This window comes from Wenzhouxiangella limi, from assembly GCF_010499265.1.
Lineage (GTDB): Bacteria > Pseudomonadota > Gammaproteobacteria > Xanthomonadales > Wenzhouxiangellaceae > Wenzhouxiangella > Wenzhouxiangella limi.
Genome location: NZ_JAAGSC010000041.1, coordinates 279,337 through 336,480 on the forward strand (window position 1 = coordinate 279,337; position 57,144 = coordinate 336,480).

General features: G+C 65.1%; 49 protein-coding genes, 2 tRNA genes and 1 pseudogene (2 of these 52 cut by a window edge). 35 read left to right on the plus strand and 17 right to left on the minus strand.

The genetic code is table 11. The features are described 5' to 3' along the window. Both G3I74_RS09980 and G3I74_RS09985 read left to right on the plus strand, forming a co-directional pair. Positions 1-166: the 3' end of a BCCT family transporter gene (locus tag G3I74_RS09980; RefSeq protein ID WP_164211440.1), read on the plus strand. Its footprint begins 1,463 nt before the window's first position; only the last 166 of its 1,629 coding nucleotides appear in the window; its start codon lies off the left edge, out of view; the stop codon is at positions 164-166. An 86-nt stretch (positions 167-252) separates the two neighbouring features. Further along, a tRNA-Gly gene (locus G3I74_RS09985) sits at positions 253-327 on the plus strand. 25 nt (positions 328-352) lie between these two features. Here G3I74_RS09985 and G3I74_RS09990 read toward each other — a convergent pair. Together G3I74_RS09990 and G3I74_RS09995 are read right to left on the minus strand one after the other, a co-directional pair. Beyond that, on the minus strand, positions 353-1,267 hold the full coding sequence (locus tag G3I74_RS09990) for a histone deacetylase family protein (RefSeq protein ID WP_164211441.1): 915 nt from the start codon (positions 1,265-1,267) through the stop codon (positions 353-355). Continuing rightward, a complete protein-coding gene (locus G3I74_RS09995) occupies positions 1,264-1,815 on the minus strand; it encodes a cob(I)yrinic acid a,c-diamide adenosyltransferase (RefSeq protein ID WP_164211442.1) in 552 nt (183 codons plus the stop codon). The genes G3I74_RS09990 and G3I74_RS09995 overlap by 4 nt, the downstream gene beginning before the upstream one ends. A gap of 171 nt (positions 1,816-1,986) precedes the next feature. Here G3I74_RS09995 and G3I74_RS10000 point away from each other — a divergent pair, with 171 nt between their 5' ends. Continuing rightward, positions 1,987-3,879: a propionyl-CoA synthetase gene (locus G3I74_RS10000; protein ID WP_164211443.1), complete on the plus strand. Its 1,893-nt coding sequence runs from the start codon at positions 1,987-1,989 to the stop codon at positions 3,877-3,879. 100 nt (positions 3,880-3,979) lie between these two features. Continuing rightward, positions 3,980-6,547, plus strand: coding sequence for an ATP-dependent chaperone ClpB (gene clpB, locus G3I74_RS10005; protein WP_164211444.1), 2,568 nt, complete (start codon positions 3,980-3,982; stop codon positions 6,545-6,547). 102 nt (positions 6,548-6,649) lie between these two features. On the opposite strand, the gene G3I74_RS10010 is transcribed toward clpB, so the two are convergent. Further along, on the minus strand, positions 6,650-7,348 hold the full coding sequence (locus G3I74_RS10010; protein WP_203594663.1) for an SIMPL domain-containing protein: 699 nt from the start codon (positions 7,346-7,348) through the stop codon (positions 6,650-6,652). A gap of 97 nt (positions 7,349-7,445) precedes the next feature. On the opposite strand from G3I74_RS10010, the gene tpiA reads away from it, so the two are divergent. From tpiA to nuoN, 17 genes are all read left to right on the plus strand, one after another. Beyond that, the gene (tpiA, locus tag G3I74_RS10015; RefSeq protein WP_164211446.1) at positions 7,446-8,207 is read left to right on the plus strand and encodes a triose-phosphate isomerase; all 762 of its coding nucleotides are present in this window, start codon (positions 7,446-7,448) and stop codon (positions 8,205-8,207) included. Positions 8,208-8,220: 13 nt separating this feature from the next. After that, entirely contained in the window at positions 8,221-8,646 is a 426-nt protein-coding gene (secG, locus tag G3I74_RS10020) for a preprotein translocase subunit SecG (protein WP_203594664.1), read from the plus strand. A 46-nt stretch (positions 8,647-8,692) separates the two neighbouring features. Continuing rightward, a tRNA-Leu gene (locus tag G3I74_RS10025) sits at positions 8,693-8,777 on the plus strand. A 92-nt stretch (positions 8,778-8,869) separates the two neighbouring features. Next, positions 8,870-9,226, plus strand: a complete 357-nt coding sequence (locus tag G3I74_RS10030) for an NADH-quinone oxidoreductase subunit A (protein ID WP_164211447.1) — start codon at positions 8,870-8,872, stop codon at positions 9,224-9,226. Beyond that, the gene (locus G3I74_RS10035; RefSeq protein WP_164211448.1) at positions 9,217-9,762 is read left to right on the plus strand and encodes a NuoB/complex I 20 kDa subunit family protein; all 546 of its coding nucleotides are present in this window, start codon (positions 9,217-9,219) and stop codon (positions 9,760-9,762) included. The genes G3I74_RS10030 and G3I74_RS10035 overlap by 10 nt, the downstream gene beginning before the upstream one ends. Further along, positions 9,759-10,493, plus strand: coding sequence for an NADH-quinone oxidoreductase subunit C (locus G3I74_RS10040; protein ID WP_164211449.1), 735 nt, complete (start codon positions 9,759-9,761; stop codon positions 10,491-10,493). The genes G3I74_RS10035 and G3I74_RS10040 overlap by 4 nt, the downstream gene beginning before the upstream one ends. Further along, entirely contained in the window at positions 10,490-11,743 is a 1,254-nt protein-coding gene (locus G3I74_RS10045) for an NADH-quinone oxidoreductase subunit D (protein ID WP_164211450.1), read from the plus strand. Before G3I74_RS10040 ends, G3I74_RS10045 begins: the two co-directional genes overlap by 4 nt. Next, the gene (gene nuoE / locus G3I74_RS10050; RefSeq protein WP_164211451.1) at positions 11,740-12,267 is read left to right on the plus strand and encodes an NADH-quinone oxidoreductase subunit NuoE; all 528 of its coding nucleotides are present in this window, start codon (positions 11,740-11,742) and stop codon (positions 12,265-12,267) included. Before G3I74_RS10045 ends, nuoE begins: the two co-directional genes overlap by 4 nt. Before the next feature lie 5 nt (positions 12,268-12,272). Further along, positions 12,273-13,568 (plus strand): NADH-quinone oxidoreductase subunit NuoF, encoded by a 1,296-nt coding sequence (nuoF, locus tag G3I74_RS10055; protein ID WP_164211452.1) that lies wholly within the window; start codon positions 12,273-12,275, stop codon positions 13,566-13,568. A 199-nt stretch (positions 13,569-13,767) separates the two neighbouring features. Beyond that, entirely contained in the window at positions 13,768-16,155 is a 2,388-nt protein-coding gene (gene nuoG / locus G3I74_RS10060) for an NADH-quinone oxidoreductase subunit NuoG (protein ID WP_164211453.1), read from the plus strand. Further along, positions 16,152-17,171 carry an NADH-quinone oxidoreductase subunit NuoH gene (nuoH, locus tag G3I74_RS10065; protein ID WP_164211454.1) on the plus strand — a complete coding sequence of 340 codons (1,020 nt, stop codon included), beginning with the start codon at positions 16,152-16,154 and terminating at the stop codon, positions 17,169-17,171. The genes nuoG and nuoH overlap by 4 nt, the downstream gene beginning before the upstream one ends. 5 nt (positions 17,172-17,176) lie before the next feature. Further along, the gene (nuoI, locus tag G3I74_RS10070) at positions 17,177-17,665 is read left to right on the plus strand and encodes an NADH-quinone oxidoreductase subunit NuoI (RefSeq protein WP_164211455.1); all 489 of its coding nucleotides are present in this window, start codon (positions 17,177-17,179) and stop codon (positions 17,663-17,665) included. A gap of 31 nt (positions 17,666-17,696) precedes the next feature. Beyond that, a complete protein-coding gene (locus G3I74_RS10075) occupies positions 17,697-18,335 on the plus strand; it encodes an NADH-quinone oxidoreductase subunit J (protein WP_164211456.1) in 639 nt (212 codons plus the stop codon). Between the two features lie 2 nt (positions 18,336-18,337). Further along, complete coding sequence (gene nuoK / locus G3I74_RS10080) at positions 18,338-18,643, plus strand: NADH-quinone oxidoreductase subunit NuoK (RefSeq protein ID WP_164211457.1); 306 nt, start codon at positions 18,338-18,340, stop codon at positions 18,641-18,643. Positions 18,644-18,653: 10 nt separating this feature from the next. Further along, on the plus strand, positions 18,654-20,612 hold the full coding sequence (nuoL, locus tag G3I74_RS10085) for an NADH-quinone oxidoreductase subunit L (RefSeq protein WP_164211661.1): 1,959 nt from the start codon (positions 18,654-18,656) through the stop codon (positions 20,610-20,612). A 9-nt stretch (positions 20,613-20,621) separates the two neighbouring features. Further along, entirely contained in the window at positions 20,622-22,136 is a 1,515-nt protein-coding gene (locus G3I74_RS10090; protein WP_164211458.1) for an NADH-quinone oxidoreductase subunit M, read from the plus strand. 96 nt (positions 22,137-22,232) lie between these two features. Further along, on the plus strand, positions 22,233-23,672 hold the full coding sequence (gene nuoN / locus G3I74_RS10095; RefSeq protein WP_164211459.1) for an NADH-quinone oxidoreductase subunit NuoN: 1,440 nt from the start codon (positions 22,233-22,235) through the stop codon (positions 23,670-23,672). 15 nt (positions 23,673-23,687) lie between these two features. On the opposite strand, the gene G3I74_RS10100 is transcribed toward nuoN, so the two are convergent. Beyond that, complete coding sequence (locus G3I74_RS10100) at positions 23,688-24,368, minus strand: hypothetical protein (RefSeq protein WP_203594666.1); 681 nt, start codon at positions 24,366-24,368, stop codon at positions 23,688-23,690. Between the two features lie 179 nt (positions 24,369-24,547). Here G3I74_RS10100 and G3I74_RS10105 point away from each other — a divergent pair, with 179 nt between their 5' ends. Beyond that, positions 24,548-25,114, plus strand: coding sequence for an ECF-type sigma factor (locus tag G3I74_RS10105; protein ID WP_164211461.1), 567 nt, complete (start codon positions 24,548-24,550; stop codon positions 25,112-25,114). A 22-nt stretch (positions 25,115-25,136) separates the two neighbouring features. Here the strand turns inward: G3I74_RS10105 and G3I74_RS10110 are convergent, their stop codons facing one another. Both G3I74_RS10110 and G3I74_RS10115 read right to left on the minus strand, forming a co-directional pair. Further along, positions 25,137-27,605 carry a serine/threonine-protein kinase gene (locus G3I74_RS10110; RefSeq protein WP_164211462.1) on the minus strand — a complete coding sequence of 823 codons (2,469 nt, stop codon included), beginning with the start codon at positions 27,603-27,605 and terminating at the stop codon, positions 25,137-25,139. A 13-nt stretch (positions 27,606-27,618) separates the two neighbouring features. Then, positions 27,619-28,122: a DUF456 domain-containing protein gene (locus G3I74_RS10115; protein ID WP_239056824.1), complete on the minus strand. Its 504-nt coding sequence runs from the start codon at positions 28,120-28,122 to the stop codon at positions 27,619-27,621. Positions 28,123-28,223: 101 nt separating this feature from the next. Here G3I74_RS10115 and G3I74_RS10120 point away from each other — a divergent pair, with 101 nt between their 5' ends. Further along, entirely contained in the window at positions 28,224-28,826 is a 603-nt protein-coding gene (locus G3I74_RS10120) for a carboxymuconolactone decarboxylase family protein (protein WP_164211463.1), read from the plus strand. A gap of 36 nt (positions 28,827-28,862) precedes the next feature. Here the strand turns inward: G3I74_RS10120 and G3I74_RS10125 are convergent, their stop codons facing one another. Continuing rightward, positions 28,863-29,900 carry a threonine aldolase family protein gene (locus G3I74_RS10125; protein WP_338063093.1) on the minus strand — a complete coding sequence of 346 codons (1,038 nt, stop codon included), beginning with the start codon at positions 29,898-29,900 and terminating at the stop codon, positions 28,863-28,865. 200 nt (positions 29,901-30,100) lie between these two features. Here G3I74_RS10125 and G3I74_RS16330 point away from each other — a divergent pair, with 200 nt between their 5' ends. The 3 genes from G3I74_RS16330 (at position 30,101) to G3I74_RS15940 (ending at position 31,091) form a co-directional block, all read left to right on the plus strand. Continuing rightward, complete coding sequence (locus tag G3I74_RS16330) at positions 30,101-30,286, plus strand: PIN domain-containing protein (RefSeq protein ID WP_164211664.1); 186 nt, start codon at positions 30,101-30,103, stop codon at positions 30,284-30,286. A 44-nt stretch (positions 30,287-30,330) separates the two neighbouring features. Next, positions 30,331-30,705 (plus strand): hypothetical protein, encoded by a 375-nt coding sequence (locus G3I74_RS10135; protein ID WP_164211464.1) that lies wholly within the window; start codon positions 30,331-30,333, stop codon positions 30,703-30,705. 215 nt (positions 30,706-30,920) lie between these two features. Beyond that, a complete protein-coding gene (locus G3I74_RS15940; RefSeq protein ID WP_239056825.1) occupies positions 30,921-31,091 on the plus strand; it encodes a TIGR03032 family protein in 171 nt (56 codons plus the stop codon). Here the strand turns inward: G3I74_RS15940 and G3I74_RS15945 are convergent. Continuing rightward, positions 31,031-31,216: pseudogene (locus G3I74_RS15945) on the minus strand (nucleotidyltransferase family protein); the annotation flags it as partial. The gene G3I74_RS15940 and the pseudogene G3I74_RS15945 sit on opposite strands and share 61 nt — an antisense overlap. Positions 31,217-31,316: 100 nt before the next feature. Between G3I74_RS15945 and sohB the strand changes: the two are divergent. The 5 genes from sohB (at position 31,317) to G3I74_RS10165 (ending at position 40,778) form a co-directional block, all read left to right on the plus strand. Beyond that, positions 31,317-32,393 carry a protease SohB gene (sohB, locus tag G3I74_RS10145; protein WP_164211465.1) on the plus strand — a complete coding sequence of 359 codons (1,077 nt, stop codon included), beginning with the start codon at positions 31,317-31,319 and terminating at the stop codon, positions 32,391-32,393. Between the two features lie 337 nt (positions 32,394-32,730). Further along, complete coding sequence (gene vapC / locus G3I74_RS10150; protein ID WP_203594695.1) at positions 32,731-33,123, plus strand: tRNA(fMet)-specific endonuclease VapC; 393 nt, start codon at positions 32,731-32,733, stop codon at positions 33,121-33,123. Positions 33,124-33,352: 229 nt separating this feature from the next. After that, complete coding sequence (gene hrpA, locus G3I74_RS10155; protein WP_164211466.1) at positions 33,353-37,213, plus strand: ATP-dependent RNA helicase HrpA; 3,861 nt, start codon at positions 33,353-33,355, stop codon at positions 37,211-37,213. Positions 37,214-37,324: 111 nt separating this feature from the next. Further along, the gene (locus tag G3I74_RS10160; RefSeq protein WP_164211467.1) at positions 37,325-38,596 is read left to right on the plus strand and encodes a hypothetical protein; all 1,272 of its coding nucleotides are present in this window, start codon (positions 37,325-37,327) and stop codon (positions 38,594-38,596) included. A gap of 142 nt (positions 38,597-38,738) precedes the next feature. Further along, complete coding sequence (locus tag G3I74_RS10165; protein WP_239056827.1) at positions 38,739-40,778, plus strand: bifunctional (p)ppGpp synthetase/guanosine-3',5'-bis(diphosphate) 3'-pyrophosphohydrolase; 2,040 nt, start codon at positions 38,739-38,741, stop codon at positions 40,776-40,778. A 4-nt stretch (positions 40,779-40,782) separates the two neighbouring features. On the opposite strand, the gene G3I74_RS10170 is transcribed toward G3I74_RS10165, so the two are convergent. Next, positions 40,783-45,300 (minus strand): glycosyltransferase, encoded by a 4,518-nt coding sequence (locus tag G3I74_RS10170; protein WP_164211469.1) that lies wholly within the window; start codon positions 45,298-45,300, stop codon positions 40,783-40,785. A gap of 182 nt (positions 45,301-45,482) precedes the next feature. Between G3I74_RS10170 and mrcB the strand changes: the two genes are divergently transcribed. Genes mrcB through tsaB form a run of 4 tightly spaced genes read left to right on the plus strand, consistent with a single transcriptional unit; the run spans position 45,483 to position 50,848 of the window. Next, positions 45,483-47,735 (plus strand): penicillin-binding protein 1B, encoded by a 2,253-nt coding sequence (gene mrcB, locus G3I74_RS10175; RefSeq protein ID WP_164211470.1) that lies wholly within the window; start codon positions 45,483-45,485, stop codon positions 47,733-47,735. Positions 47,736-47,767: 32 nt separating this feature from the next. Further along, entirely contained in the window at positions 47,768-48,268 is a 501-nt protein-coding gene (locus tag G3I74_RS10180; protein ID WP_164211471.1) for a tetratricopeptide repeat protein, read from the plus strand. A gap of 7 nt (positions 48,269-48,275) precedes the next feature. Then, positions 48,276-50,192: a DNA repair helicase YoaA gene (locus G3I74_RS10185; protein ID WP_164211472.1), complete on the plus strand. Its 1,917-nt coding sequence runs from the start codon at positions 48,276-48,278 to the stop codon at positions 50,190-50,192. Further along, a complete protein-coding gene (gene tsaB, locus G3I74_RS10190) occupies positions 50,189-50,848 on the plus strand; it encodes a tRNA (adenosine(37)-N6)-threonylcarbamoyltransferase complex dimerization subunit type 1 TsaB (protein WP_164211473.1) in 660 nt (219 codons plus the stop codon). Before G3I74_RS10185 ends, tsaB begins: the two co-directional genes overlap by 4 nt. Here tsaB and ptsP read toward each other — a convergent pair. From ptsP to G3I74_RS10230, 8 genes are all read right to left on the minus strand, one after another. Further along, complete coding sequence (gene ptsP / locus G3I74_RS10195) at positions 50,835-52,568, minus strand: phosphoenolpyruvate--protein phosphotransferase (RefSeq protein ID WP_164211474.1); 1,734 nt, start codon at positions 52,566-52,568, stop codon at positions 50,835-50,837. The genes tsaB and ptsP overlap by 14 nt on opposite strands. After that, positions 52,565-52,834, minus strand: coding sequence for an HPr family phosphocarrier protein (locus G3I74_RS10200; protein ID WP_164211475.1), 270 nt, complete (start codon positions 52,832-52,834; stop codon positions 52,565-52,567). The genes ptsP and G3I74_RS10200 overlap by 4 nt, the downstream gene beginning before the upstream one ends. Next, complete coding sequence (locus G3I74_RS10205) at positions 52,831-53,208, minus strand: PTS sugar transporter subunit IIA (RefSeq protein WP_164211476.1); 378 nt, start codon at positions 53,206-53,208, stop codon at positions 52,831-52,833. Before G3I74_RS10205 ends, G3I74_RS10200 begins: the two co-directional genes overlap by 4 nt. Then, positions 53,205-54,089 carry an RNase adapter RapZ gene (rapZ, locus tag G3I74_RS10210; RefSeq protein WP_239056829.1) on the minus strand — a complete coding sequence of 295 codons (885 nt, stop codon included), beginning with the start codon at positions 54,087-54,089 and terminating at the stop codon, positions 53,205-53,207. Before rapZ ends, G3I74_RS10205 begins: the two co-directional genes overlap by 4 nt. Beyond that, complete coding sequence (gene hprK / locus G3I74_RS10215) at positions 54,086-55,027, minus strand: HPr(Ser) kinase/phosphatase (protein ID WP_164211477.1); 942 nt, start codon at positions 55,025-55,027, stop codon at positions 54,086-54,088. The genes rapZ and hprK overlap by 4 nt, the downstream gene beginning before the upstream one ends. A 23-nt stretch (positions 55,028-55,050) precedes the next feature. After that, positions 55,051-55,521, minus strand: a complete 471-nt coding sequence (locus G3I74_RS10220) for a PTS sugar transporter subunit IIA (RefSeq protein ID WP_164211478.1) — start codon at positions 55,519-55,521, stop codon at positions 55,051-55,053. Positions 55,522-55,565: 44 nt separating this feature from the next. Further along, positions 55,566-55,871: a ribosome hibernation-promoting factor, HPF/YfiA family gene (gene hpf / locus G3I74_RS10225; RefSeq protein WP_164211479.1), complete on the minus strand. Its 306-nt coding sequence runs from the start codon at positions 55,869-55,871 to the stop codon at positions 55,566-55,568. A 95-nt stretch (positions 55,872-55,966) separates the two neighbouring features. Continuing rightward, a protein-coding gene (locus tag G3I74_RS10230) for an RNA polymerase factor sigma-54 (RefSeq protein ID WP_164211480.1) crosses the window boundary here: on the minus strand, positions 55,967-57,144 show its 3' portion. It continues 238 nt past the right edge of the window; only the last 1,178 of its 1,416 coding nucleotides appear in the window; its start codon lies off the right edge, out of view; its stop codon occupies positions 55,967-55,969.

Consider the following 57,144-nt stretch of genomic DNA (forward strand, 5'->3'; position numbering starts at 1 on the left):
CGCCGTTCTACTGGCCGTTGGCGGGGCTGCGGCCCTCAACGCGCTGCAGGCCGGATCGGTCAGTACGGGGCTGCCGTTTGCCATCGTGCTGCTGCTGATGTGCGTCAGCCTGATCAAGGGGCTGACCCACGAGCGCAAGCTGCTGAGTCTTCAGGGCAAGCGCTAAAACGAAAAAAAGTAAGACCAGTCGGGGCCGCGGACCTTGCAAAATGTCCGCGGCCTCGCTTTAATAAGGCTTGAAAGCCATGCGCGGCGGGCGTCGTATAATGGTTATTACCCCAGCTTCCCAAGCTGGAGATGACGGTTCGATTCCGTTCGCCCGCTCCAGTGCTCGCGCTGCCAAGGCTTACGCTTATTCGATCGATTCGCCAAAGGCGACGACACTCTCGGTAATCGCAGCCAGGTCGTAGCCGCCCTCCAGGCTCGCCACTAAGCGCCCGGAAGCGTGGTTTCTCGCGATGCCCGTCAGCTGTTCTCCGATCCAGTAGTAGTCTTCGTCCTTGAGCTGCAGCTGGGCCAGCGGGTCGCGCCAGTGGCCGTCAAAGCCCGCCGAGACCAGGACCAGCTGCGGCTTGAAGCGATCCAGTGCGGGCAGAAGATGCTCGGTCCACAGGGCCCGGAATTCATCGCTGCCCGAATTGGCGGTCAGGGTGGCGTTGACAACGTTGCTGGCTTTGGTTGTGGCCGGATCCCCGGTGCCGGGATATAAAGGTGCCTGATGCGAGGAAACGAAGAGGAAGCGCGGGTCGTCTTGCAGGATGGCCTCGGTACCGTTGCCGTGGTGGACGTCGAAGTCGACCACACCGATCCGCTTGAGGCCGTGCACGTCGGCCGCGCGGCCGGCGGCGACGGCGATGCTGTTGAGCAGGCAGAAGCCCATGGCTCGAGCCGACTCCGCGTGATGGCCTGGCGGTCGAACGGCGGCAAAAACAGCCTGGCCGGGTTGGGCCATGACCTGGTCGACGCCTCCGCAGACTGCGCCGGCGGCCAGCCGCGCTGCGCGCAGACTCCCGCGACCAATATAGGTATCGGGATCCAGGCTGAGCAGGCTGCCACTGGCATCCAGGTCGGTCAGGCTTTGCAGGTAATTAAATCCGTGCATTCTTGCCAGGTCGGTATCGTCAACGAGTTCTGCTTCACGCACTTCAGGCTGATCCAGTTGCTCGACGCCGGCTAAAGCAGCCTGCAGGCGTTCGGCGCGTTCGGGATGGCCGGCCGGGGGCGTGTGGGCCAGGCAGTCCGGGTGAGTCAGGACGATCAGGCTCATCGCTCGCGCTCGTGGTTCCAGAGCACTTCGCCGGCGCCGGAGGCGCGCGCGACCGTGCGGGCAATCACGAACAACAGGTCGGACAGGCGGTTCAGGTAGCGAATCACCGGTTCGTTGACCGGTTCCTGGCGGGCCAGAGAAATCACTCTGCGTTCGGCGCGGCGGCAGATGGTCCGCGCAAGATGGGCCTGGGCCGCCGTCAAGCTACCGCCGGGCAGGATGAAATCCTTCAGCGGGGGCAGATCGGCGTTGAGCCGGTCCAGTTCCTTTTCGAGGCGGTCGATATGACGGTCCTGGATCATTTCCATGCCCGGTACGCAAAGTTCACCACCCAGGTCGAACAGGTCGTGCTGGATGTCGAGCAAGACCGAGGCGATGCCATCATTGCCCATGGCCGCAATCAGCAGGCCCAGCGTGCTGTTGAGCTCGTCGACCGTGCCGTAAGCTTCCACGCGCAGGGAGTCCTTCTGAGTGCGCGAGCCGTCGCCCAGACCTGTGGTGCCGTCATCGCCGGTGCGAGTGTAGATTTTCGAAAGGCGGTTTCCCATTGCGTTGGCCCTCTCAATTCAGGAGCGAAAATATCACAGATCGGCGCGAAATCCCGGTCTCCAACTCACTCGATCGGAGACATTGGCGCATGATCCCATGGTCTACTGGATTGTCCTGTCAAAGAGGCTCACACTTAAAGTTGGAGTTGAACGGTTACCGGGGAGCAACGCATGTCATCATCCAGCTACCAAGAGCACTTCAGTCGCGCCGCCAGTGATCCGGACGGCTTCTGGCTGGAGCAGGCCAGGCGCATACGCTGGTTTCGTGCTCCCGGTCAGGGACATTCACCTGCTGCTCAAGGCGGCATCCAGTGGTTTGCCGACGGCGAACTGAACACCGCCTGGCTTGCCCTCGACGCTCATGTCCAGGCCGGGCGCGGCGAGCAGTCAGCGCTAATCTATGACTCGCCGGTCACCGGCACTCAGCAACGGCTGAGCTACGCTGAGCTGACCGGGCGGGTGGCACGCTTTGCTGGTGCGCTGGCCGGCCTGGGGGTGGGCCGGGGTGACCGGGTGGTGATTTACATGCCGATGGTGCCTGAGGCGGTGATTGGCATGCTGGCTTGTGCCCGGCTGGGCGCGGTGCATTCCGTGGTCTTCGGTGGCTTCGCACCGCACGAGTTGGCCATCCGCATCGACGACGCTCGACCGAAGGTCGTGCTGTCGGCCTCCTGCGGTATCGAAGTTGACCGGATCATTCCCTACAAACCCCTGCTTGATGCCGCTTTGGCGCAGGCCGAGCATACGCCGGGGGCGACGGTTGTCTTGCAGCGCTCGCCGGCTCGGGCCGGCTTGCAGCCCGGCCGTGACCATGACTGGACCGCGCTGGAAGCAGCCTCCGCGCCTGCCGAGCCGGTGCCGGTGCGCGGCAGCGATCCGCTGTACATCCTCTACACCTCCGGGACGACAGGCAAGCCCAAGGGCGTGGTCCGCGACAACGGCGGTCATGCCGTGGCCATGCACTACAGCATGGAGGTGGTGTACGGCATGCAGCCCGGCGAGGTTTTTTGGGCAGCCTCGGATGTTGGCTGGGTGGTCGGTCATTCCTATATCGTTTACGCGCCACTGATTTACGGCTGTACGACGGTGCTCTACGAAGGCAAACCGGTGCGAACGCCCGATGCGGGCGCGTTCTGGCGCGTGATCAGTGAACACCGCGTGGCCGGCATGTTCACCGCACCCACCGCTTTTCGGGCGATCCGAAAGGAAGACCCGGACGGCGCGCTCATGAGCCAGTACGATCTGTCCTGTCTGCGGCGGCTGTTCCTTGCCGGCGAACGGCTGGACCCACCGACCTACGAATGGCTCAAGCAACGTACCGGCCTGCCGGTGCTGGATCACTGGTGGCAGACCGAGACCGGTTGGGCGATCGCCTGCAACCCGGTGGGTCTGGAGTATTTTCCGGAAAAGCCCGGCTCGGCCACCCGACCCACACCGGGCTTTCAGGTCGAGATCCTCGACCCGGACGGGGCGCCGTGTTCGACGGGACAGCAGGGCGCGGTGTGCGTCCGCCAGCCCTTGCCGCCAGGCTGCCTGCTGGGTATCTGGGAGGATCCGGAACGTTTTCGGTCGGCCTATCTGGAGCGCTACCCGGGCTACTATCTGAGCGGCGACGGTGGCTATATTGACGCCGAAGGCGACCTGTTCGTGATGGGGCGGATGGATGACGTGATCAACGTAGCCGGCCACCGGCTTTCGACCGGCGAGCTGGAGGAAATCGTCGCCTCGCACCCCGCGGTGGCCGAGTGCGCGGTATTCGGCATCAGTGATGAACTCAAAGGTCAGCTGCCGCTGGGGCTGGTGGTGCTCAAGGACGGCTGTACCCAGGCAGCCCGGGAAGTCAGTACTGAACTGATCGCCCTGGTTCGAGAAAAAGTGGGCGCCGTGGCCTGTTTTCGACAGGCCGTAGTGGTCCATCGCCTGCCCAAGACGCGTTCCGGGAAAATTCTGCGGCGCACGCTGCGCGATCTGGCCGATGGTGAGCCGGTGGCAGTACCCTCGACCATCGACGATCCGGCCATTCTCGAAGAAATCCGTTCCTCTCTGGCGGCCAGATCCGGTTAGCACGCCAGCCGCGCCCGGTGCGCGACGCTTGATTCTCGCTGAATCGACCCCATCCTGTGGATAAGTCAATTATTTGCAAAAGGGTCAAGCCGTTATGAGAATGGACAAACTGACTGCCCGCTTCCAGCAAGCACTGGGCGAGGCGCAAAGCCTGGCCATCGGCATGGATCACGCCCTGCTCGAGCCCGAGCACGTCATGGTCGCCCTGCTCGATCAGGAAGGCGGCGGGATCCGCGCGCTGCTGGCCCGCGCCGGCGCGCAGGTCAATGGATTGCGCTCGGAACTGGGCGAGAAGCTCGACGGCCTGCCGAAAGTCTCCGGCCAGGCCGGGCAGATCAACCTGTCCAACGACACCAGCCGGGTCCTGAACCTGACCGACAAGATCGCCCGCGACCGCGGCGATGCCTATATCGCGTCGGAACTGTTCGTTCTGGCCGCGCTGGAGGCGAAGGTGGCGTTGAGCGAGAGTCTGCACCGCGCCGGCGTGACCAAAAAGGCCGTCGAGGACGCCATCGACACCGTCCGTGGCGGTGAGAACGTCGACGACCCCAACGCCGAAGACGCCCGCGAAGCGCTGAAGAAATACACCGTCGACCTGACCGAGAAGGCCGAGCAGTCGCGCCTGGATCCGGTCATCGGCCGCGACGAGGAAATCCGGCGCTGCATCCAGGTGCTGCAGCGCCGGACCAAGAACAATCCGGTCCTGATCGGCGAGCCCGGCGTGGGCAAGACCGCCATCGTCGAGGGCCTGGCCCAGCGCATCGTCAACGGCGAGGTGCCCGAGGGCCTGAAAAACAAGCGCGTGCTCTCGCTCGACCTGGGCGCCCTCATCGCCGGGGCCAAGTACCGCGGCGAGTTCGAGGAGCGCCTGAAGGCCGTGCTCAACGATCTTAAAAAACAGGAAGGCCAGGTCATCCTGTTCATCGACGAGATCCACACCATGGTCGGCGCCGGCAAGGCCGAAGGCGCCATGGACGCCGGCAATATGTTGAAGCCCGCGCTGTCGCGCGGTGAGCTGCACTGCGTGGGCGCGACCACGCTCAACGAGTACCGCGAGAACATCGAAAAAGACGCCGCCCTTGAGCGAAGATTCCAGAAAGTCATTGTCGGCGAACCCTCGGTCAACGACACCATCGCCATTCTCCGAGGCCTGCAGGAGCGCTACGAGGTCCACCACGGCGTCGATATCACCGACCCGGCGCTGGTCGCCGCCGCCACGCTGTCGCACCGCTATATCACCGACCGCAACCTGCCCGACAAGGCGATTGACTTGATGGACGAGGCGGCCAGCCGCATCCGCATGGAGATCGACTCCAAGCCCGAGGCCATGGACCGGCTCGAGCGCCGGCTGATTCAGCTCAAGATCGAGCGCGAGGCGTTGAGCAAGGAGACCGACGAGGCCTCCAGAAAGCGCCTGGCCAATCTCGAGACCGAAATCGACGAGCTCGAGCGCGAGTTCGCCGACTTGGACGAGGTCTGGAAGACCGAGAAAGCCTCGGTTCAGGACGCTACCCAGATCAAGGAGGCGCTGGAGCGCGCCCGCGCCGAGCTCGAAAACGCCCGCCGTGCGCAGGATCTGTCGCGCATGGCCGAACTGCAGCACGGCCGCATCCCCGAGCTGGAGCGCCAGCTGGACCAGGCCGAGTCGTCCGAGACCACCGACCAGTTTCAGCTACTGCGCAACAAGGTCACCGAGGAAGAAATCGCCGAGGTGGTCAGCCGCTGGACCGGCATTCCGGTCTCGAAGATGCTCGAAGGCGAGCGCGACAAGCTTTTGCGCATGGAAGAGGCGCTGCACGAGCGCGTCGTCGGCCAGGACGAGGCGGTCAAGGCGGTCGCCGACGCGATCCGGCGTTCAAGAGCCGGCCTGGCCGACCCCAACCGACCCAACGGCTCGTTCCTGTTCCTCGGCCCTACTGGCGTGGGCAAGACCGAGCTGTGCAAGTCGCTGGCCTCGTTCCTGTTCGATACCGAAGAGGCCATGGTCCGCATCGATATGTCGGAATTCATGGAAAAACACGCCGTGGCCCGCCTGATCGGCGCGCCCCCGGGCTACGTCGGCTACGAGGAAGGCGGTTATCTGACCGAGACCGTGCGCCGCCGGCCGTACTCGGTGATCCTGCTCGACGAGGTCGAAAAAGCCCACCCGGAAGTCTTCAATATCCTGCTGCAGGTGCTCGACGACGGCCGCCTGACCGACGGTCACGGCCGCACCGTGGATTTCCGCAACACCGTCATCGTCATGACCTCCAACCTGGGCTCGGATCGCATCCAGGAGCTCCACGGGCAGGGCTACGACGTCATGAAGCAGGCGGTGATGGACGTCGTTGGCCACCACTTCCGGCCCGAGTTCATCAACCGGGTCGACGAGATCGTGGTCTTCCACCCGCTCGATCGCGAGCAGATCCGGGCCATTGCCGCCATCCAGATCGAAGGCCTGCGCCAGCGTCTTGCCGATCGCGACATGGCCCTGGAGATTTCCGACCAGGCCCTGGACCTGCTCGGCAACGTCGGCTTCGACCCGGTCTTCGGCGCCCGCCCGCTCAAGCGCGCGATCCAGCAAAAACTGGAAAACGGCCTCGCCCAGCGCATCCTGGCCGGCGAATTCGCCCCCGGCGATACGATCCGGGTGGATGCAGCGGAAGGAGAACTGATGTTTGCGGGCTGATGGTGCACACGGAGCGAAGCGTGCCCTGACGCAGTGATCGGGCCGAAAGGCGATCCGGTCGGCCAGCAGGCGCGCACCGATCATCAGCACAAGCAGATTCGGCTAGTCGAGGATGTACTCGATGGTGGTCACCACCCGAACCACTTTGACTTCCGGCGTCGACGGGTCGCGTTCGTTGATCGAGAAAAAGCCCTGCCGGGCCGAGCGGATCGGGCCAATGCCGGCGTCGGAATCGGCGGCGAACTGGTCGGCGGCGCGGCGGGCGTCGGCGGTGGCCTCGGCGATCATTTCCGGCTTGATGTCTTCCAGGCCCGTGAACAGGAACTGCGCGGCCTGGCCCCAGCCCGGGGTCAGCACCACGCCCTGGCCGACCAGCTCGGCGGCGTCCTGCAGGGCCGATCGGGTGGCCTCGACGCGATCGGTTTTCAGGGTCAGGCCGCGCTCGGCGGTGTAGCGGTTGGCGGGTCGCTGGCTGCCCGAGGCGTGGATCCACTGATCGTTGATGCGCGGCGGGTTGCGGGTGATCTCGTCGTCGCTGAAGCCGCGCAGCTTGAGAAAGGCGATCACCGATTCGTCGGCCTGGTCCATGGCCAGCCGCAATCCGTCGAGCGAACTGGCGGCCAGCTGATAGTTGATCGGCCAGATGGCCAGGTCGGCGGCCACCTCGCGCTCGGCCAGGCCCTTGACCTCGACGTAGCGGTCGCTGATGCGGAAGTCGCGCACGGCACCGCCGATGACGATGCTGGCCAATACCAGCCCGATCGCGATCACGGCAGCGGGAATCCAACGGTCGTTGTTCATGCTGTCCATGATAACTGCTGTCGACGGCGCCGGGCTTGTTGCGCCCGCCATACTCGGCTCGTATCCTAAGCGCTCACCGCAGACGGAGCCCAAAAGCATGCGCAAGCCGCTGATTGCCGGAAACTGGAAGATGAACGGCAGCCGCTCAGAGACCCGTGAGTTACTGGCCGGCATACAGCACGGCCTCGGCGAAGGATTTCCGTTCGAGGTTATGGTCATTCCGCCCTATCCCTACCTGCAGCTTGCTGCAGGTCTGGTCAAGCACGACGGGCTGGTTCTGGGCGCGCAGGATCTCAGCCCCCATGCCGGTGGGGCCTACACCGGTGAAGTGTCGGGTGCGATGCTGGTCGACTGCGGCTGCCGGGCCGTTTTGGTCGGGCATTCCGAGCGGCGCAGCCTGCATGGCGAAACCGATGCCGACGTGGCCGCCAAGTTCCGCGCTGCCGTCCAGATCGGTCTGACGCCGGTGCTGTGCGTAGGTGAAACCCTGGCCGAGCGCGAACAGGGACAGACCGAGGCCGTGGTCTCGCGCCAGCTCGAGCGCGTGCTGCAGGCGGCGGGAATCGTCGCCTTCGCCTCGGCCGTCGTGGCCTACGAGCCAGTCTGGGCCATTGGAACCGGCAAGACGGCCACGCCGGCCCAGGCCCAGGAAGTCCATGCAGTGATTCGGGCGCAATTGGCCAGCGAGGATGCTACAATAGGCGGTCTGGTTCGGATTTTGTACGGTGGCAGCGTCAAGCCTGACAACGCCGCCGAGATTTTCGCTCAGCAGGATATCGACGGTGGTCTGATCGGCGGTGCGTCGCTTGACGCCGACTCCTTCGTCGCCATCTGTCGAGCGGCTCAACAAGGATTGTGACGGTTCAACATCAATGTTGTATACGGTTCTGATTGTTTTGCACGTCGTTCTGGCTGCGGGGTTGATCGCCCTGGTGCTGGTTCAACGTGGGCCTGGTGCGACCATGGGCGCGGCCTTCGGGGCAGGCGCCTCGGGCACGGTGTTCGGTTCGCGGGGGTCAGCGAGCTTCCTGACCCGTCTGACCACCTGGCTGGGCGTGGGTTTTTTCGCGATCAGCCTGTCGATGGCGGTCATTGCCGCGCGCAGCGGCGGGATCACCGAGGCGCCGGATGACCTGGGCGTAGTCGAAGGGATCCAGACCCTGCCGCCGGCCGAGCAAATCGAGGAGCAGGAGCCAGCCGACGATGCGTTCTTGCCGCTGCCGGGTGAGGCCGAAAGCGAGAGCTCGCAGGGCGAGGCCGAAACACCGGATGAGCCTGCCCAGCCACCGCCTGATTGACGGCCCGGCCGCTGCCGGGCTGTTAAGTTGTTCACCTGATCTTGTTGCCGAAGTGGTGGAATTGGTAGACACGCTGTCTTGAGGGGGCAGTGGCGAAAGCCGTGCCGGTTCGAGTCCGGCCTTCGGCACCAAACTCAACAGGAAAAGGGGTCGGGCAGTAGCGCTGGTAACGGCGCTTCTCGCTGTTCGATTTTCTTTTCCCGTATTGAACGATGGAGAGCGCATGCTGACCGATTACTTGCCCATCCTGGTGTTCCTGGTCGTCGGAATGGGCATGGGCGTGGTCCTGCTGCTGGCCGGCGGAATCCTGGGATCGCGCAACCCCTCCCGGGCCAAGGATTCGGCGTTCGAATGCGGCTTCGAGGCCTTCGACGACTCGCGCATGCAGTTTGACGTGCGGTTTTATCTGGTTGCCATCCTGTTCATCATTTTCGATCTGGAAATCGCTTTCCTGTTTCCCTGGGCGGTGGTGCTGGACGAAATCGGACTGACCGGGCTCGTGGCCATGGGCGTGTTTTTGCTGATTCTGGTCATCGGTTTCGTCTACGAATGGAAGAAAGGAGCGCTGGAATGGGAATAAGCACCTTGCTCCATAACCCGGAGCCGGAAGGCATCGTCGACGACATCCTGCGTCCGGGCAACGACAATCCGCTCATTGAGCGAGGCTTCGCCACGACCAGCGTGGATGCGCTGATCAACTGGGCGCGCACCGGCTCGATGTGGCCGGTCACCTTCGGTCTGGCCTGCTGCGCGATCGAGATGATGCATTCGGCGGCGTCGCGCTACGACATCGACCGCTTCGGCATGGTCTTTCGACCCAGCCCGCGCCAGTCCGACGTCATGATTGTGGCCGGCACTCTGGTCAACAAGATGGCCCCGGCGCTGCGTCGGGTCTACGATCAGATGGCCGACCCGAAATGGGTGATTTCCATGGGTTCGTGTGCCAACGGCGGCGGCTACTACCACTACTCCTACTCGGTCACCCGCGGCTGCGACCGGATCGTGCCGGTCGATGTCTACGTGCCCGGCTGCCCGCCGACGGCAGAAGCGCTGGTCTACGGCATCCTGCAGCTGCAGAAAAAGATCCGTCGGACCAACACGATTGCCCGCGCATGAGTGCTTTCAGCCCGCGCAACGAGACCCTGGCGCAGCAGCTGCGCGAAGTGTTCGGCGACAAGATTGCCGAGCTGATCGAGCACCGGCGCCAGCTGACCGCGGTGGTTCCGGCCGAGCACTGGCTGGATGTGGCCTGGCAGCTGCGCGATGATCCGCGCTTTGCCTTCCAGCAGCTGATCGATCTGTGCGGCGTCGATTACCTGGGCTACGGCGACGACGAATGGGAGACCGCTGAGGCCAGTGGCTCGGGGTTCTCGCGCGGGGTCGATGCGGCCGGCCCGGGCCGGTTCAGCTGGGATGAGCGGCCGGAAGCCGAAGACTTTCCGAACCGCTTTGCCGCGGTTGTCCAGTTGCTCAGCCAGGCCCACAACCGTCGCCTTCGGCTGCGCTGCTACGCGCCGGCCGATGATTTGCCGGTGGTACCGTCGCTGATCGAGGTCTGGAGTTCGGCCAACTGGTTCGAGCGCGAGGCCTTCGACCTGTTCGGCATCATCTTCGAGGGCCACCCGGATCTGCGCCGCATCCTCACCGACTACGGCTTCATCGGTCATCCGTTCCGCAAGGATTTTCCGCTGGTGGGCAACGTGGCGGTGCGCTATGACGAGGAAAAAGAGCGCGTGGTGTATGAACCGGTGGAGATCGAACCGCGGGTGGGCGTGCCGCGCGTGGTTAGACGCGACAGTCGCTACGTGGACATGCCGCGCGGTGAGAGCGAGGACCAGCCGGCATGAGCGAGATCCGCAACTTCACCCTGAACTTCGGCCCCCAGCACCCGGCCGCGCACGGCGCCCTGCGCCTGATCCTGGAGCTCAACGGCGAGACCGTCGAGCGCGCCGATCCGCACATCGGCCTGCTGCATCGGGCGACCGAAAAGCTTGCCGAAACCAAGCCGTTCAACCATTCCATCGGCTACATGGACCGGCTGGACTACATGTCGATGATGTGCAACGAGCACGCCTATGTGCGCGCCATCGAGCATCTGCTCGACATTGAGGCACCGGAGCGGGCCCAGTACATCCGCACCATGTACGACGAAATCACCCGCATCTTAAACCACTTGATGTGGGTGGCCTCCAACGCGCTCGACCTGGGCGCCATGACGGTGTTTCTCTGGGCTTTCCGCGAGCGCGAAGGCCTGCTGGACGCATACGAGGCGGTCTCGGGAGCGCGCATGCACCCGACCTATTACCGCCCGGGCGGCGTCTACCGCGACCTGCCCGAGCAGATGCCCAAGCTGGCCGAGTCGCGCTGGCGCAAGGGCCAGGATTTAGAGCGCATGAACCGCTGGCGCAACGGTTCGTTGCTCGATTACCTTGAAGCCTTCACCGGTGACTTCTTCGACCGGGTCGACGACTACGAAACCATGCTGACCGACAATCGGATCTGGAAGCAGCGCACGGTCGGTATCGGCGAGGTCTCGCCGGAGCGCGCCCTGCAGATGGGTTTCACCGGCCCGATGCTGCGCGGCAGCGGGGTGGCCTGGGACCTGCGCAAAAAACAGCCCTACGCCAAGTACGCCGACGTCGACTTCGATATTCCGGTCGGCAGCAACGGCGACTGCTACGACCGCTACCTGGTGCGGATCGAGGAGTGTCGGCAATCGGCGCGGATCATCCAGCAGTGCATCGCCTGGCTGCGCGCCAACCCGGGGCCGGTGATGCTGAAGAACTTCAAGGTCTCGCCGCCGACCCGGACCGAGATGAAGGACGACATGGAAGCCCTGATCCATCACTTCAAACTCTTTACCGAAGGCTACTGCGTGCCCGAAGGCGAGGCCTACGCGGCCATCGAGGCGCCCAAGGGCGAGTTCGGCTGCTACCTGATCTCCGACGGGGCCAACAAACCCTTCCGTGTTCATCTGCGTGGCCCGGCCTTTGTTCACTTGTCGGCCATGGACGAGATGGCACGCGGCCACATGCTGTCCGACATACCGGCGCTGATCGCGACCCAGGATATCGTGCTCGGGGAGGTTGACCGATGAGCCTGCAGGCGACCGAGCGCCCGGTGGTCGGCAAGGCCGAGCTGCTCGAAGACACCACCCGTCAAACCATCGATCACTGGGTTAGCAAGTTTCCGGAAGGTCTGGAAGGCCGGCGCTCGGCCCTGATCCAGGCGCTGTATGCCGCCCAGCGGCAAAACGGCGGCTGGCTGTCCAGCGAACTGATGGACGCGGTAGCCGATTACCTCGACGTGCCCCCGGTCTGGGCCTACGAGGTCGCCAACTTCTACTCCATGCTCGAAACCCGGCCGGTCGGACGCCACTCGATTTCGATCTGCACCAATATCTCGTGCATGCTGTGCGGCGCCGACAAGGTGGTCGAGCAGGTCGAAAACAAGCTCGGCATCAAGATGGGCCAGAGCACGCCCGATGGACGCGTGTTTCTGAAGATCGAGGAGGAGTGCGTTGCCGCCTGCGTCGGCGCGCCGATGATGATCGTCGACGGCCACTACCACGAAAACCTCACGCCTGAGAGGATCGACGAGATCCTCGATGGACTGGAGTGATCGCCATGACTGAGCCCCACGTCGTTTTCACCCACCTCAACGCTAAGCGCTGCTGGTCGCTGGAGGCCTACCGCGCGATCGGCGGCTGGCAGGCCTGGGAAAAGATCCTGCAAGAAAAGACCTCGCAGGAAGAAATCATCGAGGCGGTCAAGAAATCCGCCCTGCGCGGGCGCGGCGGCGCCGGCTTCCCCACGGGCCTGAAGTGGTCGTTCATGCCGCGCTCGGCGCCGGTGCAGAAATACCTCTTGTGCAATTCCGACGAGTCCGAGCCGGGCACCTGCCACGACCGCGACATCCTGCGCTACAACCCGCACGCGCTGCTCGAAGGGATGGCCATCGCGTCCTACGCCATGGGCGTGACGGTGGCCTACAACTACCTGCGAGGCGAGTTCCACCACGAGCCCTTCGAGCGCGTCGAGCAAGCGCTCAAGGAAGCCTACGCGGCCGGCTATCTCGGCAAGAACGTAAAGGGCTCGGGCATCGACATCGATATTTACAACGTGCTCGGCGCCGGCGCCTACATCTGCGGTGAGGAAACCGCGCTGATGGAGTCGCTGGAGGGCAAGAAAGGCCAGCCGCGCTTCAAGCCGCCGTTTCCGGCCAATTTCGGCCTTTACGGCAAGCCGACCACGATCAACAACACCGAAACCCTGGCCTCGGTGCCGGCGATTCTTCGCAACGGCCCGGACTGGTTTCTGGACCTGGGCAAGCCCAACAACGGCGGGGTCAAGGTGTTCTCGGTCTCCGGCCACGTCAACCGACCCGGCAACCACGAAGTGCCCCTGGGCACCCCGTTTGCCGAGCTGCTCGATCTGGCCGGGGGCGTGCGCGACGGCAACGCGCTCAAGGGCGTGATCCCGGGCGGGTCGTCGATGCCGGTGCTGCCGGCTGAAACCATGATGGATGTCACCATGGACTACGACGCCCTGCAAAAAGCCGGTTCCGGGCTGGGATCGGGAGCCGTGATCGTCATGGATGAGACCACCTGCATGGTCTCGGCCTGTACCCGGATCGCGCGCTTTTACTATGCAGAGTCCTGCGGGCAGTGCACGCCGTGTCGCGAGGGCACCGGCTGGATGTACCGGGTGCTGCGGCGCATCCAGGACGGCAAGGGCCGGCCCGAAGATCTCGATCTGCTGCTTTCGGCCGCCGGCCAGATCGAGGGGCATACCATCTGCGCCTTCGGTGAGGCCGCGGCCTGGCCGGTGCAGGGCTTTTTGCGCCATTTCCGCCACGAGTTCGAGTACTACATCGCCCACGGCCGCTCGATCGTTTCTGAAAAGCTTGGCGCGGCTGCTTGAAGATGGCTTTGACTTGATTTATGGAACCGCAGATGAACGCAGATAAACGCGGATTTTTGATTGAACGACAGTCCGGATGGTCGCACAAGTTGAGCTGTGCGGATCGATCGGGGACGCGCTGTGCATTTCCCAGAGCATCTGCGTTAATCTGCGTTCATCCGCGGTTAACCGCTTTTCCGGGTCGATGCGGAGGCTTGTGATGGCGACTGTTGAGCGCCAGCAAACCGACCTCGTCACCCTGGAAATCGACGGCCAGGCGGTCCAGGCCCCCAAGGGTTCGATGATCATCGAGGCGGCCGACCGCATCGGCATCGACATTCCGCGGTTTTGCTACCACCACAAGCTGTCGATTGCGGCCAACTGCCGGATGTGCCTGGTCGATGTGGAAAAAGCGCCCAAGCCGCTGCCGGCCTGCGCCACGCCGGTGGGCGAAGGCATGAAAGTGTTCACCGAGTCGCGCCGCGCGGTCGACGCCCAGCGCGGGGTGATGGAGTTTCTGCTGATCAACCACCCGCTCGACTGCCCGATCTGCGACCAGGGCGGCGAGTGCGAGCTTCAGGACCTGGCCATGGGCTATGGCCGCTCCGTCTCGCGTTTTACCGAGCGCAAGCGCGTGGTCAAGGACAAGAACTTAGGCCCGCTGGTGTCCACCGACATGACCCGCTGCATCCACTGCACGCGCTGCGTGCGCTTTCTCGAAGAGATTGCCGGCACCGCCGAACTGGGCGGCATCGGGCGCGGTGAGCACACCGAGATTTCAACCTTCGTCGAGCGCAACATCCAGTCCGAGCTGTCGGGCAACATCATCGATTTGTGCCCGGTCGGGGCGCTGACCAACAAGCCGTTCCGGTTCTCGGCAAGGCCCTGGGAAATGCGCGCCCGGGCGCTGGTCGGCAGCCACGACTGCCTGGGCTCGAACCTTTACTACCACGTACGCGGGCGCAAAATCATGCGCTGCGTGCCGCGCGACAACGAAGCGATCAACGAATGCTGGCTGGCCGATCGCGATCGCTACTCGCATTTCGGCCTGGAGGCCGAAGACCGCCTGACCGCACCCAAGATCAAAATCCAAGGCCAGTGGCAGGACTGCGACTGGACCACGGCCCTGGACGCGGCCGCCGCCGGGCTGCGCTCGGTGATCGATCAGCACGGCCCCGAGCAGCTGGGCGTGCTGGTCAGCCCGCGCGCGACCACCGAGGAGCATCACCTGCTGCGGCGTTTGAGCGACGGCCTGGGCTGCAGCAACATCGATCACCGTGTGCGCATGGTCGATAGCGATCACCCGCTGGCCGGAAAAGCGCGCATGGATGTTTCCAGCGCCGAGATCTCCAAGGCCGATGCGATCTTTCTGATCGGCAGCAATATCCGCCAGGACCAGCCCATACTGGGCCACCGCGTGCGCACCGCCTGGCGGCTGCACGGGGCCAGGATCATGGACCTGAACCCGGTCGCCTACGATTTTCATTTCGACCTGGCCGAACGCATCACGGTCGCGCCGCAGGCCATGGTCCAGGCCCTGGCGCGGGTGACCCGGGCTGCGCTCGCGGCGACCGACGGCAAGCTGCCCGACGGGCCTTTGGGCGAACTGCTCGCCAAGACCGAGGCGGACGCGCCGGCCGAGCGAACGGTGGCTGCGCTCCAGGCGGCCGATCGGGCCGTGCTGCTGCTGGGCGACGGCGCGCTCAACCATCCGCAGGCCTCGCAGCTGCGCGCGCTGGCCGAGTGCCTGGCCGAGCGCCTGCAAATCTTTTTGTGTGTGTTGCCCGGCCCGGCCAACAGCCAGGGCGCGTGGCGCGCGGGTACGGTGCCGGGCGAGCGGGGCCTGGCGGCCGATGCCATGCTGTCCGACCCGCGCCAGAGCTACCTGCTGGTCGATCTGGAGCCATCGCTGGATACCGCGCATCCGGCCCGGGCCATGGGCGCGCTGGGCGCGGCCGAGACCGTCGTCGCCGTGACCAGCTTCGCCGGTCCTGACCTGCTCGAGGTGGCCGACGTGCTGTTGCCGATGGCTGCAGTACCGGAAACCGACGGCTCCTATATCAATCTAGACGGCACCGACCAGGCATTCCGGGCCGCGATCAAGCCGCCTTTTGAGGCCCGGGAGGGCTGGAAGATCCTGCGTCGATTGGGCGAGATGCTGGGTCTGGAAGGATTCGATTTCGTTTCCCTGGAAGCGGTGGTTGACAGCCTGCAGGCCGATGCGACGACCAGGACCGAGACCGACGCGCAGAGTTTGGCGAAGGACCTGACCCCGCCTGCGGTCAGCGATCAAGAGCTGGCCCGCATCGGTGATGTGCCGATGTTTGCCGGTGATGCCCTGGTGCGCCGATCGAGGCCGCTGCAGCAGACCAGCCACGCCGATGCGCCGGTCGCGCGTCTTCATCCGGCGACCGCCGAACGGCTGGGGCTGAGTCAAGCGCAGCGCGTTCGGGTCCGCCAGGATCAGGATTATGCTGAGGCGGCGTTTGAGCTGCGGCTCGACAGCGCCGTTGCCGTCGATGCGCTGTGGCTGCCCGTCGCGGTGCCCGAGGTGGCCTCGCTCGGTCCAGCCTATGGCCCGATCTCGCTCGAGGCTGACCGCGAATGATCGACCAGCTCATCACTTTGCTCTGGACCCTGGCCAAGGTGCTCATGGTGGTGCTCCCGATCACCATGGCGGTGGCCTATTTCACCTACTTCGAGCGCAAGGTCATCGGCTACATGCAGGTTCGGCGCGGGCCCAATCGGGTCGGCCCGCTGGGTCTGCTGCAGCCGTTTGCCGATCTGTTCAAGATGCTGTTCAAGGAATTGATTGTTCCGGCCGACGCCAACCGCTTTTTGTTCCTGCTGGCGCCGGTGCTGGCGCTGGCCCCGGCGCTGACCGCCTGGGCGGTGGTGCCGTTTAACGACTGGATCGTGCTGGCCGACATCGATGCCGGCCTGCTGTTCATCCTGGCCATGACCTCCATGGGTGTTTACGGCATCCTCATCGGCGGCTGGGCGTCGAACTCCAAGTACGCCCTGCTGGGCGGGCTGCGCTCGGCGGCCCAAACCGTCAGCTACGAGATCGCCATGGGTTTCGCCCTGGTCGGCGTGGTCGTGCTGTCGGGTACGCTCAACCTCAGCGGCATCGTGCTGGCCCAGTCGGGCGGTATTTTGAGCTGGTTCTGGCTGCCGCTGCTGCCGCTGTTCGTGATTTATTTCATCTCGGGGGTGGCCGAAACCAACCGCGCCCCGTTCGACGTTGCCGAGGGCGAGTCGGAGATCGTCGCCGGCTTTCACGTCGAGTATTCCGGGTCGGCTTTCGCGGTCTTCTTTCTGGCTGAATACGCCAACATGATTCTGATCTCGGCCCTGGCCGCGCTGCTGTTTCTGGGCGGATGGCTGTCGCCGTTCCAGGGCTTGCCGGTGATCGGTGATACCCTGCTTGGGCAGGGTGGTCTGCACTGGTTCCTGGCCAAGACCGTGATCTTCTGTTTCCTCTACCTGTGGTTCCGGGCGACGTTCCCGCGCTACCGCTACGACCAGATCATGCGCCTGGGCTGGAAGGTGTTCATTCCCATCACCATCGTCTGGGTCATGGTCGCCGGCGCCCTGCGCGTGTCCGGGCTGTACGGAGGCTGATCGCCATGCACACGGTAACCCGATATCTCAAGTCACTGATGCTGCTGGAGTTGTTCAGCGGGCTGGCGCTGACGTTTCGCTACTGGAAAAGTCCGAAAGAGACGCTCAACTATCCGGAAGAGAAAACCCCGAAGTCGCCGCGTTTCCGCGGGCTGCACGCGCTGCGGCGCTACCCCAACGGCGAGGAGCGCTGCATCGCCTGCAAACTGTGCGAGGCGGTCTGTCCGGCGCTGGCCATCACCATCGATTCGCACCAGCGCGAGGACGGCACCCGGCGCACGACGCGCTACGATATCGATCTGTTCAAGTGCATTTATTGCGGTTTCTGCGAAGAGTCCTGCCCGGTCGATTCCATCGTCGAGACCGATATCAGCGAGTATCACTTCGAGAATCGCGGCGAGCACATCGTGACCAAGGAGCAGCTGCTGGCGATCGGCGACCGGTTCGAAGACCGGATTGCCGCTGCGCGGCGTCAGGACGCGGCCTACCGCTAGCAGCGATTTGAAGGGATAACAGAGTCAGGGCATGCCAATCATCGAGCTGGTTTTTTATTTGTTCGGGACCATTCTGGTCCTGTCTGCGCTCAGCGTGGTCACGGTGGGCAACCCGGTCTACGCGGTGCTGTTTCTGGTGCTGTCGTTTTTCTCGGCCGCCTGTATCTGGCTGCTGCTGCAGGCTGAGTTCCTGGCCATCGTGCTGGTGCTGGTCTACGTGGGCGCGGTGATGGTGCTGTTTTTGTTCGTGGTCATGATGCTCGATATTCGCTCCGGCCTGGCCAAGCAGCCGGTGTCGCGGTTCTTGCCGGTGGGTTTGCTGGTTGCCTTTGCCATGGCGCTGCAGATGTTTCTGGTGATCTGGACCCGGGGCCTGGAAACCGTCGGCATGCCCACGCCCCAGCCGGAAGGCTACAGCCACACCCGCGAGCTCGGCCTGCTGCTGTATACCGACTACCTGTTTGCGTTCGAGGTCGCCGCCGTCTTGCTGCTGGTGGCGATTATCGCGGCGATCATGCTGACCCATCGCCGGCGAACGAATACCAAACAGCAGGACCCGTCGCGCCAGGTGCGGATCAAGCGCGCCGAGCGCGTCCGCCTGGTGAGCATGGTCGCCGAGGATGCCGCCAGCGATTCCCGGGGCGACCGGCGTGACGAGGAGGGCGGCTGAACATGTTGACGCTTGCGCATTTCCTGACCCTGGGCGCGGTGCTGTTTTGCATCAGCGTCGCCGGCATCTTCCTGAACCGCAAGAACGTGCTGATTCTTTTGATGTGCATCGAGCTGATGCTGCTGGCGGTCAACATGAACTTCGTCGCCTTCTCGCACTTTCTCGGCGACATGCACGGCCAGGTGTTTGTGTTTTTTATCCTGACCGTGGCGGCCGCCGAGGCCGCCATCGGCCTGGCGATCCTGGTCGTGCTGTTCCGCAATCGACGCTCGATCGACGTCGAAGAACTGGCCGATCTCAAGGGGTAGCGCGGTGACTATCCAGACGATTCTGTTGCTGATCCCGTTGCTGCCGCTGGCCGGATGCCTGGTGGCCGGCCTGTTCGGCGGGTTCATCGGTCGGGCCGGGGCGCACTGGGTCACCATCCTGGCCGTGGCGGCCTCGTTCGGCCTGTCGGGCTTCGTCGCCTGGGAGGTGTTTTTCAACGACCTGCCGGTGCTCAACTACACGCTCTATACCTGGGCGGTGACCGACGGCTTCCGCTTCGAGATCGGCTTTCTCGTCGACAGCCTGACCGCGCTGATGATGGTGGTGGTGACCTTCGTGTCGCTGATGGTGCACATCTATACCGTCGGCTACATGCACGACGATCCCGGCTACCAGCGCTTTTTCGCCTACATCAACCTGTTCACCTTCGCCATGCTCATGCTGGTGATGGCCAACAACTTCCTGCAGCTGTTTTTTGGCTGGGAGGCGGTCGGCGTGGTGTCCTACCTGCTGATCGGTTTCTGGTTCAAGAAAGAGTCGGCCGTGCGGGCCAACTTGAAAGCCTTTCTGGTCAACCGCGCCGGCGATTTCGGCCTGCTCCTGGGCGTGGCGGCGGTGCTCATGTACGCCGGCTCGCTGGACTACAGCAGCGTGTTTGCCGCCGTGCCGGCGATGGAAGAACAGACCATCAGAGTGTTCGGCGGGCTCGAATGGTCGGTGATGACCTTCATCTGCATCTGCCTGTTTATCGGCGCGATGGGCAAGTCGGCCCAGGTGCCGTTGCACGTGTGGCTGCCGGATTCCATGGAAGGCCCGACCCCGATCTCGGCCCTGATCCACGCCGCGACCATGGTCACGGCCGGCATTTTCATGGTCGCGCGCCTGTCGCCGATGTTCGAAGCCTCGGTCACCGCCTTGAGCTTCATCCTGATCATCGGCGCGATCACCGCGCTGTTCATGGGCTTGGTCGGGATCGTGCAGACCGACATCAAGCGCGTGGTCGCCTATTCGACCCTGTCACAGCTGGGCTACATGACCGTCGCCCTGGGCGCGTCGGCCTACTCGGTGGCGATTTTCCACCTCATGACCCACGCGTTTTTCAAAGCGCTTTTGTTCCTCGCCGCCGGCTCGGTGATCATCGCCTTACACCACAAGCAGGACATGCGCGAAATGGGCGGGCTGGCCCGCTACCTGCCGATCACGGCCGCCACCGCCTGGCTGGGCTCGCTGGCCCTGATCGGTTTTCCGTTCTTTTCGGGCTTTTACTCCAAGGACCTGATCATTGAGGCGGTCAAGCTGGCAGACCGTCCGGGCGCGGCCTTTGCCACCTTCGCCGTCTACGCCGGCGTGGTGATTACGGCGCTGTACTCGTTCAGGCTGTTGTACCTGACCTTTCACGGCCAGAGCCGCATGGACGATGAAACCCGTGCCCATGCCCACGAGTCGCCCTGGGTGGTGACGATTCCGCTGATCCTGCTGGCCATCCCGTCGGTGCTGATCGGCTATTTCACCGTCGTGCCGCTGCTGTTCGGCGGCGCGCTGGCCGATGCCATCTTCGTGCGCGAGGCTCACGACGTGGTCGCCCAGCTGGCCTACAAGTTCGACGACGGTCCGTTCGCCTTCGCCCTGCACGGCTTCGTCACCCCGGTGTTCTGGCTCGCCATGCTCGGGGTGGGGCTGGCGACCTGGATTTACCTGTTCAACTTAGGTCTCGCCGAATCGGTCAAGCAGAAAGCGCTGCCGCTGTGGAAGATTCTCGACAACAAGTACGGGTTCGACGATCTGTACCTGAAAGGCATTGCCGGCGGCGCCCGCAAGCTGGCCGGCGGATTGTCCAACCGCGGTGATGGCATGATCATCGACGGCTGGCTGGTCAACGGCACGGCCAGCCTGGTCGGCCGGCTGTCGGGGGCGATGCGCACCCTGCAGTCGGGATTCCTGTTCCACTACGCGTTTGCGATGATCATTGGCCTGGTGGCCATCGTCGCTTCGTTCGTGCTGCTCAGATGAGGGGGATGCATGATGTCTGAATGGCCCCTGCTCAGTCTGCTGATCTGGCTGCCCATGCTCGGCGCCGTGCTTGTTGCGGCGCTGGGTGAGCGCTCGCCCAAGCTGGTCCGACCGCTGGCGCTGGGGATTGCCCTGGCGGTGTTTGCGCTGTCGCTGTCGCTGTACGCCGGGTTCGATACGACCACCGCGGCCATGCAGTTCCAGGAAAAAGCCGTCTGGATCGGCGCGTTCAACATCCACTACCACCTGGGCATCGACGGTCTGTCGCTGCCGCTGATTCTGCTGACCACCCTGATCGGCGGGCTGATTATCGTCGCCGGCTGGCGGATCGAAGATCGGCCGCACCTGTATCTGGCCAGCTTTCTGCTGCTGCAGGGCCTGATGGTGGGGGTGTTTTCGGCCCTGGACGCGCTGCTGTTCTACGTGTTCTTCGAGGCCATGCTGGTGCCGATGTTTCTGATTATCGGGATCTGGGGCGGGCCGAACCGGATCTACGCTACGGTCAAGTTCTTCCTGTTTACCTTCTTCGGCTCGGTGTTCATGCTGGTCGCCTTGCTGTGGCTGTACCTGCAGTCGGGCAGCTTTGCCGTGGCCGACCTGCACCAGCTGCCGATCGCGCTGGATGCCCAGATCCTGGTCTTTCTGGCCTTCCTGATCGCGTTCGCGGTCAAGGTGCCGATGTGGCCGGTGCACACCTGGCTGCCCGACGCCCACGTCGAGGCGCCGACCGGCGGCTCGGTGGTGCTGGCGGCCGTCATGCTCAAGATCGGCGGCTACGGGCTGGTGCGGTTTGCCTTGCCGATCACCCCGGACGCAGCCGCCGCGCTGGACTGGCTGGTCATAGGCCTGTCGCTGGTCGCGATCGCCTACATCGGTTTTGTCGCCCTGGCCCAGAGCGACATGAAAAAGCTGATCGCCTACAGCTCGATCTCGCACATGGGTTTTGTCACCCTGGGGCTGTTCCTGGCCTTTGCCATTGCCCGCAATACCGGCGATGTCGCCGGCGCCGGGCTGGGGATCAGCGGCGGCATGGTCCAGATGGTTTCCCACGGCTTTATCTCGGGCGCGATGTTCCTGGCCGTCGGCGTGCTCTACGACCGCGTCCACAGCCGCGAGATTTCCAGCTACGGCGGCGTGGCCAACACCATGCCCTGGTTCGCGATGTTTGCCGTTTTGTTCTTCATGGCCAACTCCGGGCTGCCGGGCACCTCCGGGTTTGTGGGCGAGTTCATGGTCATCCTGGCCGCCTTCCAGGCGAGTTTCTGGTTTGCCTTCGTCGCCGCCACCAGCCTGCTGCTGGGTGCCGCCTACAGCCTGTGGCTGGTCAAGCGGGTGTTCTACGGCGAGGTGGCCAGTTCGGCCGTGGCCGGACTCAAGGACTTGACCGGCCGCGAGTGGGCGCTGATGGTGATCCTGGCGGCGTTCGTTCTGGGGGTCGGAGTCTGGCCGTTCCCGCTGATCGAGGTGATGGAAGTGTCGGTGGCCGAACTGGTCGAGCACATCATGCAGTCCAAGCTGCCTTGACCCGTTACATGCAATGGAAGCGCAGATGAACGCAGATAAACGCAGAGATCCCAAAGGGCGAGGCTACAGATCCCCAGACCAGGTTGCGTCTTCGTCATGACGCTAGCCGAGCTGCAACTCGCCCTGCCCGAGATCTTCCTGCTGGCCGCGGCCTGCGGTATTCTGCTGGCCGACCTGTTCATTCCCACCGAGCGCCGCGGCCTGACCCATATGCTGGCGGTGGTCGCGCTGGTGTTCACCGCGATCCTGACGCTGCGCCTGATGATGGCGCCGGGCGAGGTCGCTTACGCCTTCAGCGACACCTTTGTGCGGGATCGTTTTAGCGACGTCCTCAAGGTGTTCAGCTATCTCATCCTGGCCGGGGCGTTCGTTTACGCCAAGCATTACCTGCGCCAGTTCGATCTGTTCAAGGGCGAGTTCTATACCCTGAGCCTGTTCGCCCTGCTCGGGGTCATGGTGCTGATGTCCTCGGCCAGCCTGATCACGCTGTACCTGGGCCTGGAACTGCTGGCCTTGTCGACTTATGCCCTGGTGGCGCTGGACCGCGAGTCGCGCCTGGGTTCGGAAGCGGCGATGAAGTACTTCATTCTCGGCTCGCTGGCCTCGGGCCTGATGCTCTACGGCATGAGCCTGCTGTACGGCGCCACCGGCAGCCTGCAGCTGGCCGGGATCAGCGCGGCCCTGGGCGGCGGCGCCGGCGATTCCATGCTGCTGACCTTCGGCCTGGTCTTCATCGTCATCGGGGTCGCCTTCAAGCTCGGCGCGGTGCCGTTTCACATGTGGGTGCCCGACGTCTACCACGGCGCGCCCCTGCCGATCGCGCTGTTCGTGTCCTCGGTGCCCAAGCTGGCCGGTCTGGCGCTGGCGATCCGGTTGCTCGACAACGGACTGGGCGGGCTGCACGCCGACTGGCAGGGCATGCTGGTTGTGATCGCCGGTCTGTCGCTGATCCTGGGCAACGTCGTGGCCATTGCCCAGACCAACATCAAGCGCATGCTGGCCTACTCGACCATTTCGCACATGGGTTTCATGCTGCTGGGGATTCTGGCCGGCACGCCCGAGGGCTACGCGGCGGCCATGTTCTATGCGATTGCCTACGCCATCATGTCGGCCGGCGCTTTTGCCGTGCTGATCCTGGTCTCGGCCGATGGCCGCGAGGCCGACCAGCTCGACGACTTCAAGGGCCTGGCCCGGCGCAACCCCTGGCACGCCTTCCTGATGATGATGATTCTGTTCTCGCTGGCCGGCATCCCGGTGTTTCTGGGCTTTTTCGCCAAGTGGCAGGTCATTGCCGCGACGATTGCCGCTGGCTTTACCTGGCTGGCGGTGCTCGGTGTGCTGACCGCGGTGATCGGCGCCTTCTACTACCTGCGGGTGGTCAAGCTGATGTATTTCGACGAACCGGAGAGCGATCGCCCGCTGACCGCCCCGGTTGATTTCCGCGCGGTGCTGACCGTCAACGGCGTGGCGATGCTGGCGCTGGGGATTTTCTCCGGCGGCCTGATCAGCCTGTGCCTGAGCGCGTTCGTCGGCTAGTGGGCGACTAGTGGCTTAGCGCGTTGCGCTTTCCGCGTCCCGGCCAGCGCGATCATCGGCGGGCCCGGATTGCCGGGTTCGCTGGCTGAACTGGCCGACGCTGGGCTCGACCTTGAAGTTGTCGCGGAACATGCGCTCGGCCTCCAGCGACTCCAGCACCAGTTCCAGCACCGGGGTTTTGGCCTCTTGGGACAAACGTTCCGCCTCGAACAGCCGGAAAGACTGCTGCTGGCCCCGGCTGTTGCCCGTGCCGGCCGTCACGGTCAACTCGATCATCTGAGCCGCGCGCGCTCCATCTTGCGCGCTGATCGGGCGCAGGGCGACCTGCCAGGCGCCGTTGTCCTCGTTCTCTCGTGCTGAGTCAATTTCGGCTGCCTGCAGCGGGATAGCGACGCTGGACGCGCTGACCAGGACCACCGACCGCGTCTGACCGGGGACGAGCTTGAGCCTGAGGGTGGCCAGGCGCTCGCCGACGCAGAGCGGACCGAGCGTGGGATCGGTTTCTGCCGGCTCGGTCACCAGCAGCTGCAGCGGGGCCGGATTCGACGGGGTGTCCATCTTAGGCTCGGCGGCAGACAGCGCGTCCACGGACTCGATCAGGCAGGCGGGACTCTCGCTCCGATCGGCAGCCGGCAGGCTGCCCATGGCCATCAGCCCCAGAATCGGCCCCAGGATCAGTCCCGGAATCGGCCCCAAGCGGCTCGGTGTTCGTTCAATTTGGTGCATGGAGCACTGCCTAACCCCGTGGTTGAAATCCATTCCCACGCTTGCCATTGTAGGGTATCTGCGCGCGCGATGAAAAATGCTTGAGGATGTGCGATTCTAAAAATTCTCAAGCTGCCGGTGATGGGTCATGCCAGATAGACCATTCAATCATGTCTTCCCCTGACCCGCGTCGAATCGCCGATCTTCTTCAGCGCTGCAGCGGCGAGGACGACCGGGACTTCAGCCGGCTGGTGCCGCTGGTCTACGAGGAACTGCGCGCCATGGCCGGCCGCCAGATGGGCGCGCAGCGGCGCGATCACACCCTGCAGGCCACCGCCCTGGTCAACGAAGCCTGGCTGCGCATCGCCCGAACCGAGTACCAGAGCTGGGCCGATCGACGCGAGTTTCTGCTGTTTGCAGCCACCGTCATGCGCAACGTGCTGGTCGACTATGCCAGGCGCCAGAACGCCGCCAAGCGGCCGACTCCGGCCGATCGCGTCCAGCTTGATGGGCTAGCGACCGGCGATCCCTTTGGCGCCGATCTTCTGGCCATGGACCAGGCCCTGGAGCAACTGGCGGCGATCGACCCCCGCCAGACCCGCATCGTTGAACTGCGCTACTTTGCCGGGCTGAGCATCCCCGAAACCGCCGAGGCGTTGGGGGTCTCCGAGTCCACGGTGACCCGGGAATGGCGCATGGCGCGGGCCTGGCTGAAGCGCGCGCTGAGCGTTACTTAACTAGCCGCATGGCCCACTAGCCTCACGGTACGGCCTGTCCGAGCTGGCGCTCGACCAGGTCCAGCCGCTCGCTGAGCGTGTTGCGCAGATCGCCGGTCGCCTGGTCGGGACCAGCCGGCAGCAGCGCCAGGGCCTGGCGATAGGCCTGGGCGGCTTCGGCGAGGCGGTCCTGCTGGACCAGGGCGCTGCCCAGAATGTCCAGTGCCTGGGCGCGGTAGCTCAGCTCGATCCCGCCCAGCGGCTCATCGAGGTCGGCCGACCCCGTCAGCAGCGCGCGGATCAGGCGTTCGGCGACGTCCGGTTCGCCGACGCGCAGGTGCAGCGCGGCCCGGTTCGAGACCGATAGCCGGTACAGGTAATGGTCGCGTCCGGCCACGTTTTCAATCATCGCCGCCGCGCGCTGGAACGCCGCGATCGCCTCGGCGTCGCGCTCGGCGCTGGCCAGCGCCACGCCAAGATTGCCCAGCGTATTGGCCAGTCGCTGGCTGGGACCGACCAGCCGTTCGTGGTCGGCCACCAGCTGTCCGAACCGCTCGATGGCCAAGGCCGGGTCGCTCAGCATCAAGGCGGTCGCGTGCGCATGTTGGCCGCGCAGCCGGCGCGGATCGTCTGCATCGTAGAGCTGGCGGGCCAGCGGCTCGGCCTCGCGGGCGGTCTGCAGCGCGCGCTCGGGTTGGTTCTGGATGACGTAGGCGGCCACCAGCGCCGAGCGCGCTTCGAACAGCAGTTCCGGCGTCCCGGACGGGCGGGCGGCGAGATCGGCGACGATGGATTCCAGCTCGGCCACGGTCTGGTCCAGCGGAACATCCATGACGTTGGCGTGGTTGCGCAGCTTGCGAATGCGCACCCGCAGGACCCGGTCGCTGCCGGCCTCGGCGGTTTGCGAGTACAGCGCAAGCGCGCGCCGGTCGGCGGCGATCGCCGCTGCCGCCCGGCCGGCGGAATCGAAAGCCGCGGCGATTTCGGCCTCGATGTGCGCTTGTTCGGTCAGCGACGAGCTCGAAGCCAGATCCTCGCGCGCCTGGCTGAGCAGCGGCAGCGCCTGCTGGCCCAGGCCAAGCGCGTTGTAGGCCTGGCCCAGGGCTAAGTGGATGGAACCCAGGGCGGCGGGGCTGAAGGCCTCGCTGGTCGCCAGCCGCTCGCTGGCCCGGTCGAGAATCTCGCGCACGGTCACGGTATTGCCGCGCGAGGGCAGGGAGTCGGCGCCGGAAAAGACGTCGTTCATGAAACCGGTGACGGCCTCGGCGCGGTCGCGTTCCCAGGATATGCGCTGCAGCTGTTTCTCGCGATCGGCCATGAAGCCGATCAGCAAGGCCAGCGCGAGCAGCGAAAGCGCGACGCTGAGGCGGTGACGGGCCAGGAAACGCTCCAGGCGATACATCTTGCCGCCGCCGCGCGCCGCGACCGTGCGCTTTTGGCCCAGCCGCTCCAGGTCTCTGGCGAGCTCCCGGGCCGAGCGGTAGCGCTCCTCCGGCTTCGGCGCCAGCGCTTTTTTCACAATCGCGTCCAGGTCTTTGGAGATCTTGGCGACGGGCGCGCTCTGCCCAGCTGCCGCGCGCTTGCGCAGCGACGAGAGCGGGCGGGTCTTTAGCGTCTCCAGGCGTTCATGCGGATCGACCAGGGCATCGAACGGCCGCCGCCCGGTCAGCAGTTCACGCAGGATCACGCCCAGCGAATAGACATCCGAGGCCGCGCTCATCGACTGACCGGCGAGCTGCTCGGGGCTGGCGTAGGCGAGGGTCATGAAGCGGCCTTCCGGATCAGTCCCGTCTTGCGGCCGGTCGTCCATCATGCGGGCGATGCCGAAGTCCAGCAGCTTGGGTTCGCCCTCGGCCGTGACCAGGACGTTGGACGGCTTGAGGTCGCGGTGGATGACCATGTGGCGATGGGCGTAATCGACCGCTTCGCAGACCTTGATGACCAGCTCCAGGCGCTGGTCCAGCGCGGCGTTGCGTTTTTCGCACCAGGCATCGATCGGCTCGCCGCGCACGTACTCGGTGGCCAGAAAGGGTCGACCGTCGGCGGTCAGGCCACCGTCGATCAGGTGGGCGATATTGGGATGACTGAGCCGGGCCAGGGCCTGGCGTTCGTTGGCGAAGCGATCGGCCAGCGCCTGGGTCAACTCTTCGGCCGGCAGCAGCAGCTTCAGGGCGACCCGCTGGGTCACCTCGCCATCGATGCGCTCGGCCAGGTAGACCACGCCCGTCCCGCCGGCATCCAGTCGCTCAAGCAGCCGGTAGTTGCGCGGCATGGGCACTTCCAGGGCCACCGCCATGAGGGCGCTGCGCGCGGCCGTCTGGAAGCGCTCGGGGGCGTCGTCTTCGGAATCGTCTTCGGCCGCGGCCAGCAGCCACTCGACGTCCTGGCGCAAGGCCGGGTCCTGGCCGCAAAGCGCGGTCATGGTCGCGGCGCGCTGGACGGGCTCGACGGCCAGCAACTGCTCGGCAATCGCCTTGGCCTTGAGATAGCGCTGCGGGTCCGGGTCGCTCATCGGCTCGGGTTGCCTACAACCACCAGGCCAGGGCAAACCAGACCAGCATCACCGCGCCGATGACGACCTTGGCCGCGGTGCCGATCACCACGCCGATCGACGCGCCGACGCCGGCGCGCATTGAGTCATCCAGGTTGGCCTTGCCCAGCAGGTGACCTGCGACCGCGCCGATAAAGGGACCGAACAGGATGCCGGCCAGGCCGAAGAACAGTCCGACCAGCAGCCCGACGGTGGCGCCCAGGATGGCCAGGCGACCGGCGCCGAAGCGCCGCGCGCCTTCGGCGGTGGCCAGAAAGTCGATGACGACCGACAGCACGGCGAGCACGCTCAGCCACAGCATGGTCGTGACGGAAACCGCGATGAAGCCGTCCATCCAGGCCATCAGCAACAGGCCAAGCAGGATGATCGGCACGCCAGGAAGGGCCGGCAGCACGGTGCCGGCCAGGCCGATCACGACCAGCAGCACGGCCACAATCCAGCCCGGTATCTTCAGCAGTTCCCAGCTCAGCCATTCCATCGCGCATCGGTCCATGCAACATTGACGGGTCGATTATCGCATTGAGTCGGCGCGGCATCCGATATGCTCGGGATGCTGGGTCATTTCAAAGGAGAAGGGTCATGGCACATCTCGAGCCGCTGCCGGCCGAAGCGGTACCGGAACTGGCCGAGACCTTTCGCCAGTTCGAAAACATTCTGGGCTTCGTGCCCAACAGCCTCCTGACCATGCAGCGCTGTCCGGAGATCGTCAAAGGCTTCGGTGCGCTGACCGCGGCGGTGATGAACCCGCGCGGCCGGGTCGATCCCGGCTTCAAGCGCCTGCTGGCGCATTTCGCCAGCCGCGCGGCCGGTTGTCAGTATTGCCAGGCTCATTCATTGCTGGCCGCCGGCATCAGCGGCGTGCCCGAAGACAAGGTTCAAGCCGTGTGGGACTATCAGACCAGTCCGCTCTACTCGGAAGCCGAGCGCGCGGCGCTGGATTTCGCCCTGGCGGCCGGAGCGGTGCCGAACGAGGTCGACGAAGCGCTGATGAGCCGGATGAAGGCGCACTGGAGCGAAGACCAGATCGTTGAGCTGCTGGCCGCCATCTGCCTGTACGGCTTTCTCAACCGCTGGAATGACTCCATGGCCACCGAACTCGAGGAAGCGCCGCGGCGCCTGGGCGAGGAGCTGCTGGCCAGCGGCGGCTGGACGGGTGGCCGGCACTTGAAGCGGGGCGAGTGACCCGCTGCCGTTGACATCGGGTGTGGCGACTTGCCTCTAGGTCGCCTCGTTCTGCCGGAGCGCGGCCAGAAAATCCTGCACCTGCTGCTCGGGCGTGGCAAACGTGCACACCAGCCGGGCGACGTCGTCGAAGCCGGGCCAGATATGGAATTCGAAGCCTTGGTTCTTGAGCGCCTGCAGGACGGCCGGGTCGGCGCGCATGAAGACTTCATTGACTTCCACCGGCCACTGCAGGTCGGCCACACCTGACGCCTCGATGCCCGCAGCCAGCTCGGCGGCGCGCGCGTTGGCCGTGCGCGCTATCTCCAGCCAGAGTTCGTTGTCCAGCATGGCCAGCAGCTGGGCCGAGACGTAGCGCATCTTCGACAAAAGATGCCCACCGCGCTTGCGCCGGCGCTCGAGTCCTTCCAGCCATTCCGGCCGGCCGAACACGACCACGGCCTCGGCGGTCAGCGCGCCGTTCTTGGTCGCGCCGAACGACAGCACATCGACCCCGGCTTTCCAGGTGATCTCGGCCGGGCTGCAGCCCAGCCAGGCCACGGCGTTGGCAAAGCGCGCGCCGTCCATGTGCAGCGGCAGGCCGCGGGCGTGGGCAACCTCGGCCAGGGCGCGGACCTGCTCGGGCCGATAGCTGGTGCCGCACTCGCTCGCCTGGGTGATGGAAACGACCGACGGCTTGCAGTTGTGCACGCCGTGTGCACCGGCCGAGTCGATCGCCTGGCCCAGGGTGTCGGGATCGAGCCGGGCGTTGTCGCCGTCCAGCGGAACCAGCTTGGCGCCGTGGGTGTAGAACTCCGGCGCGCCGCCCTCGTCGCAGTGGATATGGGCTGAGCGATGACACATCACCGCGCCCCAGGGCGGGCTCAGCTCGCCCAGCACGATGCTGTTGGCGGCCGTGCCGGTGGCGATCGGCAATACGTGGCACTCGGTTTCGAACAGCTCGGAGAACCGCGCATCGAGCTGGCAGCTGTAGCGGTCATCGGCGTAGGCCGTGGCGAAATCCCGGTTGGCCTCGATGATGGCTTCCAGGACCGCGGGATGGGCGGGGGCTTCGTTGTCGCTTTTGAAGTTCACGATGTTGCTCTGGATTGACTGGTCGCGTGTATTGTGCCTTGCAGCGAGGCTTTTGCCTGGCTGCTTTGCAAAATACAGGACATGAACCCAAGAGTTCCCTGGCTCATTGATGGTAGACGGACCATTAGATAGTATTTATCGTCATCAGATAACTTGGAGGCGCTGAAAGTCCGTAGCAGGCCAACGCGCTACGCGCCTGGCTGGCGCGATTCAACATCATCGAAATCGACGCGGCTGTTGCCGAGCGCGCCATAGAACTTCGCCAGTCCCACCGCCTGCGCCTGCCCGACCTGCTGATCTGGGCTTCGGCCCAGGTCCAGGGCCTGATTCTGGTCAGCCGCAGTATCCGCGATTTCCCGTCCGATCAGCCGCTACTTAATACCTGACGCTTCTATTTGGGTCAACCGAATCAAACAACGAGAACAATGGAATGAAAAACAAATATTTGTGGATAGTTGTATCAGTCATTGCTTTGATCATAGTGGCTGCTGCGTTGCTGCCTGAACCTATTGATACGAACCTCGAGAAAATCGGCAATGGTCAGAGATCAGTGGTTTTTGTTTACGACCTCAACCTGTCGGTTAGCAACCAACAAGCCAACGAAATCAATAGAGCGCGAGAAATGATCGGCGAACAAGCCAATTTTCTGGTAGTCAAAGCCGGAGATCCTACGAGGAATGATTTTAAAGAGCGATATCAGACTCGCTCGGCTGATCTATTGTTTTTCAACGGTGATGGGGAACTGGTTGATCGGCAGAGGGCTTTAATGAATGCCGAGACTTTAATTGAAAAACTCACAGACTGATGTTGCAAGACAGCGAGGACGCACTGACAGGGATGTCTGCCGAAGAGAATGAGATTCTTCAAACGCATTTCCGGCCAGGAAGGCGAATAGCCGCAGGGCGGAGAGTGCGTTAGTGCACCATCTGTTCTGTAATTTCGGTGGCCTTGGTTCAAGGTAGGGCACCGGCTTATCCTTTTGTCGGAGTTTTCGAAGCACAGACAAAAAGGAATCAACCGATGACCTACAAAGTAGAGGGTGCCGCGCTGGAAGAGGGGTTGGCGAAACGCAACGCCGAATCGCGCTGCGGCCTGGTCGTCGTCGACCTCGACACCGGCCGGGTCGAAGAGGCCGAAAACACCTTTTCGGTGACGAGATCGTCCCGGCAGCCGAGCCGGTCCTCCAGGTAGAACTGCACGCCGAAATAGCGCTTGGAGGTGGCCGGGCCGTCGAAGGCCACCAGCACATCGACATCACTGCCGCTCGTTACCCTGACGTGGGCAGTGGAGCCGAACAGGGCCAGCCCATGGGCTATCCGAACCGGTTAACCCACACAAAACTAGCGGAGAGCCCGCTTTGTTTAGGGGGTGAGCGACCCGTCTATACTTCGCCTCTTTGCCCGGAGTAAACCGTCCATGTGGCCCGAGTATTTCCTGTTTCTTCTCAAGACGCTGACGCTGGCGGTTGCCGTGATCTTCGTCGTGGCTGCGGTGGTTTCGGTCCTGGCGCAGGCGCGCAAGATGCAGGCCGGCGACAGTCGGCTCAAGCCGCTCAAGATCCGCCGGCTCAACGACGAGATCGAGTCCCGCAGCAGGCAGTTGGGCGCAGCGCTGAACAAGACCGACGACGGCTGGAAGGCCAGGTGGGCCGAGTGGCGCCAGCGGTTGCCCTTCGGCAAGAGAAAGGACGAAGGCGACGCGCCCGCGGCTACCGAGGACAAAGCGGCGCGAGTGGGCGAGGAGAAGGACGAGTCGGATGGCGCATCACGCACCTTCGTGCTGCGCTTTCACGGCGACATTCGTGCCTCGGCGGTGGAGGCCTTGCGTGAAGAGGTCAGCGCCGTGCTGCAGGTCGCCGAGCCGGGTCGTGATCGGGTTTTGCTGGTGCTCGACAGCCCCGGTGGCGTGGTGCCGGGATACGGGCTCGCTGCCGCTCAGCTGGCACGTCTGCGCAGCGCGCAGATCGAGTTGATCGCGGTGGTCGATCGGGTCGCGGCCAGCGGCGGCTACATGATGGCCGCCGTGGCCAATCGGATCGTGGCCGCACCGTTCGCCATCGTCGGCTCGATCGGCGTCGTTGCCCAGCTGCCCAATCTCTATCGCCTGCTAAAGCGCAACGACATCGACGTCGAGTTGCACACCGCCGGGCAATACAAGCGCACCCTGACGCTGCTGGGCGAGAACACCGATGCCGGGCGGGAGAAATTCCGCGAGGAGCTTGAGCAGACGCACGTGCTGTTCAAGGATTTCCTCAATCGCTATCGGCCGCAGCTGGATCTGGAAAAACTCGCCACGGGTGAACACTGGTACGGCGAGGATGCGCTCGAGCTGGCCCTGATCGACGAGATCGGCACCAGCGATGATCTTGTCCTCGATGCGGTGAAGCAGGGCGAGGCGTTCGAGATCACCCAGCCGATGAAAAAGCGCGGCCTGCTCAATCGCTTGAGCGCATCGGCCCAGGCGGTACTGAGCGAGTGGCGCCACCCCCTTTGATCTGAGAAGGGCGAACACCCCGTTGCCGATGCGGTGGTGACTTGCCCGCTTTCTGCCGATTGGCGTGGCACTGGGCGAGGGTCTGGGCGTAGGTCTCGTCCACAATGGGGGCGAAATGGTCGATGGCGTGACCCGAGCGGTGTTGTCGAGCCGGTCGGCTGGAATGAGTTGATCTATCAGGCGGTTGGCAGCAAGGAAATCTAAGCCGGACTGGCTGATCGCGCCGCCGGTCGGGTTATCCCCACCGGAGAGCTGTTGCGCTGGTTCGAACGATCGGTCTTTACCCGGCCCATCTGCCGCAGGGCCGATGCCGTTCAGATAGTCGATCAGAGTATTTCTGTTTGACACCGACATCTCGATCTACGTGATCAAGCACAAGCCGCCGGAAGTTCGTGAGCGGTTTCGTCGTCACCATGGACAGATGGCGATTTCCACCGTGACACTGATGCAACTCGTATTCGGCGCAGAGAACTCGCAGCGCATCGATCAGAACCTGGCCGTGGTCGAGGGCTACGCCGCGCGCCTCGAGGTGCTTGATTACGACGTTCACGCAGCCTGGCATACCGGGCAGATTCGGGCCGAACTGCGTCGTGAAGGCAGGCCGATCGGCCCGTACGATCAGATGATTGCCGGATACGCGCGCGCCCGCGGCTTGACTGTGGTCACCAACAGCCATGAAGAATTCCGGCGTGATCAGGGTCTGCGTGTAGTCAATTGGCGCGACCCGTAGCGCCTCCTCTGGTATTTTGTACGCGAACTCGGTGATTTTCAGACAATATTGTGTCTGGCCGTTGGCGCAGGCTCACTCCAGGCCGATGCCCAGACGCCTGGGGCGGGGAGGACCCTCTTCAGTTCGACGCGTGGCGAGGCCTTCAGAGGGTCCTCCCCGCCCCAGGCGGCCTCAAAGCCTTCTGAACCAGGGACCAGGGATCTCACCGGGTATTTGCGACAATACGGGGATGCCCTCTTCCTTTGATCCCGATCAGATCCTCCAGCGCGATATTGCCTGGCTCAAGCGCCGGCACCGACAGCTGAGCCGCTTTCGCGGGCCGGTCGAGAAACGCGAGTCGCTGGAAGCGGCCTATCTGCAGCGGCTGGAAAGCTCGCAGGCGCGCGTTGCCCGGCGCCAGGCCGGTCTGCCGGATCTCGCGCGCCCGCCCGAACTGCCGATCAGTGCCCATGCCGACGCCATCGTCGAGGCCATTCGGTCCAACCCGGTGGTGATCGTGGCCGGCGAGACCGGCTCGGGCAAGTCCACCCAGCTGCCCAAGCTGTGCCTGGAGGCCGGTCGAGGCCTGCGCGGCCTGATCGGCTGCACCCAGCCGCGCCGGATCGCGGCGCGCTCGGTGGCCCGACGGGTGGCCGAGGAGCTGAAAACCGAGCTGGGGCAGGCGGTTGGCTTCCAGGTGCGCTTCAACGACCGGGTTTCGGCCGACAGCTATATCAAGTTCATGACCGACGGCATTCTGCTGGCCGAAATCCATGGCGACCGCCGTCTGGATGCCTACGACACCCTGATCATCGACGAGGCCCACGAGCGCAGTCTCAACATCGACTTCCTGCTCGGCTACCTGAAACAGCTGCGCCGGAAGCGCCCGGACCTGAAGATCATCATCACCTCGGCGACGATTGATACCGAGCGCTTTTCCAGCCACTTCGACCAGGCCCCGGTGATCACCGTCGAGGGTCGCGGCTACCCGGTAGAGGTGCGCTACCAGCCGCCGGAGGAGAGCGAGGACCTGGGTCGGCAGGTGCGGCGCGCGGTCGAGGCGGCCGGTCGGATCGACCATCGCGGCGATATCCTGGTGTTCCTGCCCGGCGAGCGCGAGATCTTCCAGGTCTCGCGCGAGCTCAAGCGCGCCAGCCTGGCCCACACCGAAGTCCTGCCGCTGTACGCCCGGCTGCCGGCCGAGGCCCAGGACCGGATCTTCCAGTCGCACACCGGTCGGCGCATCGTGCTGGCGACCAACGTCGCCGAGACCTCGCTGACCGTGCCCGGCATCCGCTTCGTGATCGACTCAGGCCTGGCCCGGATCTCGCGCTATGCCGCCCATTCGCGCGTGCTGCGGCTGCCGGTCGAGCCGGTCTCGCAGGCCTCGTCCAACCAGCGCGCCGGGCGCTGCGGCCGGATCGGACCGGGGGTGTGCATCCGGCTGTTCGACGAGGCCGATTTCCATGCCCGGCCCGAGTTCACCGAGCCGGAAATCCAGCGCGCCGGGCTGGTCGGCGTGGTGCTGGAGATGCTGGCCCTGGGGCTGGGTGAGCCGGAGGATTTTCCGTTTGTCGATGTGCCGCCGCGGCGACTGCTGGCCGAGGCCTGGATGAGCCTGGTCGAACTGGGCGCCGTGGACGAAAACAGAGCGCTGAGCGCGGTCGGCAAAAGCCTGGCCCGACTGCCGGTCGATGCCCGCCAGGGCCGGATGCTGATCGAGGCCGAGCGGCGCGGCGCGCTGGCCGAAGCGCTGATCCTGGTGGCGGGCTTAAGCATCGCCGATGTGCGCGAGCGGCCGCTGGACCAGCAGCAGGCCGCCGACTTAGCCCACGCCGAGTTCGCGGTCCCGGGCTCGGATTTTCTGACCCTGCTCAAGCTGTGGCGCTGGTGGCAGGAAACACGCGCCCAGCTCTCGCGTAGCCAGGCCGACAAACAGGCGCGCAAGCGCTTCCTCAACGCCCAGCGCCTGCACGAGTGGGGTCAGCTGCACGGCCAGCTGCTGGAGCTGGCGCGCGAAGAGGGCTGGAAGGTCGGCAAGGGGGGGCGAGCCGAAGACGAGGCCGTCCATCGCAGCCTGCTGTCGGGCCTGCTGGGGATGATCGGTCAGCACACCGAGAAGGGCGAGTACCAGGGCGCGCGCGGCCACAAGTTCCGGATTTTTCCCGGCTCGGGCTTAAGCCAGCGCACGCCCGGCTGGATCATGGCCGCCGAGCTGGTCGAGACCGGGCGGACCTATGCCCGCATGGTCGCGCCCATCCAGCCCGACTGGCTGGAGCAGCAGGCCGCCCACCTGCTCAAGCGCCGGGTGTTCGATCCGCACTGGGATCGGCGCTCGGGCCGGGTGATGGGCTACGAGCAGCTGAGCCTGCACGGCCTGATCGTGGTCGAGAAGCGGCGCTGCCACTATGGCCCGCACGACCCCAAGGTCGCCCGCGCGCTGTTCATCCGCCACGCCCTGGTGCGCGGCGAGATCAACGCCAGGGCAACGTTTCTGCAGAAAAACCGCGCCCTGCGCGAAGAGCTGGCGCTGCACGAGCACAAGCGCCGGCGCCGTGACGTGCTGGCCTCGGATGCCGAGCTGGAGGCGTTTTTCGACGCTCGGCTGCCGCACGATCTGTTCACAACCAAGGCGTTCTTGCGCTGGTATAAGGCCTTGTCGTCCGCCGAGCAGGAAAACCTGCTCTACGATCAGGCCACGCTGCTGCGCGAGCAGGCGCCGCTGGCGGCGCGCGATGCCTTCCCCGAGCGGCTGCAGATCGGTCCGGAGCAATTCCGTCTTCACTATCACTTCGACCCGGCCAGCGAGATCGACGGCGTGATGCTGGAGTGCCCGCTGCACCTGCTCAACCGGCTGGAAGCCGACCGCCTGGAGTGGCTGGTGCCGGGCCTGCTGGAAGAAAAAGTCACCGCGCTGATCGCCAGCCTGCCCAAGTCCAAGCGCCGCGCGCTGGTGCCGGCGGCCGAATACGCGCGCGCGGCGATCGAGCGGCTGGGCAACGAGCCGGCCGGCTCGCTGCTCGATCGGCTGTGCGTGGAGCTGGGCCGGATCAGCGGCATCGCCCTCGAGCGCGCCGATTTTCAGCCGGAAAAAATGCCGCGCCACCTGGATTTTCTGATTCGGGTGCGCGACGACAACGGCGCTGTTCTGGGCCAGAGTCGAGCGCTGGATGAGCTGATCGAACGTTTTGCCGAGCGCGCGCGGGCCGAGTTCATGGCCCGCCAGGCCGATCGCTGGCAGCGCGATGGCCTCAAGGCCGGCGATCTCGAGCCGCTGCCCGAGGTCGTCACCACCCGCGGCGGCCACCAGGCCTGGCCGGCGCTGGTCGGGCAGGGCGAGGTCGCCGGCGTGCGCCTGTTCGACACCGAGGCCGAGGCCCGCCTGGCCCACGCCGGCGGGGTTGGGGCGCTGCTCAAGAGCGGGCTGCGCGACCAGTGGAAGTACCTGGCAAAAAACCACGGCCTGTCGCGCCCGGCCCAGATCGCCTGGACGCGCGTAGAGGACATCTCCGAGCTGACCGAAGCCCTGCGCGAGCTGTCGCTGCGGCGTTTCACCGCGCCCGATGAGGTCTGGCCGGTGCGCGACCGGGCCGGATTCGACGCCCTGCTGGCCCGGGTCCGGCAGGCCTTCATCGCCGCCTGCCAGGGCGATGCGGCGGTGCTCGATGCGGTGATCCTGGCCTGGCACGAGCTGACCCTGGCCCTGGCCTCGCTGGAGCGGGCTGCACCGAACAACATTGCCGATCTGCAAAGCCAGCTCGAGGACCTGCTGTACGCGGGATTTCTCCACGATCTGGAGGCCGACCGCCTGGCACACTACCTGCGCTATCTCAAGGCCATGCGCCTGCGCCTGGAGGCGCTGGAGCTCGACCCGCTGCGCGATGATCAGCGCATGGCCGAAGTCCGGCCCTGGTGGCAAGCCTACCTCGATCACCTGGCCGGCGGCGGCTGGTACACCCCCGAAGTCGACCGGTTCCGCTGGCTGATCGAGGAATACCGAGTCCAGATCTTCGCCCAGCAGCTGGGGACGGCAGAAAAGGTCTCGCCGCCCCGTTTGGGGGAAGCCGCGGCCGTGGCCGGAATACCGGTAAGAGACCGAAAGGCTAAGTGATTTGGGATGTCGGTCACATGCCTGATTCAGATGAGTTTTTCACTTGAATTTAATCGTTGAGTTCGGGTCTGACGCTACAATACCGCTATCCTCTTTTCTGAAAATTCAGACATGCGCAATTATTTTTCGGTTACCCAGTTGTTTTTGGCCTTGCTGGTCTTGGCTGTTGTGCCGGGCGTTCTGCAGGCTCGCAGCGATAGAACAATTGAGGATAGCGGCCTCTTTTTTTCCGTCATTGCCGACAGGAATGGCTTTTTCAGCTTGGCCACGGTTGATGCGGCCCAGGAAGTGTTGCGCTACGAGCTGGCGGACCTGACGGTCTCATTTACCTTGGCTGATCAAGACCAATCAGATTTTGATAACCCACTTTTTTGTTTTGATTTCGGATCCTCCGTGGATTCCTCAATAAAGGTCCGCGCCACGAACTCGAGCGGGCATTTGGTCTTGGACGAGAGAGGCTTGTCGTCTGATCTTGAGTACCAGTTGAACGATAGTCGGTTTGCCTTCACGCCCTCGGGCTCCACCCAGTGTTTTTATGTTGGCTCTGATGGAACGTCGGAAGTCGCGGAGTTCGGATTGTTCGGCGTGGCTCCAGTTCAACCAGCAGATGATCCGAATGCCGATGATCTGATTTTTGCGGATCGCTTTGAACTGATCGAAAATAGAAGCGTAAGGGTTTCTTTTGAAGGCGTTCCGGATTCAGTTGTCGCCGGCGAAACGTTTTCCTACGACATCTTGATTCAGAACACTGGCGATGCCGCGCTTGACCAGCTAGCATTCCAGGAAGTCTTCCCGGGCAATGCGACTTACTTTCCGGCTGCGCTCGCCGTGGGAGAGTGGACTTGTGAAGGCACCGCATGCCCAGCGCAGACCGACACAACGCCGATTCGGTTGGACAGCATTTCTCTGCCCGTGGATGGATCAATCCGGTATCAGGTTTCTCGTACAGTCGATGCCGGGTCCACCGGTGGTTCGACGCTCGTCCTGTATGCCGGCGCGGTTGATGGAGCCGGGCAAGAGGCACCTTTTGATGTGGCTCAAGCTGAGATTCCGGTTGTAGGTGTCTTGCAGCAGTTCGAAGTATCGTTTACTGAGGCCAGCCCCATAGTGACCGCTGGCGGAGTGTTCCCGGAGTTCACAATTCGTGCGGTGGATAGTGGCGGAAATACAATAAAGACATTTGATGATTCTGTCGGTTTGACCCTGAGGAGTTCCACGGCAACCCTTGCGGTTCTGACCACAAGCATCACATGGGTCGACGGATTGGCAACAATTTCCAATCTTGATGTGCCCAGTGACGTGGAAGGCACTGACCGCTTGATTCGTGTGGAATTCGGAGATGTAACCGGAGATAGCGCCCCATTTGACATTGCCGCGCCGTGATGCCCAATTTGGCAAATTAGTCGCCTAAATGCTGCGCAACAATGAGCCAATCGATGGGCTTGACTTCTGGATAGCAAGATATCTTGAAAAAGGCGAGTTCTCTGGGCCAGTCACTGAAGGCTTAAGATTTTGCTTTGCAGCGATGGAGCACTCTGAGCAAGCGTTGGTTGCTAGCTCACTGGATGCTCTTTCGCCACTCGCGCCAGATGCAGAAACCGTGGCGGCCATCATTTTGTTCCCAATTGTGCTTAGGCGTCAGAAAATTCCGCGCGACGAGCCGGTGAGGGAACTGTCTCAGCTGGCTAGTTTGCTTGGTCAACTTGAGCAATTATCTTACTTCGGCCAGACCTACCTCCCCAACGACAACGCCCGCGCCGAAGGCCTGCGCCGCCTGCTGCTGGCGCTGGTGGCCGATGTTCGGGTCGTACTGATCGCGCTGGCCTGGCAGCTGGCCCGGCTGAAACTGGCGAGCGATCTGGACGAGGAAACCCGCCGCCACATCGCCCGCGAGACCCAGCTGATCCACGCCCCGCTGGCCAACCGGCTCGGCATCGGGCAGCTCAAGTGGCAGCTCGAGGATCTGGCTTTCCAGTACCTGGAGCCGCAGGCCTACCGCCAGATCCGGCTGATGCTGGCCGAACGCCAGTCCGACCGCGAGGCCTACATCAGTTCGTTCATGGCTCAGCTGCGACACATCGTCGGCGAGGCCGGGATCGAGGCCGAAATCAGCGGCCGGGCCAAGCACGTCTACTCGATCTGGCGCAAGATGCAGCGCAAGGGGCTGGATTTCCACGAGCTGTTCGACGTGCGCGCGGTGCGCGTGATGGTCGATTCCGTGGCCGAGTGCTATTCCGTGCTGGGCCTGGTCCACACCCACTGGCAGCCGGTGCCGGGCGAGTTCGACGACTACATCACCAACCCCAAGGCCAACCTGTACCAGTCGCTGCACACGGCCGTGACCGGTACCCGGGGGCGCGCCGTGGAGGTCCAGATCCGGACCCACGACATGCACCGCCACGCCGAGCTGGGGGTGGCCGCGCACTGGCGCTACAAGGAGGGCGGGCCGCGCGATTCGGGGCTGGAAAAGCGCATCGGCGTGATGCGCCAGCTGCTCGAGGGTTCAGAGCACGACGGCGACGACGCCAGCCTGCTCGAAGACTTCCAGAACCTGACCACCGAAGACCGGGTCTACGTGCTCACGCCCAAAGGCGAGGTCAAGGATCTGTCGGCCGGCGCCACGCCGCTGGACTTTGCCTACCTGGTGCATACCGAAGTCGGTCACCGCTGCCGTGGGGCGCGCGTCAATGGCCGTATCGTGCCGCTGACCACCGAGCTCAAGAACGGTGATCGGGTCGAAATCCTGACTGCCAAAGAGCCCCGACCGTCGCGTGACTGGCTCAGCCCCCGGCTCGGCTACATCCACACGGCCCGGGCCCGCTCCAAGGTGCGCCACTGGTTCAAGATGGCGCACTACGACGAAAACCTGGTCGCCGGGCGCAGCGCCCTGGAGGCGGAATTCAAGCGCCTGGACCTGGATTTCGACGAAGCGGCCGAGGTCCTGGAGCACTTCAATTTCCGCCGCGTCGAGGATTTGTGCGTGGCCGTCGGCTGCGGTGAGCTGGGTGCGTCGCAGGTGGCCCACGCGGTCGAGCGCAAGCATCCCGAGCGGCGCGCGGAAGCAACCACCATCCCGGTCAGCAAGCCGGTCCCGGCCCGGCCGGGCAAGGGCAGCGATATCCAGATCGAGGGCGTGGGCAACCTCATGCACAACATGGCCCAGTGCTGCCAGCCGGTGCCCGGCGACGACATCGCCGGCTATATCACCCGCACCCGCGGCGTGAGCATCCACCGTCAGGACTGCCGCCAGTTCATCAACCTGCAGCGCCAGTCGCCGGAGCGGGTGATCCGGGTGCGCTGGGCCAGCCAGTCCGCCAGCCGCTACCCGGCCCGCATTCTGATCGAGGCCTGGGACCGGCGCGAGCTGATCCGCGATGTCAGCGGCCTGCTGGCCGGCGAAAACGTCAACGTCACGGCCATGAACGCCAGTCGCCAGGATGACACCGAGCAGGTGCGCATTGACTTGACCGTCCAGGTCGAGGATTTCGATCAGCTGGCCAGCCTGCTCAGCCGCATGCAGTCCATCCAGGGCGTCACCACCGCGCGCCGCGTGCGCGACGTCTAAGGGCTCAGGCCGGTCTGCGCAAGCCCGGCTCGGTTTTCTCTGTCAGAAGCGCCGCGACCACCCTGCCGGCGGCGGCGCGCGAGAAATGTCGCTCGACGTTGGCCAGGCCGCCGTCGGAGAGCGTTCGCCAAAGCGGTTCGTTCTGGTAGGCGCGCACCACTTCGGCGGCAAAGCTTTCACCGTCTTCGGCCAGCAGCACGTCCTCGCCGTGGCGCAGAAACATGCCCTCGGCCGCGCAGGTGGTCGCGACCACCGGCAGGCCCCAGGCCATGGCCTGGTTGACCTTGCCCTTGACGCCCGCTCCGTAGCGCAGCGGCGCCAGCGACAGGCGGCAGCCGTTGAGGTAGGGGGTCAGGTCCTCGACAAAGCCGTGCACCATGATGCCGGGTCTGGCGCGCTCGCGCAGTGCGTCGGGCATGCGGCTGCCGATCAGATGGAGCTTGACGTCGGGCAGCTGCTCGCGAACGCGCGGAAAGATCTCGTCGATCAGCCATTCGGCGGCATCGACGTTGGGTGGATGCTGGAAGCCGCCGACGAACAGCAGGTCGCGGCGCGCGGCCCAGCCCTGCTGGCGCCCATGGATCGAGTGGATATTGGACAGAACCCGGATATCGGCCTCGGGCAGAAGCTCGGTCAGCAGCTGCTGCTCCACCGTGCTGACGACCAGGGTGATGTCGCACTCATCCATCAGACCCAGTTCGATCTTGCGGGTGCGGTCGGCGGCATTCTGCATGCTGTCGCTGCCGCTGAGTTCGGCCTGGCGCTGCTCGCGCAGGAAATGCAGGTCCACGGTGTCGAACACGATGCGCGCATGGGGGCAGCTTCGGCGCAGCGCCTTCAGGATCGGCGCGAGCACGTAGTGCCGGCTGACCAGCACCAGGTCGAGGTCTGGGCCGTAGTTTTTCAGCCATGACTCCAGCGCGCTGATCGCCGGCGCGCTCAGCACCTCGATGCCTTGCCGCTGCAGGGCGCTGGAGTAGCGGCCTTCCCACTTCAGGTTCTGCGGGCAGAAGGTGACCCGCCAGTTGTGCTCGACCATGAGTTCCATCAGCGCGGTTATACGCACCGAACCGGAATCGTGGTCGGGCATGGGGGTGGTGGCGTCGATCACCAGGGCGCGACCGGCGGCGTGATGGAAGCGGGCACGGCGGACCGGGTCGGGCCGGTCGCTATCGATGCGGTGCGGCGGCTGGCGGGTCAGGGCATCGCGCCAGCGCTGGCGGAATTTCTCGCGGTTGACGGCCTGGTAGCGCTTGGTCCCGCTGGTCTCGTCGGTGCCCGAGCTCACGCCTTCGTGGTGGATGATGGTGCAGGCTGGCTGGCAGTAGACCTTGCGGCCGTGCCGGCGGACCCGGAAGCACAGGTCGGTATCCTCGTAGTAGGCCGGGGCGTAGTGGCTGTCGAAGCCGCCGAGTTCCTCAAACAGCGCGCGCGGGATCGCCAGGCAGGCACCCGAGACGTAGTCGGCCTCGGAAGTAAAGTTGTACTGGGGCAGGGCCGGGTCCTCGTTGCGGCCGTAGTTCCAGCCGCTGGCATCGCTGAAGATGATGCCGCCGGCCTCCTGAAGGCGACCGTCGGGGTAGGCCAGGCGGGCGCCGACGATGCCGGCGTCCGGGAAATCCTCGAAGGTTTGCAGCAAGGCCTCCAGCCAGCCCGGGGTGAGGGTGGCGTCGTTGTTCAGAAACACCAGGAAGGGTGCGCGCGCGCGCTCAGCACCGGCATTGCAGCTGGCGATGAAGCCGCTGTTTTCGGCATTGCTCACCACCTCCACGCCCTCGCAGCGGCCCAGGAAGTCGGCCGTCTCGTCGCTCGAGCAGTCGTCGACCACGATGACCTCGAACGGCGTGTCGCCGGCCTCCAGGTGCAGGCTTTCCAGGCAGGCTGCGGTGTAGGCGACCTTGTTATAGACCGGAACGACGATGCTCGCCCGCGGCGCCGGCGCGTTCGGCAGGCGTACCGGCTGGGCGGGGGCGTGTTCGGCGGGCGCCTGCACGACCGGCACGCTGGCTTGTACGGGCGCCGCCGGCGGGGTGCCCTGGGCCAGCTGCAGCGTCCCGCGCAGGCCGTGAAAGCGCAGGCTGTGGACCAGCCTGCGCGCCAGGCGCGGCCAGCGCAGCGGATTCCATGCGTCCCGGTGTCGGGCATGATCGACAACGCGGTTGCCAAAGCGCAGCGGCCGGGTCCAGCGCCAGGAGCGGCTGGCGAAGATCAGCCGCAGTTCCTCCTGGGCGCGCTCGAGCTCATGATCGCTGCGGTGCAGGTCCTGCTGCGTCGCTTGCAGATCGTGCTGCGTCGCGTGCAGGTCCTGCTGGGTCGATTGCAGATGGGCGCGGGTCTGGGCCAGGTGATCCTGGCTGACGTGGAGCTCTGCGCGGGTATCGATAAGCGAACGCTCCAGGCCCTGGCGTTCGCTTTCCAGCGCATCGAGCCGGGCCTGGGTCTGAACGCGCTCGGCCTCGATTTCGCGCTCCAGGGCCTGCGCCCAGCGCGTTCGTTCCTCGCTCAGGCGCTCGTAGCGTCGCGCCCAGTCGGCTCGCTGGGCCAGCGCGGCCTGCAGTTCCTGCTGACGGCCTTTCAGCTCGGCCCGATCGCGCCGGGCCGCGGCGATCTGCAGGCTCAGGCGGCCGATCGCGGCCTGGCGCGGATCGGTAAGCGCCAGGGTCGGCGCGCTCGGGTTCAGGGCCGAAATCCGTCCCCAGTAGTATTTAAGCACCGAGGCCATGTCGGGATCGCCGGGCTGCGAAGCGGCCGCTGCCGCGAGCTGCTCCGGCTCGTTGTGTAGTCGCGATACCAGTTCGATCAAGGACTCGGGCTGCGGTTCGAAAAGCCAGCCGTCGCGGCCGTGGGCGATGCGTTCGATAAAGCTGCCCAGACGCGTGGCCAGCGGCGGCACGCCCACGGCGCGCAGCTCGGACAGGGTGTAATTCCAGGTCTCCGGCACGGTGGACAGAAACAGCCCGGCCTGCGGCCCGAGGCGCTGCAGCAGCGCCGGCAGCTGATCACGCTGATAGTCGAGCACGATATCAACGCCCGGCCGACCGAAAAAGCGCATGCCGTGGCGGCCGCAGCCCAGCAGCGTGATGTGGGCCAACGGTGCCAGCGCGTCCAGGGATTGATCGAGCAGGGCTAGGCCCTTGCCGGGCGACAGCCGGCCGGCGACGACGAGGTTCAGGCGGCCGTCGGCGCGTGGTCTTGCGCTGACGCTTTGCGGTTTCTGGTCCCAGCCGCTGAAGCCGTGGCCGATGATGTCGATTTCGGGCAAGGCGCTGCCGATCAGGGCCTGCCAGCGCCGAACGACCTCGGCGGTGGGGGCGAGCAGCTGCACCTGATTGTTCCCAACCGCCTCCAGCCAGGCTTTGGCGAGCGACTGCCAGTGCTCGACCTCAGGGTGGCGAAACAGCAGATGCTGGCCGTGTTCGGACAGCGCGCGCGCCAGATCGACGCCGCCTTCGGTCTGCGCCCAGTCCAGCGGATCGCGATCGAGCAGCGGCCAGGCGGGATAGAAGTCGTGCAGCATCTGGGCGGTGGGCAGCCCGGTGCGCAGCGCGTCCAGGCTGTGGCCGATCAGCGACGACACCAGCACCCGGCCGACCGCGAAGCGGCGCACAATCTCGGCCAGCAGCTGCCGGTAGCAGCGGTCGGTACGCACCGTATCGGCGATCGACGGCGTCAGCGGCAGCTCGCGCACCAACGCCTGACCGGGCCCGGCCGCATACAGGCGCAGAACCTGGCCGTGCGTGGTCCCGGCCGGGTTGCCGCTGGCCGACAACACCAGGTGATGGCCCTCGGTATCGTGCAGGGCAACGTCTTCAATCCAGCGCGCCACGCCGCCGCCCCAGTCGTGGCTGATATGCAGTGTTACCGGCCGGCCGTCCAGCCCGGCCCGAGGCGGAGGCGCAGGAAGCTTTTGCTCATCGGCCAGCGCCTGCAGCCGCAGCCGCGCCGATCCCAGGGTGGCTGCGGTTGCCGTGGGCTGAGTGTCGCCGGCGTTCACGCAGCGCGCCGGATCGAATACGAACAGGCTGTCGATCAGCAGCGCCGGGCTGCGTTCATCCAGCGCCGCGGCGCTGCCGTGGGGCAGGTAGAGGCAGTCCAGCGGGAAGTCTTCGACCGGCGTTGCCTGATGCTCGGCGCACAGCCAGAGCCAGCGGTCGGCGGTATCAGCATCGCTGAAGGCGTCAAATCCGGCCAGCGGATTGATCGGGTCGGCGTAGTTCCCGGCCGGCAGACGCGGCAGTGGCGTGGGCTCGGCGGTGGCTGCGGTCAGTCGCTCTCGCCAGCGCTGGGGCAGGCGCAGACCGCTGCGCACGAACATAACCGCGCAATCGCGAGTGTATTCCCGGGCCGCGTCCAAGCAGCGCGCGAAATCGGCAGCGCGTGGCGTGAGCCGGCTGACCTGTACATCCGGATCGCCCGGGCGCAGCGGCAGGTCGGCAAGCCATTTCTCGTCGATGCGGCCATCGCCGCCGCGAAGCGCGATGAGCTGGATGGGGGCGGATTCTCCGGCCGATTGCTTGTGCATAAAACGCCTGGTCCAGACCGTCGGTGCGCAGGCTGTTTGAGCCATCCAGCCCTTATACTGACCGGATGCGCAAGCGTTGCCTGTTTGCGCAAGGATTTGATCGCCCATTATCCCTTATTCCAGCCCGTCATCTGTCCGCAATGCCCCGTGCCCGCCCGCCAAGCAAGAAGCCCCGCTGGAGTTTGCGCAGATTCTTGTGGCTGCTGGCGCTGTTTGCGCTCGGGCTGGGCCTGGGCCTGGCCGGTCCGTGGATCGGGTGGCTGGATCGCGAGGCCGGGCAGCGCTTTGGCGATCGCCAGTGGACCCAGGCCAGCCGGGTCTATGCCCGACCCCTGGAGTTGTATCCGGGCCTGGCGATGAGCGCGCAGCGCCTGGAACGCGAGCTTGAAGCGATTGGCCTGAGCGCGGGTGATCCGGCCTCGGTGGGCCGTTATCGGCGTCAGGGGGATGGGCTTGAGGCGCACGTACCCGGTTTTGTTTTTGGCGACGGGCGGCAGGCGGCCCAGCGCGTTCGCGTGCGCTTTTCCGGTTCGGCGATTGCCGGGCTGGAGACGGCCACCGAAACAGAAACCGCGCTGGTTCGACTGCCCCCCGCTGAACTGGGCAGCCTGCTGCCGCTGGACGATCGCGATCGCACGCTGGTTGCGCTGGCCGAATTCCCGCCCCTGCTGGTGACCGGGATCCAGGCGGTCGAGGATCGCCAGTTCGCGCATCATCACGGTGTCGACCCGCGTGGGCTGCTGCGTGCGGCCTGGACCAACCTGCGCCGGGGCGAGGTGGTGCAGGGTGGCTCCACAATCACCCAGCAGCTGGTCAAAAACCTGTTTCTTACCCCCGAGCGCAGCCTGCTGCGCAAGCTCAACGAGGCGGTCATGGCGATCTCGCTGGAGCGGCGCTTTAGCAAGGCCGACATCCTCGAGGCCTACCTCAACGAAGTCTACCTGGGACAGGACGGCGGACGCGCGATCCACGGTTTCGGGCGCGCCGCCGAGCATTATTTCGGATTGCCGGTACAAGCGCTGGGCGTTGAGCAGATCGCGTTGCTGGTGGGGATGGTACGGGGTGCGTCCTGGTATCACCCGCGGCGCAATCCCGAACGCGCGCGGGAGCGCCGCGACCGGGTGATCGACATGTTCTACGAGACCGGGCTGATCGATGAGGGCGCTTGGCGGCGCGCCCGTGCATCCGGTTTGGGCCTGGGTTTGCCGAGCCGCAACGGCGCCCGGCGCCACGATGGATTTCTTGACCTGGTGGCGCGCCAGCTGCGGCGCGATTACCGCGATAGTGATCTGCGCGGCACCGGTCTGCGGATCTTCACGACCCTGGATCCGGTGGCCCAGCAGGAGGCCGAGCGCGCGCTGGCCGAAGGATTGACCGAGCTGGAGCGATCTTCAGCTGAACTACAGGGCGCCGTCGTGCTGGTTGAGCCGACCTCGGGCGAAATCCGGGCGCTGGTCGGCGACCGCGCCCCCGGACGCTTCGGGTTCAATCGCGCCCTGGACGCGCGCCGGCCGGTGGGTTCGGTGATCAAGCCGTTCATCTACCTGCTGGCCCTGGCCCAACCGGATCGCTGGCATCTGGCCTCGACTCTGGTCGATGCACCGCTGTCGGTCGCTGTCGCCGGGCAGGCGCCTTGGCGACCGGACAATATCGACCAGGTCAGCCACGGTGAGGTCGCGCTGATGGACGCGCTGGCGCGTTCGTTCAACCAGGCGACGGTGGCGCTCGGCCGGGAGGTCGGTTTGCCCGCCCTGTTCGGATTGCTCGAACAACTGGGCGTGGCCCGACCTGAGCAGGCCCACCCATCGGCCTTCCTCGGCGCCATCGAACTGACCCCGCTTCAGGTCGCGCAGCTCTACCAGCCGCTGGCGGCCGAGGGCTACAGTACGCCGCTGCGGGCCATCAATCAGGTCCTCGACCGCGAGGGTAACGAAATCGGCCGTTATGACCGTCGCCTCAGGCCCGTGCGTGAACGTGAGGCGCTGGCGCTTCTGGACTTTGCCCTGCGTCACGCCGTCACCGACGGCACCGGCCGGAGTCTGTCCTGGCGGCTGCCCGAAGATCCCGGCGTGCGCGGCAAGACGGGTACCAGCAACGACCGCCGCGACGCCTGGTTTGTCGGCTACACCGACGACTGGCTGGGGGTGGTCTGGACCGGTCGGGACGATAACGCCCCGGCCGGCGTCAGCGGATCGGCGACGGCCCTGCCGGTCTGGGCCGAGCTGTTCAGCCGCCTGCCGCTGCGCACGGTGCGACGAAATTGGCCCGAGGGACTTGAGTGGTTCTGGATCGACTGGCCGTCGCCGCAGCTTGCCGCGGAGAACTGTCCTGACGCACGCGCGATCCCGTTTGTGGCCGGCAGCCAGCCGACCGCGCGCTCGCCCTGCCTCGACCCGCTGCCCGATGAGTCCAGGCGATGGTTCCGGCGGCGCTAGAATGGGCGTTTTAAGCAAACAGGCATGCATCAATGATGATCTCTAGGTACCGACCGCTGGTGCTGCTGTCGCTGCTCGTGGCCGGTTGCGCCACCCAGGCGCCGGCGCCGGTCGATGAGCGGATCGCGGCCGAGCAGGTGCGCGCCCCGGCCGCATCCGAAGCGCGCGGCCTGCAGGTGTTTGCCCTGCGCAATCCCGCCGTGGCCGAACTGAGCCAAGCCGCGCTTCAGGCCGAACAGGACGGTGATCTGGGCCGGGCCGCGATGCTGCTCGAGCGCGCCCTGCGCATCGAGCCGCGCGATCCCGAATTGCTCCAGCAGATGGCCGAGGTGCGGCTGGACCAGGGCCAGTGGGAGCAGGCCGAAGGGCTGGCCCGGCGTTCCTTCGACGTGGGTCCCCGGGTCGGTGAGCTGTGCCAGCGCAACTGGCGCACCATCTCGGTATCACTGGAGCGGCGGCAGAATCCTCAGGCAGCGGGCGAGGCCAGTCAGCGACTACAGGCCTGCCAGGTCGAGGCGCCGCCGCGCCTGTGATGCGCGCATGAGTGATTCCGGCCGCGAACTGGCGGCTGTTTTCGAGGCCAACGGAGCGCTGGGGCGAGCACTGCCTGGTTTCCGGCCCCGGCCCGGACAACAGGCGCTAGCGCTGGCGATTGCCGAGTGCCTGGACGACGGTACGGACCTGGTCGCCGAGGCCGCAACAGGTACCGGCAAGACCATGGCCTACCTGGTGCCGGTGCTGCTGCGCGATGCGCGCGTGATTCTTTCCACCGGCACCCTGAACCTGCAGGACCAGCTTTTTCGCCGGGATCTGCCGATGGCCCTGAGCGCGCTCGGGCTGGAGCGCAAGGTGGCGCTGCTGAAAGGCCGATCCAACTACCTGTGTCTGCAGCGTCTCGAGCAGCACCTGGCCGCCGACGCGACGAGCTCGGCGGTGACCAAGGAACTGGTCCGGATCCGGTCGTGGTCGCGGCGCACCGAAGCGGGCGAAATCAGCGAGCTCGATGACATCGCCTCGGACTCGCCGGTCTGGCCGCTGGTGACCTCGACCCAGGACAACTGCTTGGGCTCTGATTGCCCGAAGCTCAACCAGTGCCATCTGGTGCGCGCCCGCAGACAGGCCCAGGAAGCCGACGTGGTGGTGGTCAATCATCACCTGCTGTTTGCCGACCTGGCGCTCAAGCAAACCGGCTTCGGCGAAGTTTTGCCCGGGGCCTCGGCCGTGGTCATCGACGAAGCTCACCAGGTGCCCGATACGGCGATGCGGTTTTTTTCCCGCGGGGTGAGCGCATGGCAGATACGGGAACTGGCCCGCGACAGCCTTGCGGCCTGCGCCAGCGCACCGGGTGCCCTGGCACTGCTGCAGGGGCCGACCGGTGAACTCAAGATCGCGCTGGAGCAGGTGCAAAGCGAGTTCTTCGAGCTTCCGCCGCGCGGCGAGTTCGGTCGGCTGGACCGGGTTCGGCCCACGCTGGAACTGCTGCAAACGCGGCTGCTTGCGCTGGCCGCAGCGCTGGAACCGCTGGCCGACCAAACCCGTGATCTGGCCAGCTGCGCCGACCGCGCCCAGACCCTGGGCGAAGGGCTGGGTTTGTTTCTGGCCGGTGCGCCGGGCTATGTACGCTGGTACCAGCACCGACGCGGCCGCTTCCAGCTGCAGCTGACCCCGCTGGACGTGGCCGCCCCACTGGCCGAGTTGCGCGGCCAGGTCCCCGGATGCTGGATCATGACCTCGGCCACGCTGGCCGTGGGCGGTCGCTTCAGCCACTTTACCGATCGGCTGGGGCTGGATCGGGCCCGCGAGCTTGTCATCGATAGCCCCTTCGACTACCCGGCCCAGACCCGGCTGTGGCTGCCGGGCGATCTCCCGGAACCGCGCGATCCCGGCCATACCGAGGCGCTGCTGCAGCGGGTGGCGCCGGTGCTGCGGGCCTCGCGCGGGCGCGCGTTCCTGCTGTTCACCTCGCATCGCGCCCTGCGCCGGGCGGCCGAGTGGCTGCGGGCCGAGACCGCTTTCAATCTGCTGGTCCAGGAAGAAGCGCCGCGGCACGTGCTGCTCGAGCGTTTCCGCACCGAGCCCGACAGCGTGCTGCTGGGTGCGGCCAGCTTCTGGGAAGGGGTCGATGTGCCGGGCGCCGCGCTTAGCGTGGTGGTGATCGACAAGCTGCCCTTTGCAGCACCGGATGATCCTGTACTGGAGGCTATTCTTGGGGCGGTGCGCGAAAATGGTGAGAATCCGTTTTTGCGCGTGCAGCTGCCGCAGGCGGTGCTCACCCTCAAGCAGGGCGCCGGCCGCCTGATCCGTCAGGCCGATGACTTCGGGGTGCTGGTGCTCGGTGATCCTCGTCTGATGACGAAATCCTACGGCCGGCTGTTCCTGTCCAGTCTCCCGCCGATGACGCGGGTGAAGGGCGTTGAGGCTGTGATCGAGTTCCTGCACGCGCGGCTGGCCTCGTGAACGTGCTGGCGATCGAAACCGCGACCCCGATGTGCTCGGTTGCCCTGGCCGTCGGTGGCGAAGCCCGCTCGTATCGCGAACTGGCGCCGCGCGGTCACGCATCGCTACTGTTGCCGTGGATCGAGGGCTTGCTGGCCGAGGCCGGCATCGGCTATGCCGGTCTGGATCGGCTGGCCGTGGGTCGCGGACCGGGCGGATTCACCAGCCTGCGGATCGGGCTCGGGGTGGCCCAAGGCATCGGGCTGGCGCATGACCTGCCGATCGCTCCGGTCTCCAGCCTGGCCGCCCTGGCCCATGCCGCGGGTCCGGAGAGTGAAGGGGACCGGGTGCTGGCTCTGATCGATGCGCGTATGGGCGAGGTCTTTGCCGGCTGGTTCGGGCGCAGCGCTGCCGGTCTTCGCGAGCTGGCGCCAGAGGCGGTGCTCGCGCCCGGTGACGTCAGCGTGCCCGGCCCCGGGCCTTGGCGCGTGGCCGGCTCCGGACTGGCGGCTTATGACGAGTTGATCCGCCGCCGAATCGGCGATGAGGCCATGACCTGGCAGCCGGATGCCTGGCCGCTGGCCGAATCGCTGCTGGCGCTGGCCGATGATGTCGAGCCGGTCCCGGCATGGCGCGTCGAGCCGAAGTACGTTCGCGATCGCGTTACTCAGGGCTGAGGCGTTCCAGCAATCCCTGTTCTGCTGAGTTCTGCGAGCTGTCCAGCCATTCCCTGACGATCTGTTGGCAATCTGCCGCCGAAGCCTCGAGCAGGCTTTTCTTGATGGCGGGAAGCGCGGCCGGTGGCATGCTCAGGCGGGTCAGACCCAGGCCCAGCAAAAGCCGGGCGGTGCGCTCGTCGCCGGCCAGTTCGCCGCAGACCGTGACCGGGCAGCCGTGCCGGGCGCCGGCTTGCTGAATCCGCTGCAAAAGAAACAGAACCGCCGGGTGGGTCGGATCGTAGAGGTAGTTGACCAGCTCGTCGGAGCGGTCGATGGCGAGCACGTACTGGATCAGGTCGTTAGTGCCGATGGATAGAAAATCCAGCTCGCCGGCGAGGTGGTCGACGTCTATTGCGGCGGCCGGGGTCTCGATCATGCCGCCTATCGGCAATTCGGGATCGACCGCCATGCCCTCGGCGCGAAGTTCCTCCCGGCACCGGTCGATTATGTTGCGCGCCTGACGGATCTCGTCGCGACGGGTCAGCATGGGCAGCAGAATCTCGACCGGACCGTGCACCGAGGCGCGCAGGATGGCGCGAATCTGCTGCACGAACAGCTCGCCCAACGATAGCGACAGTCGCAGGCCGCGCAGCCCCAGGGCCGGGTTGGGACCCTTGGTAAATCCGAGAATGGCCGGCAGCTTGTCGCCGCCGGCGTCGAGCGTGCGGATGGTGATCGGCCGACCTTGCATGGCTTCGACGGCCGCGCGATAGGCTCGGTACTGGGTGTCCTCGTCCGGCAACGCGTCGTCCAGGTATAGATACTCTGTGCGCATCAAGCCGATGGCTTTGACGCCCACCTCGCGGCAGCGCTCGAAATCGGGCAGCAGGTCGGCGTTGCCGAGCAGGGAGAAAGCCTGTCCATCGCGAGTGACCGATGGCCGACCCAGGTAACGGCGCAGCTCGATGCGTCGGCGCTGGCTGGCCTCGCGCTTTTCGCGGTAGTGAGCAAACAGGCTTTCATCGGCGCCGGCCAGCACGGCGCCGTAGTGACCGTCCAGAATCACCGCCTCGCCTTCGTCAAGCAGGTCGAGCGCGTGGTGGACGCCGACCAGCATCGGGATTTCCAGGCTGCGAGCGAGGATGGCGGCGTGTGACCACGGGCCGCCGTGCTCGGTCACCAGCCCGGCGACCTTGCGCTGGGCCAGCACCGTCATTTCTGCCGGCCCGAGCTCAGCGGCCACCACGATGGTCGCTTCCAGTCGATGGGGGATCTGGGTGCTGACGAACAAGGCCGGCTGCTCGGCGAGCTCGCGCCGGACCAGGCCCACGGCCTGCTCAAGATCCTCGCGTCGCAGGGCCAGGTACTCGTCGCCCATGCGCCGGAACTCGGCCTGCAGCTGATCGGCCTGCTGGACCAGGGCCCACTCGGCGTTAATGCGCTTGCTGCGGATGCGCTCGGCGGTGCCCTCGATCAGCATCGGGTCGCGCAGGATCAGACGATGGGCTTCGAGCAGGTCGCGCGCGGTCTCTGTGATCTCCTTGCTCATGCGCGCCAGCAGGTCGGCGAGAAACTTCTCGCCGCGTCCGAAAGCCTTGTGAAGACGGTCCAGTTCCGAGCCGACGGCGTCGTCACCGAGGTGGTATTCCGGGATCGACAGCTCGCCGGGGGTGAGCCGGTGGACCTGCCCGATAGCGATGCCGCTGGTGACACCCAGCCCGGTCAGGGCCAGGCTCACTGCTCTTCCCCGAAGCGATCGTTGACCAGCGCCTCCAGCGCTTCCAGGGCTTGCGCCTCATCCTCGCCGTCAAACTCCGCGATCAGTTCCGACCCACAGGGCGCGCCGAGCAGCAGTACGCCCATGATGGATTTGGCGTTGACGCGCTTGTCGCCGTGACTCAGCCAGGCCGCGCTGTCGAATCGGGCGGTGGTCTGGACCAGCTTGCTGGCCGCACGGGCATGCAGACCAAGTCGATTGCTCAGGGTCAGCGGACGGCTGATCATTGGTGGATGATGCCCTGGTGTCCGCCCAGGTCGGCCAGGCGGGCCAGTTCTTCGGCGGGTTGGTCGAGGTGGCTGACGCTTTTGAGCAGCATGGGCAGGTTCACGCCCGAAACCACCGGCAGATCATCGCCCGCGGCCGCCTGCATGGCCAGGTTGTGGGGGGTAGCGCCCGGCAGATCGGTCAGGATCAGCACGCCGTTGCGATCGGCGCTGCGGGCGATGGCGCCGATGAGTTCGGCCAGGGAATAATCGGGGTCGGCCTGGTCGGCGACCGATACCAGGGTCAGCGGCAGCGTCCGTCCCAGAATGACCTCGGCCTGGCGGCGCAGTGACTCGCCCAGGCCGTTGTGAGTCACCAGCACGATGCCAGTCATCGTTCCAGCTCGCGGTGACTGACGATGACGCGCCTGGCGTTGGCAGCCATGGCCGTGGCCATGCGGTCAACCAGGTAGACCGAGCGATGCTGTCCGCCGGTGCAGCCGATAGCGATGGTCAGCAGGCTGCGCTGGTCTTCGGCCAGGGCCGGCAGCCAGCGCTGGATGAAACCGAGCACATCGTCGTGGAAGGCCTCAACGCGATCGTGGCTTTCCAGCCAGTCACGCACCTCGCTGTCCAGGCCGGTCCGCGGGCGCAGCTCGGCAATCCAGTGCGGATTGGGCAGGCAGCGCGCGTCGAAGACGAAATCCACGTCCAGCGGCACCCCGTTCTTGAAACCGAACGATTCCAGAACGAGCGTCTGGATGCCTCCGAAGTCGCCCTGACCAACTTGACGCAGAACCTGCCGCCGCAGCTGGTGGATGTTGGTCTCCGAGGTGTCGATGATCCAGTCGGCACGCTCGCGCAACGGTGCCAGCAGTCGCCGCTCGTCGGCAATAGCGGTTTCCAGCCCGCCGACGTCGGCCAGCGGATGCCGGCGGCGGGTTTCGCTGAAGCGACGGGCGATGACCGCCGTCTGGGCCTCCAGGAACAGGAGTCGAAACTCCGAAGGGTGGGGCAGACCATCCAGCAGCCCGACCAGGCGCTCCAGACCGTCGTCGCCGGTGCGCGCGTCAATCCCGATTGCAACCCGCGGATACCTTTCCGGACGCGAGCGGGTCTCCGCCACGAGGCCGGCCAGCAGACCACCGGGCAGGTTATCGACGCAGTAGTAGCCCAGATCCTCCAGTGCATTGAGTGCCAGGCTCTTGCCGCTGCCCGACATGCCAGTGATGACGACCATCGGGGCTGCTCCATCGGTCATGGCTTTTCCGCTCATGGCTTTTCCGACATCATCGACGCGTGACGTTCCATGAACTCGCGGGCGGCATCGAAACCCTTGAGTCGCAGCATGAAATCGCGCACCGCAACCTCTGCCATCACCGCCAGATTGCGACCGGGCAGCACCGGCAGCCGGATCTGCGGGATGTCCATTTCAAGCACCCGACGCTGGTCCAGGTTGCCGTGTAAACGATCTCCCTCAGACGTTTCATCGGTAGGCGTATGCAGGTGGATGATCAGGCGCAGGTACTTATTGGGTTTGATGGCGGTATCGCCAAACATCCGCCGAATGTTGAGCAGTCCCAGCCCCCGTACTTCAAGGTAGTCGCGCAGGACCGGCGGGCAGGCGCCCTCGACCACTTCCGGGGTGATCTGGGTGAACTCCGGCGCATCGTCAGCGATCAGGCGGTGGCCCCGGCTCACCAGTTCCAGGGCAAGTTCACTCTTTCCGGTGCCAGGGTCGCCGGTAATCAGTACGCCGATGGTGAACACTTCCAGGAATACCCCGTGCAGGGTTGTGGTCGGCGCCAGCGCACGCGTGATCCGGTATTCAAGGAAATTGACCAGTTCCCAGGCCGGTCTTTGGGCTTTCAGCAGCACCGTGCCACTTTCTCTGGCCGCCTGCTCCAGATCACGCGCGATTTCGACGCCGCCGGCCACGATCACCGTCGCTGGTCGCGCATCCATGATTTTGGCCAGGGTCTCCCAGCGGGTTTTCGCATCCAGCCCGTCAAGCCAGTCCAGTTCCTCCTCGCCGATGACCTGCACTCGGTTAGGGTGGATCAGGTTGAGAAAGCCCACGAGGGAGGGTCGTGATCCGGGACGGAACGCCGAGATTTGCGCGTCCGACGCTGCGTCGGGGCCGGTGATCTTCGTCAGCCCCAGCCGTTTGCCGAAACGCTCCAGAAGTTCTGCGGGCGTGATGCTGCGGGACACCGAGATGCCTGGCTTCGGCCGATTCAGTCCGGCTCGGTGCCGGGTGGAGCTTCGCTGATGATCTTCATGACTGCATCGGCGCTGGTGGCCGTACGCAGGCGCTGGCGGCAATCATCGTTGCCGAAGCGCTCGGCGATCCCGGCCAGCAAACGCAGATGCACATCGGTGCAACGTGCCGGCACAGCGAGGGCAAAAAACAACTCCACCGGCTCGTTGTCGGGCGCGTCGAATTGGATGCCGGTATTAAGGCGGACGAGCGCTCCGGAGACTGCGGCCTGGCCTTCAACACGTCCGTGAGGAATGGCCACGCCGTGGCCCAAGCCGGTTGAGCCCAGACGTTCGCGCTGGCACAGGCTGTCGAAGATGGCGCGGGCGTGGGCCGAGTCGGTGCCAGTTGACAACAATGCGGCGGTTTTTTCCAGCAAAGTTTTCTTGCTCGAGGCGGCAAAGTCCAGCGAGATCCTTTCCGGGGCAAGAATGTCGGCAAGTTCCACGGTCTGTGACCTCCGGTTGACGCCGGGAAACGGCGCTTTTCGCGTCAGGCTGAATTGCGGTGATCGGTGACTCGGCTCTTGTGTCGACGGACCTGGCGGTCGAGCTTGTCGATCAGGCCGTCAATGGCGGCGTACATGTCTTCGGCCACGGCCACGGCATGCAGGGCATTGGTCTTGCCTGCCACTTGTACCGTGCCCTCGACCGTGTGCTCGAGTTTTTCCAGGCGCAGAACGAAGTGCCCCGAAATCAGATTGTCATAATGTCGTTCCAGGCGCTCGGTCTTTTCCTGAATATAGGCTCTCAAGGCCTGGGTCACATCAATATTCTGGCCGGTCACTTCGAGTTGCATGCAATGTTCCTCGGATTTCTCGTATGGCGCTAAATTTTAACCGATCGTCCGGTCACTTCCGCATCCCGCGGTGAATTTTGCTCGTGATGGCTTTTTCAGTGCTTCAGCCGTGCCAGACGTCGCCGCTGGGCCGATCCGGGAATGCCGAGCTGTTCGCGGTACTTCGCGACCGTCCGTCGCGCCAGCCGGATGCCCTGTTCGGCGAGCCGGTCTGCGAGATATTGATCGGAGCAGGGCTTGCCGGACGGCTCATCACCGATCATGCGGCGCAAGTGGGCCTTGATGGCGGTTGCGCTGACCGCGCTACCGTCGCCGGTGGGCAGGCCGACTGAAAAGAAGTGCTTGAGTTCGAAGGTCCCGCGTGGGGTATGGGCGTACTTCTGGGTCGTCGCCCGCGAAACGGTGGACTCGTGCACATCCACGGTCTCGGCGATCTCGCGCTGCAGCAGTGGCTGCATGGCCACTTCGCCGTGTTCCAGAAAGCCCTGCTGACGCTGGACAATGGCCTGGGTCACCGCCAGCAGCGTCTGGTTGCGCATCTCCAGACCGCTGATCAGCCAGCGGGCTTCCTGCAGCCGGTCCTTGAGGTATTTTTTATCGTCCCCGCGGCTATGCCGTAGAAGATTCATGTAGGTCCGGTTCAGGCGCAATCCGGGGTCGCTATCCGGGTTGAGGCTGACTCGCCAGCCGTGCTCGGTCTGGGAAACATAGACGTCCGGCACAACGTAGTTTTCGCGTTCGTTGCCGAACCGGCTTCCGGGGTGCGGGTTGAGCGTGCGGATCAATTGCAGGGCCCGCTGGATTTCTTCGACCGGAAACCCGGTCGTGCGCGCCAGCGCGTCCGGATCCTGCCGGCCCAATGCGTCTAGATGGTAGTCGACCAGGTGGGTGGCCAGTCCAAGTCCCGCACGCTCTGAAGGCTGGGTGTGCAGCTGGATTAGCAGGCACTCGCGCAGGTTGCGGCTGCCTACGCCCAGCGGCTCGAGGTGCTGGATACGCTCAAGTACCGCGGCCACCTCTTCGACCGAGACGAGCTGTTCCGGCGCCAGCGAGGCGCGCAGGCCTTCGAGGTCGTCTTGCAGGTAGCCGTCTTCATTGAGCGCGTAGATGATGGCCCGGGCGATGGCCTCGTCGGTCTCGGAAAATCCCGACAGGTTGACCTGCCACAAAAGATGCTGCTGCAGTGATTCCTCGGCCCGATCGCTGACGAACTCGTCGTAGCGTGGCGTCTCGGAGGAGACGGAAAAACCGTCCGGCAGATCGTCGAGGCCGA

Coding starts and splice junctions, on each gene's coding strand:
- nuoI (WP_164211455.1), top strand. CDS start 17,177: ATGCACACGGTAACCCGATATCTCAAGTCACTGATGCTGCTGGAGTTG.
- nuoF (WP_164211452.1), top strand. CDS start 12,273: ATGACTGAGCCCCACGTCGTTTTCACCCACCTCAACGCTAAGCGCTGC.
- nuoH (WP_164211454.1), top strand. CDS start 16,152: ATGATCGACCAGCTCATCACTTTGCTCTGGACCCTGGCCAAGGTGCTC.
- G3I74_RS10035 (WP_164211448.1), top strand. CDS start 9,217: ATGGGAATAAGCACCTTGCTCCATAACCCGGAGCCGGAAGGCATCGTC.
- G3I74_RS10185 (WP_164211472.1), top strand. CDS start 48,276: ATGAGTGATTCCGGCCGCGAACTGGCGGCTGTTTTCGAGGCCAACGGA.
- G3I74_RS10105 (WP_164211461.1), top strand. CDS start 24,548: ATGTCTTCCCCTGACCCGCGTCGAATCGCCGATCTTCTTCAGCGCTGC.
- G3I74_RS10135 (WP_164211464.1), top strand. CDS start 30,331: ATGAAAAACAAATATTTGTGGATAGTTGTATCAGTCATTGCTTTGATC.
- G3I74_RS10040 (WP_164211449.1), top strand. CDS start 9,759: ATGAGTGCTTTCAGCCCGCGCAACGAGACCCTGGCGCAGCAGCTGCGC.
- G3I74_RS10030 (WP_164211447.1), top strand. CDS start 8,870: ATGCTGACCGATTACTTGCCCATCCTGGTGTTCCTGGTCGTCGGAATG.
- G3I74_RS09990 (WP_164211441.1), bottom strand. CDS start 1,267: ATGAGCCTGATCGTCCTGACTCACCCGGACTGCCTGGCCCACACGCCC.
- sohB (WP_164211465.1), top strand. CDS start 31,317: ATGTGGCCCGAGTATTTCCTGTTTCTTCTCAAGACGCTGACGCTGGCG.
- hrpA (WP_164211466.1), top strand. CDS start 33,353: ATGCCCTCTTCCTTTGATCCCGATCAGATCCTCCAGCGCGATATTGCC.
- G3I74_RS10000 (WP_164211443.1), top strand. CDS start 1,987: ATGTCATCATCCAGCTACCAAGAGCACTTCAGTCGCGCCGCCAGTGAT.
- G3I74_RS10090 (WP_164211458.1), top strand. CDS start 20,622: ATGATGTCTGAATGGCCCCTGCTCAGTCTGCTGATCTGGCTGCCCATG.
- clpB (WP_164211444.1), top strand. CDS start 3,980: ATGGACAAACTGACTGCCCGCTTCCAGCAAGCACTGGGCGAGGCGCAA.
- tpiA (WP_164211446.1), top strand. CDS start 7,446: ATGCGCAAGCCGCTGATTGCCGGAAACTGGAAGATGAACGGCAGCCGC.
- G3I74_RS10110 (WP_164211462.1), bottom strand. CDS start 27,605: ATGAGCGACCCGGACCCGCAGCGCTATCTCAAGGCCAAGGCGATTGCC.
- secG (WP_203594664.1), top strand. CDS start 8,221: ATGTTGTATACGGTTCTGATTGTTTTGCACGTCGTTCTGGCTGCGGGG.
- G3I74_RS09995 (WP_164211442.1), bottom strand. CDS start 1,815: ATGGGAAACCGCCTTTCGAAAATCTACACTCGCACCGGCGATGACGGC.
- G3I74_RS10165 (WP_239056827.1), top strand. CDS start 38,739: ATGGAGCACTCTGAGCAAGCGTTGGTTGCTAGCTCACTGGATGCTCTT.
- G3I74_RS10160 (WP_164211467.1), top strand. CDS start 37,325: ATGCGCAATTATTTTTCGGTTACCCAGTTGTTTTTGGCCTTGCTGGTC.
- G3I74_RS10170 (WP_164211469.1), bottom strand. CDS start 45,300: ATGCACAAGCAATCGGCCGGAGAATCCGCCCCCATCCAGCTCATCGCG.
- G3I74_RS10010 (WP_203594663.1), bottom strand. CDS start 7,348: ATGAACAACGACCGTTGGATTCCCGCTGCCGTGATCGCGATCGGGCTG.
- nuoN (WP_164211459.1), top strand. CDS start 22,233: ATGACGCTAGCCGAGCTGCAACTCGCCCTGCCCGAGATCTTCCTGCTG.
- G3I74_RS10205 (WP_164211476.1), bottom strand. CDS start 53,208: ATGACTGGCATCGTGCTGGTGACTCACAACGGCCTGGGCGAGTCACTG.
- G3I74_RS10045 (WP_164211450.1), top strand. CDS start 10,490: ATGAGCGAGATCCGCAACTTCACCCTGAACTTCGGCCCCCAGCACCCG.
- G3I74_RS10115 (WP_239056824.1), bottom strand. CDS start 28,122: ATGGAATGGCTGAGCTGGGAACTGCTGAAGATACCGGGCTGGATTGTG.
- G3I74_RS10200 (WP_164211475.1), bottom strand. CDS start 52,834: ATGATCAGCCGTCCGCTGACCCTGAGCAATCGACTTGGTCTGCATGCC.
- hpf (WP_164211479.1), bottom strand. CDS start 55,871: ATGCAACTCGAAGTGACCGGCCAGAATATTGATGTGACCCAGGCCTTG.
- G3I74_RS10120 (WP_164211463.1), top strand. CDS start 28,224: ATGGCACATCTCGAGCCGCTGCCGGCCGAAGCGGTACCGGAACTGGCC.
- G3I74_RS10180 (WP_164211471.1), top strand. CDS start 47,768: ATGATGATCTCTAGGTACCGACCGCTGGTGCTGCTGTCGCTGCTCGTG.
- nuoG (WP_164211453.1), top strand. CDS start 13,768: ATGGCGACTGTTGAGCGCCAGCAAACCGACCTCGTCACCCTGGAAATC.
- G3I74_RS15940 (WP_239056825.1), top strand. CDS start 30,921: ATGACCTACAAAGTAGAGGGTGCCGCGCTGGAAGAGGGGTTGGCGAAA.
- rapZ (WP_239056829.1), bottom strand. CDS start 54,089: ATGAGCGGAAAAGCCATGACCGATGGAGCAGCCCCGATGGTCGTCATC.
- nuoE (WP_164211451.1), top strand. CDS start 11,740: ATGAGCCTGCAGGCGACCGAGCGCCCGGTGGTCGGCAAGGCCGAGCTG.
- nuoK (WP_164211457.1), top strand. CDS start 18,338: ATGTTGACGCTTGCGCATTTCCTGACCCTGGGCGCGGTGCTGTTTTGC.
- G3I74_RS10075 (WP_164211456.1), top strand. CDS start 17,697: ATGCCAATCATCGAGCTGGTTTTTTATTTGTTCGGGACCATTCTGGTC.